Here is a 54,057-nt window from a genome sequence, read left to right on the forward strand (position 1 = left end):
GGACGTGCCGCGGGAGACGCCCTGGGGCACCATGAGCTACCTCGACTACCGACGCCGGGTGGAGCTGTCCCGAGACGACTACCTCGAGATCGCCCGCTACGCGGACCTCCGCGGCCTCGACTGGTTCGCCTCGCCGTGGGACGAGCCCTCCGTCGCCTTCCTCGACGAGCTCGACGTGCCGGCCTTCAAGGTCGCCTCCGCGTCCGTCACCGACGTCCCGCTGCTGCGCGCGATCGCCGCGACCGGCAAGCCCGTGATCCTCTCGACCGGCATGTCGACGCTCGAGGAGATCGACCGCGCCGTCGTCACCCTCGGCACCTCGCAGCTGCTGCTCATGCACGCCACCTCGAGCTACCCGATGTCGGCCGAGGAGGCGAACCTGCGCACGATCGACACGCTCGCCCTGCGCTACCCGGTGCCGGTCGGCTACTCGGGGCACGAGCGGGGCCTGCAGATCTCGCTCGCCGCGGTCGCCCTCGGCGCGGTGGCCGTGGAACGGCACATCACGCTCGACCGGGCGATGTGGGGGAGCGACCACGCCGCCTCCCTCGAACCGCAGGGCCTCGAGCACCTCGTCCGCGACATCCGCATCATCGAGACCGCGATGGGCGACGGCGTGAAGCGCGTGTTCCCCGGCGAGGAGGCCCCGAAGGCGAAGCTGCGCCGGGTGCTCGTGTGAGCGGCGACGGGGAGGCGGCGCCGGCGCGCCGGCTGCTCGTCGTCGCCGACAGCGACTCGTACGCGAAGTGGGGCGCGGCCCTCGCCGGCCGCGTCGCGGGAGCCTGGGCGAGCGAGGTCGTGCTGCTCGCCTCACCCGTGCTGCCGAGCGCACGGCAGCTCGACGCCGCGCTGGCGGGATCCGGCTTCGCCCCGGCCGAGGTGCGCACGCTCGAGCTCGACGCACTGCTCGCTCGGCTCGCCGCCGACCCGCCCGACGCGGTGCTGCTCGCCCTGCGCGGGCCGCTCGTGCGCGTCGTCGCGGGGCGCATCGCGGGGCTCCCGAACCGGCCGGTGCTCGTCTCGGGCTTCCCCGGTCTCACCATCCCTGCCGAGCCGAAGGCGATCGTCTACCGCGAGCTCGTCGACCTCGTCGTGCTGCACAGCCGCCGCGAACTGCGCGAGTTCGCCGCCAACGCGCGGGCGCTCGGGGTCGCCATGCGCTTCGGCCTCGCCACGCTGCCGTTCCTCGCGGCCGTTCCGCCGAGCGCCTGGGTCGGGCCCGAGCGGAACGAGCTCCTCTTCGCCGTGCAGGCGAAGGTGCCGGCCGGCTTCGAGGAGCGGGTGCGCCTGCTCGGCATGCTCGCCCGCGCCGCCCGCGCCCACCCCGACCATCACGTCGTGCTCAAGGTGCGGGCGCGGCCGGGCGAGGCGCAGACGCACGCCGAGGAGTTCGACCTCGGCGAGCTCCTCGCCGACCCGCCCCCGGAGCTCCTGGCGCTGACGGGCGGTGGGCTGCCGCCGAATCTCGTCGTCCGCGACGGCCCCATGTCCGGCCACCTCGAGTCGGCGGCGGCGCTCGTCACCGTCAGCTCGACCGCGGTGCTCGAGGCGATCGCCGTGGGCGTGCCGGTGCTGCTGCTCGAGGACTTCGGCATCGGCCCGAAGCAGATCAACACCGTGTTCGAGGGCAGCGGGCTCTTCGGTGACGCGGCGGAGCTCGCCGCAGGCCGGTGGCGGCAGCCCGATCCCGGATGGCTCGACGACAACTACTTCCACGGCGAGCAGCACGACGACTGGGAGGACGAACTCGACCGGCTCGTCGCCGCCCGCGAGCGCGGGCCGCTGCCCGTGCCGCGGCGGCGGCACAACCTCGTCGGCGGGGCGCTCCGTCGGGCCTACGAGCGCAAGCGGATGCTCGGCGACTACGACCGCACGCCGGCAGGAGCGGCGGCGATGCTCGTCGCCCTCCCGGCGCGCTGGCTGCTGCGGCGGGCGCGGCGGCTGCGCGCCGTCGTCACGCGCTCGGCGCCGTATGCTCCGCGAGGTGCGTGAGGTAGGCCTCGCCGTTCCTGCGGATGCCGGCGCGCTCCTCCTCGCTCAGCTCCCGGCGCACCTTCGCGGGGACGCCGGCGACGAGCGAGCCGGGCGGCACGACGGTGCCCTCGAGCACGACGGCGCCGGCGGCGACGAGCGAGCCCGCGCCGATGACGGCACCGTTCAGCACCGTCGCGTTCATGCCGACGAGGCTGTCCCGTTCGATCGTGCAGCCGTGCAGCACGGCGCCGTGCCCCACGGAGACGCCCTCGCCGACGGTGAGCGGGAAGCCGGCGTCGACATGGCAGACGACGGTGTCCTGCAGGTTCGCCCGCGCGCCGAGCACGATCGGGGCGGCCTCGGCGCGGAGCACCGCGTTGTACCAGACGCTCGACTGCGCCTCGAGTCGCACGTCGCCGACGATCACGGCGCCGGCCGCGACGAAGGCGGTGTCGTCGATCGAGGGGCGGCCGATTCCGGCGAGCGGGCGGACGAGGGCGGCGGCATCGACGGGCATGCTCGAATCCTACGGGGCCGGGCGCGCGAGGCGGAGCCGGATGGCCCGGAACAGCGCCCCCAGGGCGAACACGGCGACGCCGCCGGCGACCGCGAGCGGCGGCAGGGTCACGACGAGGACGACGCAGCCGATCGCGCCGACGACCGCGAGGCCTCGGCGGGCGCGGCGCGTGGCGCGCGATCCGGTGGAACGGCCGAGCAGCCGGAGGGCCGCGAAGTTCGCGACGAGGTAGTAGAGGAGCACGCCGAAGGAGCTGAAGCCGATGGCCTCGCGGAGGTCCGCGACGAGCAGTACGGCGATGATCGCGGCCGCCACGACGAGTTCGGCGGCGTACGGCACCTGCGTCCGGGGCTGCACGGCCGCGAGGCCGCGCGGCAGCTCGCCGTCGCGGGCCATCGCGAGCGCTGTCCGGCCGATGCCCGCGATGAGGGCGAGCAGGGCGCCGAGCGCCGCGAGTGCCGCGCCGACCCCGACGACGGGCACGGCCCAGCCCCAGCCGCTCCGGCCGACGAGCTCGGCGAGCGGCGCGGCGCCCGCCGCGGAGAGGCCGCCAGCACCGAGGGCCTGCAGCAGCACGACGGCGAGGAGCGCGTACAGTGCCACGACGACGCCGAGGGCGATCGCGATGGCCCGGGGGATGGTGCGCTCGGGCGCGCGCACCTCCTCGCCGAGGGTCGCGATCCTGGCGTAGCCGGCGAAGGCGAAGAACAGCAGTCCGGCCGACTGCAGCACCCCGTAGGGGCCGGTGGCTGCTTTGGAGGCGAGCGGTCCCGCCGCGTCGCCCGAGGCGAGCCCGGAGAGGCCCGCGAGGACGACGAGGGCGAGCACGGCGAGCACGGCGGCGACGATGACGGTCGCCGCCCGCGCGGTGCGGGTGATGCCGAGCAGGTTCAGCCCGGAGAGCAGCACGACGGCGGCGATCGCGACCGGCTTCTGCCACTCGGCGGGCACGAGGTACGCGGCCGCGGTCATAGCCATCGCCGCGCAGCTGGCCGTCTTGCCGATGACGAAGCCCCAGCCGGCGAGGAAGCCCGGCCAGGCTCCGAGCTCTTCCCGCCCGTAGCGGTAGGCGCCGCCGGACTCCGGGTAGCGGGCGGCGAGCCGCCCCGTCGAGCTGGCGTTCGCATAGGCCACGAGCGCGGCGAGCGCGAGGCCGAGCAGCAGCCAGTCGCCGCCGGCGCGCGCCGCCGGCGCCCATACCGCGAACACGCCCGCGCCGATCATCGAGGCGAGGCCGATGGCCACGGCGTCGCGGAGGCCGAGTCGGCGGGCGAGCGGCGAGGGGGAGGGGGCGGTCACGCTCGCACCCTAGTGCACCGGGGTGTCCAGAACACGACGCGCGCTCCGTAGGATCGTGCCATGACCGACCCCACGCATCCCGCCGTCGATCGCGTCGCCGCCGCCCTCGCCGCTCAGGGCGTCGAGCCACGCATCCAGTGGTTCGACGACGCCGTCACGACCGCCCAGCTCGCCGCCGACGCCCTCGGCATCGACGTCGGCCAGATCGCCAACTCGCTCGTGTTCACGATCGACGAGGAGCCGATCCTCGTGCTCACCTCGGGTGCGCACCGCGTCGACACCGAGTGGCTCGGCGAGGCGCTCGGCGGCACGATCCGGCGCGCCTCGAAGGAGGCCGTCAAGGAGGCCACCGGCCAGGTGATCGGCGGCGTCGCCCCGGTCGGGCACCCGGCGCCGGTGCGCACGATCGTCGATGTGCACCTCGCGGCGTACCCGGAGGTGTGGGCGGCCGCCGGGCACGCGAAGACCGTCTTCCCGACGACGTTCGAGGAGCTCGTCCGCATCACCGGCGGCACGCCGCACCCGGTCGAGCCGCCCCAGGCCTGACGGACTCCCGTCAGCGCTCGCGCCGCGCGCCCGGCGAGGGCACGACGGTGAAGGTGCCCGGCTCGCGGTAGCCCGCGGCCGCGAACGCGGCGCGCACCGCGCCCGCCGCCTCCTCGACGCGGGCGAGCGGCACGAGCGCGATGGCGGAGCCGCCGAAGCCGCCGCCCGTCATCCGCGCGCCGATCGCCCCGGCCGCCCGGGTCGTCTCGACGGCGAGGTCGAGTTCGGGTGTCGAGATCTCGAAGTCGTCCCGCATGGAGGCGTGCGAGGCATCCAGGAGCGCGCCGATCGTGGCCGGGCCGCCCTCGTGCAGGGCACGCACCGTGTCGAGCACGCGCCGATTCTCGGTGACCACGTGCCGCACCCGGCGGAAGGTCTCGTCGTCGAGGAGCTCGCGCGCCCGGAGCAGCTCGCGCTCGGGCAGCTCGCGCAGGCTCGGCACGCCCAGCGCCCGGGCGCCCGCCTCGGAGGAGCTGCGCCGCGCCGCGTAGCCGCCGGTGGCGTGCGCGTGCTCGACGCGGGTGTCGACGACGAGCACGGCGAGCCCGGCCTCGGCGAAATGGAGCGGCACGACCTCGGCGTCGAGGCTGCGGCAGTCGAGGAAGACGCCGGCGTCGGCCTCCGCGAGCAGGGCGGCGGACTGGTCCAGGATGCCGGTGGGCGCACCCACGACCCGGTTCTCGGCGAGCCGGCCGACCTTGGCGAGCGTCGGCCGGTCGAAGCCGAGGCCCCAGTGCTCGTTCAGCGCGAGCGCGACGGCCGACTCGATCGCGGCGGAGGAGCTGAGGCCCGCGCCGACCGGCACGTCCGACTCGAGGTGGAGGTCGACGCCGCGGGCGTGCGCGAGGTCGGCGCCGAACTCGCGGAGCGCCCACACCACCCCGAGCGGGTAGGCGGACCAGCCGTGCTGCGCGTCGGGGTCGAGCTCGTCGAGGTGCACGACGACCGGATCCGGTGCGAACGAGCTCGACACCCGGACGGCGCGGTCGTCCCGGTCGCCGAGGGCGACGGCCGCGCGCCGGTCGATCGCGAAGGGGAAGACGAAGCCGTCGTTGTAGTCGGTGTGCTCGCCGATGAGGTTGGCCCGGCCGGGCGCGCTCCAGACTCCGGCGGGCGGGCGGCCGGAGCGGTCCTTCAGCCCGGCGGCGGCGCGCTCGACGAGATCGGTCCCGGTCATGCATCCACTCCTTCGATCGCGGCGCGCAGGGCCTCGGCCTGCGCCTCCGGCGGCACGTCGCCGATCCATGCTCCCATCGCGGCTTCCGAGCCGGCGAGGAACTTCAGCTTGTCGGCGGCACGGCGCGGGCTCGTGAGCTGCAGGGTGAGCCGCACCTCGTCGCGGTGCTCGTGCACGGGCGCCTGGTGCCAGGCCGCGATGTACGGCGTCGGGGTGTCGTAGCGCGCGTCGACGCCGCGCAGCAGCCGCCGGTAGACGACGGCGAGCTCGTCGCGCTCGGCGAGGGAGGTCTCGGCGAGGTCGGGCACGTGCCGGTGCGGCACGAGGTGCACCTCGATCGGCCAGCGCGCGGCGAAGGGCACGTACGCGCTCCAGTGCTCGCCCCGGAGCACGACGCGGGGGCCGTCGAGCTCGCGGGCGACGACGTCGGCGACGAGCCCGGGGCCCGCGGTCGCGATCGCGTCGAGAAGCCGCTGGGTGCGCGGCGTCACGTAGGGGTAGGCGTAGATCTGGCCGTGCGGATGGCCGAGCGTGACGCCGATCGCCTCGCCCCGGTTCTCGAAGGGGAACACCTGCTGCACCCCGGGCAGCGCCCGCAGCTCGGCGGTGCGGTGCGCCCAGGCCTCGATGACGGTGCGAGCGCGGGAGACGGACTGCGTGCCGAAGGAGCCCTCGTGCTCGGGGCTGAAGCAGACCACCTCGCAGCGGCCGAGGGAGGGCAGCGTGCGCTCGACGCCGATGTCGCGCGTCGCGGCGAGCGCCGCCGCCGGGTCGGCGTCCAGCGCGGCGAGCGCGGGCCCGAAGGAGGGGGAGCGGTTCTCGAACACCGCGACGTCGTAGCGGCTCGGGATCTCCGAGGGATTGCCGGGCGACTGCGGCGCGAGCGGGTCGAGCTCGGCCGGCGGGAGCACGACGCGGTGCTGGCGGGCGGCGGCGATGGAGATCCAGTCGCCGCTCAGCGGGTCCTGACGCATCTCGGCGGTCGCCGGGCGCGGGGCGAGCTCGCGCTCGTCGACGGCCCGACCCGGCGGCAGCGTCGTGTCGGCGTCGTCGAAGTAGAGCAGTTCGCGGCCGTCGGAGAGGGTGCTGCGGTGCACGGCGATACGCGGATCGGAGACGGGGAGGGCGGTCACGGCGCTACTGTACGGAACTTTCGTTTGGCAAACAAGTGACTTGCGTATTGCAAAGGAATGCCGGGCGCGGAAGAATGGCGACCATGCCTGCCGAGCCGAGCGACGCCGCCAACCGACACGACGTCGCCGAGCGCCGCGAGCTCACCCGCGCGCTGCTCGACGAGCGCGGATTCGTGCGGGTCGCCGACCTCGCCGCCGCGTTCGGCGTGACGAGCGTGACCGCCCGCGCCGACCTCGACGCGCTCGAACGCGCCGGCGCCGTGCGCCGCGTCCACGGCGGCGCGGTGCCCGCGGGGGAGACCGTGCGCGCAGCCCGCGAGCCGAGCCTCGAGGAGGCCCTCGAGACCTCGGTCGCACCCAAGCAGCGCATCGGCGACGCCGCGGCCGCACTCGTGTCGAGCGGCCAGAGCCTGCTCCTCGACGTCGGCTCCACCTGCCTGCAGTTCGCGCGCGCCCTCCGGGCCCGGCGGGACCTCGAAGACGTCACGATCTTCACCAACGGGCTCGCCATCGCCCTCGAGCTCGAACCGGAGATCCCGCGGTTCTCCGTCGTCGTCACCGGCGGCACCCTCCGGCCCCGGCAGCACTCGCTCGTGCATCCGCTCGCCGCGTCCATGCTCGACGAGGTGCACGTCGACCTCGCCTTCATCGGCTGCAACGGCGTCCACCCGGAGCGCGGCGCCACGAACCAGAACCTCCCCGAGGCGCAGGTGAAGGCCCTCATGGTGCAGGCGTCCGCGCGCAGCATCTTGCTCGCCGACGGCTCCAAGCTCGGCGAGGTGCATCTCGGCCGCATCGCCCCGCTGGAGGCGTTCGACGCGCTCGTGACGGATGCCTCGGCCCCCGCCGCGCTCGTCGCCGAGCTCGAGGCGACCGGCCTGCCGGTGCGGCTCGCCGGCTGAGCGCGCGGGCAGCCGGCGCCTGGCGAGGCGGCGCCGACCCGGCCGGTCCGCATATGGTGGAAGCATGACCCTCCCAACGGGCGAACAGCTCGTCCTCGAGACCTCGACGTCGAGCGGAGAGCTCACCGCCGTCGTGACCACCGTCGCAGCCGGGCTGCGCGCGCTCAGCCTCGACGGGATCGAGCTGGTGCCCACCTTCGGCGAGGACCGCACCCCGCCGGCCGCCGCGGGCATCGTGCTCGCCCCGTGGCCGAACCGCATCCGCGACGGCCGCTGGCGCCACGACGGCGTCGATCATCAGCTCGCCATCACCGAGCCGGCCCTCGGCAACGCGATCCACGGCCTGCTCCGCTTCACCGAGTACCGGGTCGTCGCGCAGGACCGCGACTCCGTGACCCTCGAAGCGACGATCTTCCCGCAGACCGGGTACCCGTTCCTCATCGAGACGGCGGTGCACTACGAGCTCGTCTCCGACGGACTGCGAGTCACCCACCGGCTCGAGAACGTCGGCGCGGAGGCCGCGCCCGTGGCGCTCGGCACCCACCCCTATGTGAAGATCGGCGGCGTGCCGACGGCCGAGCTCGAGCTGCGCATCGAGGCCGACAGCCACATCGAGGTCGACGAGCGCAAGCTCCCCACCGGTGAGGTGCCCGTCGACGGCACCCCGTGGGACCTCCGCGACGGGCGCCGGGTCGGCGAGCTCTCGCTCGACGACGCCTTCGGCGAGCTCGCCTCCGACGAGGACGGCGTCATCGAGCACGTGCTCACCGCCCCCGACGGCCGCAGCGTGGCCGTGTGGGCCGACGACGACTTCGCCTACGTGCAGGCGTATACGACCGACCGCTTCCCCGGCGAGGAGCTCGCGATCGCGATCGAGCCGATGACGGCGCCCGCCGAGGCGTTCAACTCCGGCCGAGGGCTCCGCTGGCTCGGGCCGGGCGAGCAGTGGGAGCTCAGCTGGGGCATCCGCTTCCGGGGCTTCACCGCCGACTGACGCAGGCCGTCGCCGGGCGCCGGTGCGCTGCGTCGTGCGCGTCGGCGCTCGCCCTCAGCGCGCGCAGCTGCCCGTGCCGACCGGGTCCTCGAGCGAGGGCGCCGCGTCGGCGAGCGGGCTCAGTACGTCGATCGGCACGGCGAAGCCGACGTTCTGCACCGACTCCGACTTCGCGAAGACGACGCCCGCGACCTCGCCGGCACCGGTCAGCAGCGGGCCGCCCGAGTTGCCGTGGTCGACCTGCGCCGCGAACGTCGTCACCTCACGGGTCGTGGTGCGGTCGCCCTCGACGATGGTGAGCGGCCCCGTCGACATCACCGAGCCCGAACGCAGCGTGAAGGGGCCGCCGAAGGGGTAGCCGGCGACGCCGACCGCCGTTCCGGGCTCGGGCGTGCCGGCGAGGGGCAAGGGTGCGACGTCGAGCGGATCGGTCGCGATGAGCGCCAGGTCGGCCTCCCGGTCGAAGGCGACGACCCGGCCCGCGACGGCGCCCCGACCCGGCGCTTCGACGATCGGCTCGTCGATGCCGGCGACCACGTGTGCGTTCGTCACCACCCGGTCCGGCGCGACGACGAAGCCGGAACCGGTGAGCGTGCTGCCGCACTGGAACGCCGTGCCGGTGATGCGCACGACCGAGGCCGTCGCCGCGTTCACCGCGTCGCCCGACGGCCCGTCGCTCGGCAGCGCCGGCGCCGCCGTCGGACCGCCGATCACATCGACGAGCCACGGCACGCCCTGCCCGAGCGCCGCGGTGCGGATCTCCGCGAGGAGCGCCCGCGCCGGTTCCGGCGTGACCCGCTCGAGGCCGCGCAGCACCTGCGAGCCGGCGACCGCCGGCGACAGCACGGGCACGCCCATCGATTGGACGGCGGAGCCGAGCAGCGCGACCACGAAGGCCGTGACGAGCAGATTGCCGAGCGCCCCGAGGATGCGGTCGACCACCCCGAGCTTCACGGCCCGGGCGCCGCGGCGCAGCAGCCGGCCGAGCGCCGCGCCGATCGAGGCGCCGACCGCGAGCAGCAGCACCGCCGTCGCGATCACCGCGGGCGCGCGCCACTCGGGCGCGGCGACCAGCGAGCCGACCCACGGCATCGCGAACCACGAGGCCACGCCGCCCGCGACGAGCCCGACGAGTCCGGCGGCCGTGCGCAGGAGCCCGGCGCGCCAGCCGTTCACCAGCGCGCCGATGCCGATCAGCACGAGCAGCATGTCGAGCAGCAGGCTCCAGCCCATCCGTCACCTCCGTTGCGCACACGGCGCGTTTGTGGGTTCCACCCTCTCGCACCCGGCTCGGGAACCGCTGAGGACGCGGCGGTCGACAAGGCGGATGCCTCGGCGCGGGCGCTCGGCTATCGTCGTGGTGCCCGGGGCCGCGTGCCTCGGGCGCGCTCCGGACCGGCCGGGGCGCACCGGGCGAGGAGGCTTGGATGCGGGTCGGCATGTTCCTGAACTACGCGGGCGGATTCGCGGAGGTCGCCGACGAGGTCGGCGAGCTCGAAGCCGCCGGCGTGGACCTCGTCGCCGTCCCCGAGGCGTACTCCTTCGACGCGGTCAGCCAGCTCGGATTCCTCGCGGCGCGCACCTCGACGATCACGCTCGCCTCCGGCATCCTGCAGCTGTACACCCGCACGCCCACGTTGACCGCGATGACCGCCGCCGGGCTCGACTACGTCTCCGGCGGCCGCTTCGAGCTCGGCATCGGCGCCTCAGGGCCGCAGGTCATCGAGGGCTTCCACGGCGTGCGCTACGACGCGCCGGTCGGCCGCACGCGCGAGATCATCGAGATCTGCCGGGCGACCTGGCGGCGCGAGCCCGTCGTGCACGAGGGGCGGCATTACCGCATCCCGCTGCCGGCGGGGGAGGGCACCGGGCTCGGCAAGCCGCTGAAGCTCATCAACCACCCCGTGCGCGAGCGCATCCCCATCACGGTCGCCGCGCTCGGCCCGAAGTCGGTCGAGCAGACCGCGGAGATCGCCGACGGCTGGCTGCCGATGTTCTTCCACCCGGAGCGGGCGGGCGCGGTGTGGGGCGACGCGCTCGCCGCGGGCACCGCCCGGCGCCCGGCGGGGCTCGCCCCGCTCGACGTGTTCGCGAGCCCGGCGCTCGCCATCACCGAGCGGCCGGAGGACGTGCTGCCGCTCGTGAAGCCGCAGCTCGCCCTCTACGTCGGCGGCATGGGCGCGAGGGGCAAGAACTTCTACAACGACCTCGTGGCGAGCTACGGCTTCGCCGAGGAGGCGGCGCGTATCCAGGAGCTCTATCTCGCAGGCCGAAAGGAAGAGGCGGTCGCCGCGGTGCCGGACGAGCTCGTGCGCGCGATCTCGCTCATCGGCCCGGCGTCGTACGTCGCCGAACGGGTCGCCGCCTTCGCCGAGGCCGGCGTGACGACGCTCACGGTCACGCCGCTCGCGCGCAGCTCGGCCGAGCGCGTGGCGCTCATGGCCGGCTTCCGTCGCCTCGTCGGCTGAGGGGCGGGTGTCGGCGCGACGTATCGCTCCAACGAACGTTGCTCTGGTGCCCCCAGAGAGGCTCGAACTCTCGACCCACGGATTAACCTGCTGCACTGAGTTTCCCCAGCCACCGCTCGCGCGGCTTGCAGTCTGGACTATCTCACCACCTTCGGCCGAGCCGGTCAGGTGCGCCGCGTATAGTCTCTGAGGTTCCCTTGCGGTTACCTGCTGATCGCCCAATCCCTCGGATTGTCACTGCCTTGCGGCGAGTACCTCGGGCTCTCAGGGGGTCCCAGCATACAGCGGCGTTCATCCGGCGCATTTCGGCGCCGGCGCTCCTATTTTCTGTTGAAGTCCGTTGCTCTAACCAACTGAGCTATGGGGGCCGGGCCAGCCTATCAGGCCGATTCCGCGGGGAGATTCGTCCTCGCGACACCACGGCCGGGATGTCGGCGGCCACCGCTATCGTCGGGCCATGAAGCGGTGCACCATGTGCCGGGCGGAGTTGCCGCCCGCCGAGTTCAACGTGCGCCGAGCCTCGCGCGACGGCCTGCAGAACGTCTGCCGAGCCTGCAACCGAGCGCGGGCGAAGCGGTACTACCGCGAGCACCGCGAGCAGCACGTCGGCCTCATGATGCGCCGGCGCGCCGAGGCCCGGCAGTAGGCGGTGCTCGCGGTGGGCGAGCACCTGCTCGCGAATCCCTGCGTCGACTGCGGCGAGGGTGATGTCCGGGTCTTGGATTTCGATCATCTGCCCGGGGCCGGCAAGTCCGCCGAGGTGATGCGGCTCGTGCGCAACGGCTACTCCGTCGCGAGGGTCATGGTCGAGATCGCGAAGTGCGAGGTGCGCTGCCGGAACTGCCACGCCAAGGTCACCTACGAGCGGCTCGGCAACGACTGGCGCACGGCGCTCATGCAGCGGGTGGCCGACGCGGGCGAAAGCGAGGCCGCGTCCGAGGAGGGCGAGCGCGACGACGAACTCCGCGATCTCCCCGATCCCGGGTGAGCGGCCGGCTGCGGCGAGTATCCTTGCCGGAATGGCCTCCAGCTTCCACCGCCCCACCAAGTTCCCGCCCGGCATGTTCGAGGCGTTCCTCGGCGGTGAGGACCCGGCCCAGCTGAACCGGGTCGCCCACGACACCGCGGCGGCGCTGCTCGCGCGCGTGCGCAGCGATCCCGACCCCGAGATCGTGTCCCGCCTCGTGGCCTACACCGACCGTCACGGCATCGACGCGATCGCGGAACTGTGGTCGAGGTCGTCCGCGAAGAGCCTGCCCGGGGCGCTCTGGCGCATCTACCTGCTGCGCACCCTCATCCGGCAGGATTCCGAGACGCTGAGCCTCGCCTACCGCCGTGGCAGCGAGGTCTCGCACACCATCGACCAGGTCGTGGCCGGTGCACCGGTCCCGGCCGGCCCCGGTGAGGTCATCGAGCTCGCCGACCGGATCCTGCACGGCGTCTTCGCGGGCGACTTCGCCGTCGCCCTCGACCGGGCCGCGGCGTTCGGTCGTGTCGCCGCGGCCGGCTTCGCGAGCCTCGCCGACGATGCGGACGCCTCCGACGCGGTGCACCCCGACCGGCCGGCATCCTTCACCCGCCGCGCGCTGCGCCTCACCGAGCTCTCCGACGAGCTGACGGCGTGCGCGAAGCTCTGGCGCCGCGACGCGCTCGACTGAGGGTTCGGCGGGTGCGCCGCGTCCGGCGGGTGCGCCGCGTCCGGCGGGAGCACTCCACCGGCGGAATACCCGGCCCCCGAGGTCCGTTACACTCGATGTGCCGGGCCGCAGTAACCCCGGGCTCCAATATTCGCCGCTTCGAGCGGCCTCGCGCCGAGAGGCGTTCTGCGGCCCGGCATTTCCCGTCTTCGGGGCCTGCGCCGTCGGCCGTGGGGCATGCGGCGCGTACGATCGGAGCATGCCCGCCACCGTGACGCTCCTCATCGAGCCGCTCGCCGCCGACGACCTCACCTCCGACCTCGAGTCGACCTTCCGCGAGGTGGACGCCTCGGCGCCCGCGCTCCGCGTCGGCGAGCTCTCGACGCAGCGCGGCGACGGCATCTTCGAGACCCTCGCGGTCGTGAACGGACACGCCCAGGAGGCCGAGCCGCACCTGCAGCGGCTGCGCAACTCCGCCGCGATCTGCGAGCTCCCCGAGCCGAACCTCGCGCAGTGGCACGCCGCGATCGAGCGCGCGACCGCGGCGCTGCCCGCCGAAGGCGAGTTCGCGATGAAGCTCGTGCTGAGCCGCGGGGTCGAGCACGGGCCCGCGCCGACCGCCTGGCTCTCGGCGGCCCCCGCGGCGGACTTCAGCGCGCCGCGCGAGCGGGGCATCCGCGCCGTCACCCTCGACCGCGGACTCGCGCACGACGCGGCGGCGACAGCCCCGTGGCTGTTGCTCGGCGCCAAGACGCTGAGCTACGCGACCAACATGGCGGCGCTGCGCGAGGCGAAGCGGCGCGGCGCGGACGACGCGATCTTCGTCTCCTCGGACGGCTTCGTGATGGAGGGGCCGACCTCGAGCGTCATCCTCCGCCACGGCGACGAGTACTCGACCCCCGCGCCGAGCGGGGCGATCCTGCACGGCACGACGCAGCTGAGCCTCTTCGAGCACCTCGGCGAGCTCGGCCACCGCACGGCGTACCGCGACATCCCGGCGGCGGAGCTCGCGAGTGCCGATGCCATCTGGCTCGTCTCGAGCGTCCGGCTCGCCGCGGGCCTCACCGAGCTCGACGGCGCGCCCGTGCCGTTCGACGCCGAGGAGACCCGCGCCTTCAACGAGTACCTGCTGAGCCCGCGCGACTGACGCCGCGCCGCCGCACGCGGCGCGGCGGGTGCCCCGGAGATGACGGATGCCTCGGCGCCGATCGCGCCGAGGCATCCGATCGAAGTGCCGGACGGCCGGTTCAGCCGAAGCGGCCCGAGACGTAGTCCTCGGTCGCCTTGACGGTCGGGTTCGAGAAGATCGTGGTGGTGTCGGCGTACTCGATGAGCTTGCCCGGCTTGCCGGTGCCCGCGATGTTGAAGAATGCGGTCTTGTCGCTCACGCGCGAGGCCTGCTGCATGTTGTGGGTCACGATCACGATCGTGTACTCCTGCTTCAGCTCCTCGATGAGGTCCTCGATGGCGAGGGTCGAGATCGGGTCGAGCGCCGAGCACGGCTCGTCCATCAGGATCACCTCGGGCGACACGGCGATCGCGCGGGCGATGCAGAGGCGCTGCTGCTGGCCGCCGGAGAGGCCGGAGCCGGGGCGGTCCAGGCGGTCCTTGACCTCGTTCCAGAGGTTCGCACCCTGCAGGGACTTCTCCACGAGCTCGTCGGCGTCCGACTTGCTCAGCTTGCGGTTGTTCAGCCGCACGCCCGCGAGCACGTTCTCCTTGATCGACATCGTCGGGAAGGGGTTCGGCCGCTGGAACACCATGCCGACCTGGCGACGCACGAGCACGGGGTCGACGCCCGGACCGTAGAGGTTGTTGCCGTCGATCAGCACCTCGCCCTCGACGCGGGCGCCGGGGATGACCTCGTGCATGCGGTTCAGGGTGCGGAGGAAGGTCGACTTGCCGCAGCCGGAGGGGCCGATGAACGCCGTCACGGTGCGCGGCTCGATCTCGAGGGTGATGCCCTCGACGGCGCGGAAGCTGCCGTAGTACACGTTCAGGTCGTTGACTTCGATGCGCTTGGACACGTGGCTTCGATTCTCTCTGGGGGCTCGGGCGGATGGCGGTGGGCGGCCGGTCAGCGGCCGGTCTTCGGCGAGAAGAGCTTCGACACGACGCGGGCGACGATGTTCAGCAGGGCGACGATGAGGATGAGCGTCAGCGCACCGGCCCAGGCGCGGTCGATGTACGCCTGCACGTCGGTGCCCTGGTTCATGTACTGGGTGTAGACGAAGACGGGCAGCGTCATCATCCGGCCCTCGAACAGGTTGTAGTTCATGCTCGTCGTGAAGCCCGCGATGATGAGCAGCGGCGCGGTCTCGCCGATGACGCGGGCGATGGCGATCATGACACCGGTGATGATGCCGGCGATCGAGGTGGGCAGCACGACCTTCACGATCGTCAGCCACTTCGGCACGCCGAGCGCGTAGCTCGCCTCGCGCAGCTCGTTCGGCACGAGCTTCAGCATCTCTTCGGAGGAGCGCACGACGACCGGGATCATCAGCACCGAGAGCGCGACCGCGCCGCCGAAGCCCATCCGGATGCCGGGGTCGCCGGTGAACAGCGCGAAGAGGGCGAAGGCGAAGAGACCGGCGACGATCGAGGGGATGCCGGTCATCACGTCGACGAAGAAGGTGATGCCGTGCTTCAGCTTGCCGCGGCCGTACTCGACGAGATAGATCGCGGTGAGCAGGCCGACCGGGACCGAGATGAGCGCGGCCATGCCGGTGATCAGCAGGGTGCCCATGATGGCGTGCAGGGCGCCGCCGCCGGCGCCGACGACGTTGCGCATCGACTCGCTGAAGAACTGCACGTCGAAGCGGGGGATGCCGTTCGCGATCGTCGTGTACGCGACCGAGATGAGCGGCAGCAGGGCGATCGTGAACGCGGTCGAGACGAGCGCGGTGACGAGGCGGTCCTTCGCCTTGCGGGTGCCCTCGACGACCCGGGAGAGCACCCAGATGACGATGCCGTAGAGCACGACGCCGAGGAACACCGCGGCCGCGATGTTGAAGCCGGTCCCGCTCGCCGCCGCCAGGATGACGAAGAAGGCGGTGGTGACGGCGAGGCAGCCGAGCAGCACCCAGAGGGCGGCGAAGCGGGGCAGCTTGCCCGCGGTGAGCGTGTTGGCGATGGGGCCGGTGCTGCGGCCCGTCGGCGCCTGCTGCGGGGTGACGGTGAGGCTCATCAGTTGGCTCCCGAGAAGTCCTTGCGGCGCTCGACGATGTACCGCGCGAGCATGTTGACGGCGAGGGTGATGACGAAGAGGATCAGACCCGTCGCGATGAGGATGTTGACGCCGATGTCGTGGGCCTCGGGGAAGTTCAGGGCGATGTTCGCGGCGATCGTGGTCGGGTTCTGCGACTGCAGCACCGCGAAGCTGATGACCGCGGCGGGCGAGAGCACCATCGCGACGACCATCGTCTCGCCGAGCGCGCGGCCGAGGCCGAGCATCGAGGCCGAGATGATGCCGGGGCGGCCGAACGGCAGCACCGCGAGCTTGATCATCTCCCAGCGGGTCGCGCCGAGCGCGAGCGCCGCCTCCTCGTGCAGCACGGGCGTCTGCAGGAAGACCTCGCGGCTGAGGGCGGTGATGATCGGCAGGATCATCACGGCGAGCACGATGGCGACGGTGAGGATCGTGCGGCCAGTGCCCGAGACGGGCCCGGCGAAGAGCGGGAACCAGCCGAACCACTCGGTCAGGCTGGTGTAGAAGGGCTGCACGGCCGGGGCGAGCACGGTGATGCCCCAGAGGCCGAAGACCACCGATGGGACGGCGGCCAGCAGGTCGATGACGTAGCCGAGCGCCTGGGCGAGCCGGCGCGGCGCGTAGTGCGAGATGAACAGCGCGATGCCGATCGCGACGGGAACGGCCATCAGCAGGGCGAGGGCGGCGGCCCAGATGGTGCCGAAGACGAGGGGGCCGACGTACTGCCAGAAGTTCTCGGCGTCGCCCTTGAAGGCCGTGGGCTCCGCGGTGAAGGCGGGCAGGGCCTGGGCGACGAGGAAGATCGCCACCGCGGCGAGCGTGACGAGGATGAGGCTGCCGGACACGACGGTCGCGGTGGAGAACACACGGTCGCCGGGGCGCTGCTTCGCTTTGATGGCGGGGGCCGCGGGGGCTGTCGTCATGGCCGGGTTCTTTCCAGGAGGTGGGCCGTCGGGGGAGGTGCCGCGTGACCGCGGCGAGCCGGTCCGGCCGGAGCCGAGGCTCCGACCGGACCGGCGATCGCGTTACTTGACCGACTCGAGCGCGGCGGCGACCTTGTCGGCCAGCTCGCTCGAGAGCGGGGCGGAACCGGCCTGCTCGGCGGCGGTGGCCTGGCCGGCCTCGCTCGCGAGGTAGCCGACGTAGTTCTTCACGAGCTCGCCCTGCTCGGCGTCCGCGTACTCCTGGCAGACGATCGCGTAGCTCACGAGCACGAGCGGGTAGTGGCTCGGGTCCGTGGTCTTGCGGTCGAGCGCGATGGCGAGGTCGTTCGCCTCGCGGCCCTCGACGAGGGGCGACTCGGCGACGACCGCGGCAGCGGCCTCGGCGGTGTAGCCGACGAACTCGTCGCCGACCTTGATGTTCGCGACCCCGAGGTCGCCGGCGCGCGAGGCGTCGGCGTAGCCGATGGTGTTCACGCCGTTGGTGACGGCGTCGACGACGCCCGAGGTGCCCTGGGCGCCCTCACCGGCCTGGTACGGGAACGTGTCGGACGGCTTCTGGTCCCAGGCCTCGGGGGCGTTCTGGTTCAGGTAGTCCGCGAAGTTCTTCGTGGTGCCCGAGTCGTCCGAGCGGTGCACGGCGGTGATGTTCGCGGCGGGGAGCGTCGCGCCCGGGTTGAGCGAGGCGATCGCCGGGTCGTTCCAGGTGGTGATCTCGCCCTTGAAGATCTTCGCGAGAGTGGCCGCGTCGAGGTTCAGCTCGTCGACGCCCTCCACGTTGTAGATCACGGCGATCGGGGAGATGTACACCGGGAGGTCGATGGCCTTGGTGTCCGGGGCGCACGCGGCGAAGGTGCCGGCGAGCTCGTCGTCGTTCAGGAACGAGTCCGAGCCGGCGAAGTCGACGCCGCCGGCGATGAAGGCCTCGCGGCCGGCACCCGAGCCCGAGGGGTCGTAGTTGATGGTGACGTCGGGGTTCTCCGTCTGGAAGGCGGCGACCCATGCCTCCTGGGCCGAGCCCTGCGACGAGGCGCCCGCAGCGTTGATGGTGCCCGAGAGCGACGAGGCCGACTCCGAGGGGGCGGTCGAGCCGCCCTCGTTCGCGGCACAGGAGCTGAGCGCAACGGCGGCGACAGCGGCAACGACCGCGGCGCGGCCGAGACGTGAGACGTTCACTGTGTTCCCTTCAGGGGATCGTTTGCAGGTTCCGGGTCGGTGCTCCGGCCCGATGCTGGTGACGCTAAGCGCCTCGGATGACCAGCATTCGCCCCATTGGTGAACGGCAGGTGAACGGGACGTCAACGCGCGATGCGGTTCACCCGCGCGGCGTGTGCGTCTCGATGGAGATGATGCCCGACGACGGGTTCGTCGCCGAGAGGTGGACGACGCTGAACGCGCCCGGTTCGAGCTTCGCCGCCTCGCTCGCGTAGTCGCCGATCGGGGTGCCCGTGGCGAGCGCGAACTCGCGCAGCACGTCCGGCAGCAGCGGCCGGTGCGTGCACAGCACGGCGGGCTTGCCGACCCGGACGCGCTTGCCGACGACGCGGCGGATCTCGGCGGTCCCGGCGTCCCAGGCGTCCTGGGAGAGGCCGGCTTCGCGCTTGATCGGCACGCCGATCGCCGCCGAGAGCGGAGCGACGGTGGTCACGCAGCGCACGGCCGGGCTCGAGACGATCCGCTTCGGGCCCCAGGCCGCGAGCGTGGCGGCGAGGCCGGCGGCCTGCTGCACGCCGCGGTCCGCGAGCGGGCGCGCCTCGTCGGGGCCGTCCCACTCGCTCCGGCCGATCGCCTTCGCGTGGCGCAGCACCGTGAGCGCCACGGTGCCGAGCACCCCCTGGTCGACGAGCGCCGCGAAGGCATCCAGGATCTCGACGTCCGGCTGGTAGCTGAGGTAGCCGCGCGCCCGTTTGATCGTGACCCACTCGAGCGCGGCGACCTCGCCGTTCGGGCGGAACGTCGAGCGCTGCACCGCGCGCTCGCTGACCTCGGCCGCCCAGTAGTGCACGACCTTCTCGCGGCCGGACGGCAGCGGGTAGCGGGAGATGCCGAGCGGCACGCCGAGCGCGACGCCGAGCCCCGTCTCCTCCGCGATCTCGCGCACCGCGGTCTGCGGCAGCGTCTCGCCCGGGTCGACCTTGCCCTTCGGGATCGTCACGTCGCCGTAGACGGTGCGGTGGATGACGAGCACGTGCACCCGGCCGTCGATGAGGCGCCAGCACACGGCCCCCGCCGCGTACACCGCCGTCTGCACCGCCGGGCTCACCGGCGCTTCCCGGAGCGCGGACGCTGGGCCATCTGCTGCATGAGGCTATTCTGCAGGTCCTCGAGCGGTCGCCCGTCGGCGTCGAGGGAGTGGCGCGTCCACACCCCCTCGCCGTCGAGGTGCCAGGAGCTCGTGCGCTCGTCCATCCCGCGGTCGAACAGGGACTCGATCTCGAGCAGGTGCTCGGGGTCGACGAGCCGCACGAGCGCCTCGACGCGGCGGTCGAGGTTGCGGTGCATCATGTCGGCCGAGCCGATGTAGACCTGCGGGTCACCGTCGCCGAGGAAGGAGAAGATTCGCGAGTGCTCGAGGTAGCGGCCGAGGATCGAGCGCACGGTGATGTTCTCGCTGAGCCCCGGGATGCCGGGGCGGAGGCTGCAGATGCCGCGCACCCAGACCTCGACGGGGACCCCGGCGTTCGAGGCCCGGTAGAGCGCGTCGATGATCGCCTCGTCGACCATCGAGTTGACCTTGATGCGGATCCGGCTGGGGCGCCCCGCCTCGGCCGCGCGGGTCTCGGCCTGGATGAGCTTCAGCAGCCCCTTGCGGAGGTGCAGCGGCGCCACGAGCAGCCGCTTGAACTTCTTCTCGATCGCGTAGCCGGAGAGCTCGTTGAAGAGCCGGGTGAGGTCCTTGCCGACCTGGTCGTCGGCGGTCAGCAGCCCGAGGTCCTCGTAGATGCGGCTCGTCTTCGGGTTGTAGTTGCCCGTGCCGATGTGGCTGTAGTGGCGCAGCCCGCCCTTCTCCTGGCGGATGACGAGCGCGAGCTTGCAGTGCGTCTTCAGTCCGACGAGCCCGTAGACGACGTGCACGCCGGCCTTCTCGAGCTTGCGCGCCCAGCTGATGTTCGCCTGCTCGTCGAAGCGCGCCTTGATCTCGACGAGGGCGAGCACCTGCTTTCCGGCCTCCGCGGCGTCGATGAGCGCCTCGACGATGGGGCTGTCGCCCGAGGTCCGGTACAGGGTCTGCTTGATCGCGAGCACGTCGGGGTCGGCGGCGGCCTGCTCGAGGAAGGCGACGACGCTCGTCGAGAACGACTCGTAGGGGTGGTGCAGCAGCACGTCGCGCCGCGAGACGGCCTTGAAGATGTCGGCCGGCCGGTTCGGCTCGCTCGGCTGCAGCTGCGGATGCGTCGTCGGCACACGGGGTGGGTAGTGCAGCTCCGGGCGGTCGATCCGCGCGAGGTCGAACAGGCCGCCGAGGTCGAGCGGCGCGGGCAGGCGGTAGACCTCTCGCTCGGTGATGTCGAGCTCGCGCACGAGGAGGCCGAGGGTGACGTCGTCCATGTCGTCGGTGACCTCGAGCCGGATCGGCGGGCCGAATCGGCGTCGCCGGAGCTCCTTCTCGAGCGCCTGGATGAGGTTCTCGGTCTCGTCCTCCTCGACCTCGACGTCCTCGTTGCGGGTCACCCGGAACACGTGGTGCTCCACGATCTCCATGCCGGGGAACAGGTCGCCGAGGTGGTTCGCGATGAGGTCCTCGAGGGTGAGGTAGCGGCCGTCGTCGGAGCCGTCGCCCGTGCCGACCGCGACGAAGCGGGGGAGCATCTGCGGCACCTTCACGCGGGCGAACTCCTGGCGGCCCGTCTTCGTGTTGCGCACGCGCACCGAGAGGTTCAGCGAGAGTCCCGAGATGTAGGGGAAGGGGTGCGCCGGGTCGACGGCGAGCGGCATCAGCACGGGGAAGATCTGCAGCGAGAAGTACTCGCGCAGCCGGGCCCGCTCCTCGTCGGCGAGCTCGGTCCAGCGCACGACTCGGATGCCCTGCTCGGCGAGGGCCGGGCGGACGAGCTCCTGGTAGGCCGCGGCGTGGCGCTCCTGCAGCTCGTGCGCGGCGCGTGAGATGTCGTCGAGGACATCGACGGGGGAGCGGCCGACGTTCGTCGGCACGGCGAGCCCCGTGTCGATGCGGCGCTTCAGGCCGGCGACCCGCACCATGAAGAACTCGTCGAGGTTGGAGGCGAAGATCGCGAGGAAGTTCGCGCGCTCGAGGACGGGCTGCAACGGGTCCTCGGCCAGCTCGAGCACGCGCTGGTTGAAGGCGAGCCAGCTGAGCTCGCGATCGAGGTAGCGCTCCGCGGGCAGCTCGGGGGCGCCCTCGAGGTCGAACGGCTCGAAGTCGTCGTCGAAGTCGCTCGACGTGCGGTCCTCGTCGATCATGTCCGTCATCCCGCCATCATGCCACCGGGCGGTGTCCGCGAGGCATCCCGCGGGTCAACGCGCGGTGACCTGCTCGCCGGCCGGCTCGTCGTCCTCGTGCACGTTGAAGCGGTAGCCCACGTTGCGCACGGTGCCGATGAGGCTCTCGAGCTCGCCGAGCTTCGCCCGCAGCCGCCGGACGTGCACGTCGACCGTGCGGGTGCCGCCGAAGTAGTCGTAGCCCCACACCTCGCTGAGGAGCTGCTCGCGGGTGAAGACGCGCGAGGGGTGGCCCGCGAGGAAGCGCAGCAGCTCGAACTCCTTGTAGGTGAGGTCGAGCGGTCGCCCGTGCACCTTGGCCGAGTAGCTCGCCTCGTCGATGACGACGCCGGAGGCCTGGATCTTCTCGCTCGGCAGCGCGTCGCGGCTGCGGCCGAGCGCGAGCCGGATGCGCGCGTCGAGCTCGGCCGGCCCGGCGCCCTCGAGCACGAGGTCGTCGACGCCCCACTCGGGGGTGACGGCCATCAGGCCGCCCTCGGTGCAGATGAGGATGAGCGGGACCGAGAGGCCGGTCGTGCGGAGGATCTGGGAGAGGGCCTTAGCACCGGCGAGGTTCGTGCGGGCGTCGAGCAGGATGAGGTCGCAGTCGGGCGCGTTGACGAGCTGCTCGGGCGAGGCGGGGATCACCCTCGTCCGATGCGCCAGGAGCGCCAGAGCCGGGAGGACGTCATCGTCGGCGGCCGGCGACAAGATCAGCAACTGCGCCACGCACACCCTCCAGTAGTAAGGTGCGGTCAATACTACGGGCAACGGCGAGCGGTCGTTGCGAGCGGGGAGACGGAGCGGGATGGACAGCAGCGAGGCCGAGGGCGGACGAGTCGGCATCGTCCTGATCTGGCTGATCGCGCTCGCGGGATCGGTGCTCGTCGTGGCCCTCGCGTACGGCGGTCAGCGGGTCTGGTTCGGCGACAGCGGCGCGCTCGGCGTGTACCGCGCGCTCGGCGTCGTCTTCGCGGCATCCGTGCTCGGCGCACTCCTCGCGCAGCTCGCCTCCCGCCGCCCGGTCGGATACGTCGCCCGGGCGAGCGCCTCGGTCGGCGGGGCCGCCGTGCTCGTCGCGTTCGCCGCAGTGGCGGTCGCGCCCCTCGCCGTCGGTCTCAGCGGGTAGACTGCTGGCATGGATCAGCTGGTCGCTCTCGAACTCCTCTTCATCGGTCTGCTCGGCCTCGCGACCGTGACGATCGCCTGGATCTCGGGCGTCGTCGTCTACAAGCTCTTCAAGGGCCAGCGCTAGGCGCTGAGGCATCGCCATGATCGAGCTGCCCGTCGGCCTGCCCGCCGAGCTCGTGCCGCTGTCCTGGCTCCTCGGGGTCTGGGAGGGCTCGGGCGTCATCGACTACACGATCGGCGACGAATCGGTCACGCGGGAGTTCGGCCAGCGCGTGAGCTTCAGCCACGACGGCCTGCCGCACCTGAACTACACCTCCTACACCTGGCTCTTCCCGGCGGAGGAGGGCGGCGACCCGGTGCCGCTCACGACCGAGACGGGCTACTGGCGCCTCGCCCGTCCGCGTGGTGAGGGCGACCCCGGCCCGGCGATGCTGCCGGCGAGCGCCGAATCCGCGTACACCGACGCCGAGCAGGTCGAGGCGCTCCGCAACGCCGACGGCGGCTTCGATCTCGAGGTGCCGATCGTGCACCCCGACGGCGTCACCGAGCTCTACCTCGGCCAGGTCAAGGGCCCGCGCATCGACCTCGCGACGGACGCCGTGATCCGCACGAGCGGGGCGAAGCCCTACGCCGCGGCCACCCGCCTCTACGGCCTCGTCGACGGCCACCTGCTCTGGGCCTGGGACATCGCGGCGCTCGGGCAGGACCTGCGCACGCACGCCTCGGCACGCCTCGCGAAGGCCGACTGATGAGCGATCCGTTCCTCTCCCTGCCCGGCGCCGTCGTCGCCGAGGGCGTCGACGCCGGCGTCCCCGGCCACTACGGCGAGCCGATGCGCGAGCAGCGCGCGCTCGAGCGCGGCACGGCGGTCGTCGACCTCGGCGGCCGGGGCATCGTGACGGTCTCCGGGCCCGACCGGCTGAGCTGGCTGCACTCCATGGCGAGCCAGGCGCTCGATCGACTGGCACCCGGCGGCAGCGCCGAGGCGCTCTTCCTCGACGCCAACGGTCACATCGAGCACGTCGCGCACGTCATCGACGACGGCGAGCGCAGCTGGCTCATCGTCGAGGGCGACGAGGCCGCCGCGCTCGCCGGGTTCCTCGACCGCATGCGCTTCATGCTGCGGGTCGAAGTGGTCGACGCCAGCGCCGAGTTCGCCGTGCTCGGCGCCCTCTCGACCGAGGCGCTCGACGCCGCCGTCGCCGCGGCCGCCCCCGCCGGCGTCGCGCTCGACTGGCACGACCCCTGGGCCGCCGGCAGCCCGGGCGGGCACCGCTACGCGCCCGAGGCCGGGCACCCAGCGGCATCCTGGACCTGGGTCGAGCGCATCGTCCCGCGAGCCTCGCTCGAGGATGCCGCGGCCGCGGTCGCCGCGGGCCGGGTCGCCGCGGCAGGAACGCTCGCGGCCGAAGCGCTGCGCATCGCCGCCTGGCGCCCGCGCCGCGCGACCGAGGTCGACGAGAAGGCCATCCCGCATGAGCTCGACTGGCTGCGCAGCGCCGTCGATCTCGGCAAGGGCTGCTACAAGGGGCAGGAGACCGTCGCCAAGGTGCTGAACCTCGGCCGCCCGCCGCGCCGTCTCGTGCTCCTGCACCTCGACGGCAGCGACACGGTGCTGCCGGCGGCGGGCGACGAGATCGTCGCCCTCAAGGTGCGGCCCGAGCCGGCCGAGGGCGAGCAGCCCGAGCGTCGGGTCGTCGGCCGCATCACCTCGAGCGCCATGCACTACGAGCTCGGGCCGATCGCCCTCGCCGTCGTGAAGCGGGCCGTGCCGGCCGAACTCGAGCTCACCGTCCAGAGCCACGGCATCGACGTCGCCGCGGCGCAGGTCGAGATCGTGCCCGCCGACGCCCGGTCCGCGGTCGACGTGCCTCGCCTGCCGCGCCTCGGCGTCCGCCCCTAGTCGGCCTGCCCGCCGCACGCCGCCCGCCGCGCGCGCCCGCTCAGGGGAGCGGCGCGACCGCGGCCCAGTCGAGGGTGAGTTCGCCGAGGCGCCATCGGCGCACGCCGTCCCGCACGGGCCAGCCCTCGGCCCGCAGCCGGCCGACGGCGTCGATCCAGCGCTGCGAGGGGCCGTAGACCGAGAGCGGCGCCGCCTGGGCCCAGGCCCGGTCGAGGTCCACGAACAGGCCGTGTACGCGTTCGCCGGGGACATTCCGGTGGATGAGGGCCTTCGGCAGCCGTTCGGCGACGACGGAGGGGCGATCGAGCTCGCGCAGGCGCAGGCTGATCGTGAAGCTGCGCGGGCCCTCGGCCGTGATCCCGACCCAGCTGGCGATGCGGCCGAGCTCGTCGCACGTGCCCTCGACGAGCAGGCCGCCCGGCGCGAGCCGGTCGGTCATCCGCGCCCAGGCCGACGCGACCTCGCGCTCCTCGTACTGGCGCAGCACGTTGAAGGCGCGGATGACGGCGGGACGGCGGTGCCCGGTCGGCACCTCGAAGCCGCCACGCGCGAACGCGACCGGCAGCTCGGGGTCGAACGCCGTGCGGCCGGCCCGCACCTCGGCGAGCTGGGCGTCGGCGGTGCGCACCCGGGCGGGGTCGATCTCGAGGCCGAGCACCTCGACGTCCGGGCGGCGGCGCCGGAGTCGGGCGGCGAGCTCGAAGGCGGTGACCCCGCTCGCGCCGTAGCCGAGGTCGACCACGAGGGGATCGGCCGCCAGGCGGAACGCCGGCTGCTCGGCGATCCAGCGGTCCACCCGGCGCAGCCGGTTCGTGTTGGTGGTGCCGCGCGTGATGGCGCCCTCCGGGCCGGCGGAGGCGCGGCGGGCGGGCGGGGGCGGCGGCATTCCTCCAGTCTCGCAGGGCGCGACTCGGTTCGTCGCGGCGCCGAGCGCCGCCGCTAGGCTGGGAGCATGCCTCACACCCTCGTGCTGCTTCGCCACGGCAACAGCGAATGGAACCAGCAGAACCTCTTCACCGGTTGGGTCGATGTCCGGCTCTCCGAGCTCGGCCTCGGCGAGGCCGCCCGCGCCGGCGAGCTGCTCGCCGCCGAGGGCGTGCTGCCCGACGTGCTGCACACCTCGGTGCTGAGCCGGGCCATCCAGACGGCGAACATCGCGCTCGACGTGGCCGACCGGCTCTGGATCCCTGTGCGCCGCAGCTGGCGGCTGAACGAGCGGCACTACGGCGCCCTGCAGGGCCTCGACAAGGCCGAGACGCTCGAGAAGTACGGTCCCGAGCAGTTCCAGCTCTGGCGCCGCTCCTTCGACGTGCCGCCGCCGGCGCTCGCCGACGACGCCGAGTACTCGCAGGTCGGCGACCCCCGCTATGCGGAGCTGGCCGACGACGAGCTGCCCCGCACCGAGTGCCTGAAGGACGTCATCGCCCGCATGCTGCCGTACTGGGAGCAGGACATCATCCCCGACCTCGCGGCCGGCAAGACGGTGCTCGTGACCGCGCACGGCAACTCGCTCCGCGCGCTCGTGAAGCACCTCGACGGCATCAGCGACGCCGACATCGCCGAGCTCAACATCCCGACCGGCATCCCGCTCGTCTACGAGCTCGACGACGACTTCCGTCCGACCGGCCCCGGCCGCTACCTCGACCCCGAGGCGGCCGCGGCCGGCGCGGCCGCCGTCGCCGCCCAGGGCAAGAAGTAGCCCGGCGCTCGACGAGACCGCACCCGCGACGCAGCGAGGGCCGGTGGATCATCCGATCCACCGGCCCTCGGCGTCTGCGGCGCTACGGCGCCTCGGGCGCCCAGTCGCCGGTCGCGAGGTACTGCACCTTCTTCGCGATCGACACCGCGTGGTCCGCGAAGCGCTCGTGGTAGCGGCTGGCGAGCGTCGCGTCGACGGTGTCGACGGCCTCGCCCTTCCAGGTCTCGCCGAGCACCTTGTCGAACACTTGCAGGTGCAGGGCGTCGATCTCGTCGTCCTCGTTGCGGATCTGCTCGGCGAGTTCGACGTCCTCGGTCGTGAGCAGCTCCGTGAGCTTCTTCGCGATCTCCACGTCGAGCCGGCCCATCTCGGCGAAGGTCGGCCGCAGCGTCTTCGGCACGACCTTGTCGGGGAAGCGGTAGCGCGCGAGCTGCGCGATGTGGGTCGACATGTCGCCCATCCGCTCGAGCGAGGCGCTGATCCGCAGCGCGCTGACGACGATCCGCAGGTCGCGGGCGACCGGCTGCTGACGGGCGAGGATCGTGATCGCGAGCTCGTCGAGGGCGAGCGCCGCCTGGTCGATGCCGTGGTCGTCGGCGATGACCTCCTCCGCGAGCGCCACATCGGACTCGTTGAACGCACGGGTGGCCTTGTCGATCGACTCCGCGACGAGACCGGCGATCTCGACGAGCCGGTCCTGGACCTCGCGCAGCTCCTGCTGGAACACCTCACGCATGACTGTGAATCCTCACACCTCTCTTGCATCGGCACGGACGCGCTGATGCACCGGTTCCGACCGGCCCGGCAATCCTCCCGATCGAAGGTGAACAGCAGGTGCCGTTCTCCTGAACACTGACCAACGTACCGTCGTATTCGCCCCGATCGGCGACGGACGCCCTTCACGCATCGTTAGTGTGGGAGCCATGGACTCCACCTGGGTGGTGGTCGCAGCGCTCGCCCTCGGCCTCTTCCTCGGCGCCGCCTTCATGGTCGTGCTGCACATGGCCGAACGACGCGGGCAGAGCGCGGCGAACGTCGCGACCCCGAGCGTGCCCGAGGGCGTCGACCAGGTGCTCGAAGTGCTCGACTCGGCCGGCGTCGTCGTCGACCCCTCGAACAACGTGCTGCGGGCGTCGCCCGGCGCGCTGGCCATGGGGCTCGTGCGCGGGCAGACGCTCGCCCACCAGGAGCTGCTCGACTTCGCCGGGCGGGTGCGCCGCACGGGGGAGCCGATCGCGGAGGAGCTCGAGCTCGCCCGCGGCCCCTTCGGCGAGCAGACGATGCTCGTGAGCGTCAGGGTGGCTCGGCTCGGCGCGCGCTTCGTGCTCATCGTCGTCGAGGACCGCACCGAGGCGCACCGCCTCGACGAGGTGCGCCGCGACTTCATCGCGAACATCAGCCACGAGCTCAAGACGCCGATCGCCTCGGTCGGCCTCCTCGCGGAGGCGCTCGGCGAGGCCGCCGACGAGCCCGCGCAGGTGCAACGCTTCGCCGGCCGCCTCGAGGTCGAGGCGCAGCGGCTCGCGCGCATCACCGGCGAGATCATCGAGCTCTCGAAGCTCCAGGCGAAGGATGCCCTGCGGCCCGACACGATCGTCCGGATCGACGAGGTCGTGGCCGCCGCCGTCGACCAGAACCGGGTGGTCGCGCAGGCCAAGGACATCGACGTCGCGGTGCGCGGCGCGAAGCGCGCCGAGGTCTACGGCGACCGCGCCCTCCTCGCGGTGGCCGTGCACAACCTCATCGCGAACGCGATCGCGTACTCCAACGAGGGCGGCCGGGTCGGCGTCGGCGTCTCCACGAAGAAGGGCGCGGTCGAGATCTCCGTGACGGATCAGGGCGTCGGCATGGCCGCCGACGAGCTCGACCGCGTCTTCGAGCGGTTCTACCGCGTCGACCAGGCCCGCAGCCGCAACACCGGCGGGACGGGCCTCGGCCTCAGCATCGTGAAGCACACCGTGCAGAACCACGGCGGCGACGTCCGCGTCTGGTCGCAGCCGGGTCGCGGCTCGACCTTCACGATCCGGCTGCCGCTCGCCGCGGCCGTCGAACCCCAGGACCAGGAGGGCCAGCCGCCCGCCTCCATCGATCCCACCCCCGCATCCCGAGGAGCCGTCACGTGACTCGAATCCTGCTCGTCGAAGACGAGATCGCCCTGTCCGACCCGCTCAGCTTCCTGCTCGAGCGCGAGGGCTACGAGGTGGAGGTCGCCGCCGACGGCCGCGACGCCCTCGAAGCCTTCGACCGCGACGGCGCCGACCTCGTCCTCCTCGACCTCATGCTCCCCGGCCTGCCGGGCACCGAGGTCTGCCGGGAGCTCCGCAACCGTTCGAGCGTGCCGATCATCATGCTCACGGCGAAGGACTCGGAGATCGACATCGTCGTGGGCCTCGAGCTCGGCGCCGACGACTACGTGACGAAGCCCTACTCGACCAGGGAGCTGCTCGCCCGCGTGCGGGCCGTGCTCCGCCGACGGGTGGATGCCGCGGACTTCGACGACGCGGTGCTCGAGGCGGGCCGGGTCCGGATGGACGTCGACCGGCACACCGTGGAGGTCGACGGCGCCGCCGTGCCGATGCCGCTGAAGGAGTTCGAGCTGCTCGAGCTGCTGATGCGCAACGCCGGCCGGGTGCTCACCCGCGGCCAGCTCATCGACCGGGTCTGGGGGTCGGACTACTTCGGCGACACGAAGACGCTCGACGTGCACATCAAGCGCATCCGCTCGAAGATCGAGGTGTCGCCGTCGGAGCCGGTGCAGCTCGTGACCGTGCGCGGCCTCGGCTACCGCTTCGAGGCCTGAGCCACGGCGGCGGCCCGTCCCGAAGGGGCGGGGCCGCGCGAAAGACCCCGGGTCGCCGCTCGTGCGAGCGGCGACCCGGGGTCTCGTGCGCGGGTGCCTTACGGCACGAGCGACTTGTACTCCGCGAGGGCGCCGTCGAGGACGGGGACGTTGATCTCCTGGCCCTCGGCGCCGCTGTACTGGAAGAACATCGGCATGAGCGAGCCGGGGATCGAGTCGATGCCCTCGAGCAGCACGGGCTCCTGCACCTCGAGGCCCTCGACGTCGTCGACGCCGAACGCGACGGTGCTGCCGGCGGCGATCGTGATCGGCTCGGTGACGGTGCTGCCGTCGCCGAACTCGACGTTCAGCGAGGCGTCCTTGTCGCCGCGGTTCACGACCGTCATCACGAGGTTGCCCTGCTCGCCGTCGTCGCTCACGACGAGGACGTTGCGGAGGTCGAGCTGGCCGACGTTGACGGAGACGCCGTCGCTCGCGTCGTAGTGCTCGGTGGTCGCCTGGTAGGTGATCATCGAGCAACCGCTGGCGCCGATGACGATACCGAGAGCGAGAGCGGCGGATGCCGCGAGACGCGCCTTCACAGAACCTCCAAGTCCGAAGCCGTGCGCGCGGATCGGCCGTCGCGCACGCGTGGGAATCGTGTCGAGCATAGCCTACGGAGGTGCATGCCCGTGGAGGGCCGCATACCTTAGCACGATCCCAGATGTGATATCCTGAAAGTTGCCGAAAGGACTATCATTCATGCTTTTTGAGGTTGGCGAGACCGTCGTTTACCCGCACCACGGCGCTGCAACGATCACCGAGGTGAAGAAACGGATCATCAAGGGCGAAGAGAAGCTCTACCTCAAGCTGAACGTCACGCAGGGCGACCTCGTCATCGAGGTCCCCGCCGAGAACGTCGATCTGGTCGGTGTCCGCGACGTCATCGGTAAGGAGGGCCTCGACCGCGTGTTCGAGGTGCTGCGCGCGCCGTTCACCGAGGAGCCGACCAACTGGTCGCGCCGCTACAAGGCGAACCTCGAGAAGCTCGCCTCGGGCGACGTGATCAAGGTGTCCGAGGTCGTGCGCGACCTGTGGCGCCGCGACCAGGACCGCGGCCTCTCGGCCGGCGAGAAGCGCATGCTCGCGAAGGCCCGGCAGATCCTCATCTCGGAGCTCGCGCTCGCCGAGAAGACCGACGAGGAGCAGGCCTCGGTCGTGCTCGACGAGGTGCTCGCCTCCTGAGCCGCGGTCGCGCCCGGCGCCGGACGCCCGCCGTCCCGGTGACCGGCCCTGGCGGTACGCTCGGAGGGTGAGCACCCCCTCCGTCGCCGTCATCGTCGTCGCCGCGGGCAGCGGCACCCGGCTCGGCCGGCCCGAGCCGAAGGCCTTCGTGCCCCTCGGCGACGGTACCCTGCTCTCGCACGCCGTGCGCGGCGTGCTCCGCATGCGTGAGCCCGTGCAGCTCGTGGTCGTGGTCCCGGCCGAGCGCGTCGACCAGACGCGCGCCGAGCTGCAGGAGGGCGCGGATGCCTCGGCCGAGCTCGTCGTCGTCGCCGGCGGCGAACTCCGGCAGGACTCCGTCGCCGCGGGGCTCGCCCAGCTCGCCCCCGAGATCGGCATCGTGCTCGTGCACGACGCGGCGCGGGCGCTCACCCCCGCCCTGCTCTTCGACGAGGTCGCCGCCGCGGTCCGCACCCGGGGCCACGGCGTCGTGCCGGGGCTCCCGGTCGTCGACACCGTGAAGCGCGTCGCCGACGGCCGGGTCGTCGAGACCGTCGATCGCGCCGAGCTCGCAGCGGTGCAGACCCCCCAGGGCTTCCCGCGCGGTGCGCTCGAGCGCGCCTACCGCCTCGCCGGCGGCGAGTTCACCGACGACGCCGCACTCGCCGCCGCGGCGGGCGTGCAGGTCGACGTCGTACCCGGCGATGTACGGGCGTTCAAGATCACGGTGCCCGCCGACCTGCGCCGGGCCGAGCAGCTCGTCGCGGAGGCCGGCGCGGGAGCCGAGGCATCCGCTCGTGAGGGGGTCTCCGCCGTCCAGCGGCACGCCGACGACGCCGAACCGTCGATCCTCCCGCCCGAGCCCGTCGCGGAGCCGCGCGTCCTCGTGCCCCGCGTCGGCACGGGCGTCGACGTGCACGCCTTCGCCGACGACGACACGCCTCTCTGGCTCGCCGGGCTCGAGTGGCCGGGGGAGCGCGGCCTGGCCGGCCACAGCGACGGCGACGCCGCGAGCCACGCGATCTGCGACGCGCTGCTCGCCGCGGCCGGACTCGGCGACGTCGGCCGCATCTTCGGCACCGCCGACCCCGAGCTCGACGGTGCGCACGGCGAGGTGTTCCTCCGCGAGACGGTGCGGCGGGTCCGTGAAGCGGGCTTCATCGTCGGCAATGTGAGCGTGCAGCTCGTCGGCAACCGGCCGAAGCTCGCGCCCCGCCGCGAGGAGGCCGAGGCGCTCCTCAGCCGCTTCGTGGGGGCCCCAGTCAGCGTCTCCGCGACGACGAGCGACGGCCTCGGCTTCACCGGCCGTGGCGAGGGCGTCGCCGCGATCGCGACCGCGCTGCTGCTGCCGGCCTGAACTCCCGGGCGGCCCGCCCAGGTCCACGCGCCCGCCCGCCGGTAGGCTGGAGCGGTGACGCTCAGACTCTACGACACGAAGGCCCAGGCGCTGCGCGACTTCGTCCCCCTCCACGAGGGACGCGTCGGCATGTACGTGTGCGGCCCCACGGTGCAGTCGAGCCCGCACATCGGCCACCTCCGCAGCGCGCTCGTCTACGACCAGCTGCGCCGCTGGTTCGCCTACCGCGGCTTCGACGTGACCTTCGTGCGCAACGTCACCGACATCGACGACAAGATCCTCGACGCTGCCCACCGCGAGGGCCAGGGCGGGGCCGGCGAGCAGTGGTGGGCGCTCGCGTACCGCATCGAGCTCGAGTTCACCGCGGGCTACGCCGCGCTCGGCATCCTGCCGCCGAGCTACGAGCCGCGCGCCACCGCGAGCGTGCAGCAGATGCAGCAGCTCATCGCCCGGCTGATCGAGCGCGGCCACGCCTACCCGGCCGCCGGCGGCTCGGGCGACGTCTACTTCGACACCGCGAGCTGGGCCGACTACGGCTCGCTCACCCGGCAGTCGCGCGAGCACATGGAGGCGGCGGCCGACGCCGACCCCCGGGGCAAGCGCGACCCGCGCGACTTCGCCCTCTGGAAGGGGCGCAAGGCCGACGAGCCCGACTCGGCGGCGTGGGCCTCGCCCTGGGGGGAGGGGCGCCCCGGCTGGCACATCGAGTGCTCGGCGATGGCGGCACGTTACCTCGGCCCCGAATTCGACGTCCACGGCGGCGGGCTCGACTTGCGCTTCCCGCACCACGAGAACGAGCTCGCCCAGTCGACCGCGGCGGGCGAGGGCTTCGCCCGCTACTGGGTGCACAACGGCCTCGTGAACATCGGCGGGCAGAAGATGTCGAAGTCGCTCGGCAACTCGGTCTACGCGGCCGAGCTGCTCGCGCTCGCCTCCCCGCTCGCGGTCCGGTACCTGCTCGGTCAGGCGCACTACCGCTCGACGCTCGATTACAGCCCGGAGTCGCTCACCGTCGCCGAGGCGGCGGTCGACCGCATCCGCACCTTCCTCAGCCGGGTCGAGCGCCGTCTCGCCGGCACGCGCTTCGCCGGGGTCGGTGCGCCCGTCGTGCCGGAGGCCTTCGCCGAGGCGATGGACGACGACCTCGGCGTGCCCCAGGCGCTCGCCGTGCTGCACGACACCGTCCGCGCGGGCAACAACGCCCTCGACGCCGAAGAGCTGCATGAGGCGGGCGTCGCGCACGGGCAGGTCGCCGCCATGGTGCAGGTGCTCGGCATCGATCCGCGCGACCCGCACTGGGCGAGCGGCGACGCCGGGCCGGCGGCGACCGCGCTCGGCGTGCTCGTCGAACGCCTGCTCGACGACCGCCGCGCCGCGCGCGACGCGAAGGACTGGGCGGCCGCCGACCGTATCCGCACCGAGCTCGCCGAGGCGGGCATCACCATCGAAGACAGTCAGACCTCGACCCATTGGAGCCTCTCATGAAGGGCAGCAGCGGAAAGCCGCGCGCCGGAGCCGTCCGCAAGGCCGCGCACTCGAAGCAGGTCGGCACCGGCGGACACGGGCGCAAGGCGCTCGAGGGCAAGGGCCCCACGCCGAAGGCCGAAGACCGGAGCTGGCACGTCGCCGGCAAGCGCAAGGCCGCCCAGGAGCGGTACGAGGCCGCCGGCGGCAAGGGCCGTGCCGGCGGCAAGGGCCGTGCCGGCGGGAAGGGCCGCTCGCAGCGGCCGGGCGCCCCGCGCGGCGCCTCGGGCGCCTCGCAGCGCTCCCGCTCGGGTGACGAGTCCGAGATCGTGACGGGCCGCAACGCGGTCGTCGAGGCGCTCCGCACGAAGGTGCCCGCCACGACGCTCTACCTCGCGCAGCGCGTCGAGATGGACGACCGGGTGCGCGAATCGCTCAAGATGGCGACGAACCGCGGCATCCCGGTGCTCGAGGTCACCCGCCCCGAGCTCGACCGCCTCGCCGGCGACGGGGGCGTGCACCAGGGCATCGCGCTGAAGGTGCCGGCGTACGAGTACGCCCACCCCATCGAGCTGCTCGACGAGGTGCTCGCCGGCGACGAGACGCCGCTCTTCGTCGCCCTCGACGGCATCACCGACCCGCGCAACCTCGGGGCGATCATCCGCTCGACCGCCGCGTTCGGCGGCCAGGGCGTCATCGTCCCGCAGCGCCGCTCGGTCGGCGTCACCGCGGCCGCCTGGAAGACCTCGGCCGGCGCCGCCGCGCGCATCCCCGTCGCGATGGCGCCCAACCTCACCCAGACGCTGAAGGCCCTGAAGGAGCGCGGCGTATTCGTGCTGGGCCTCGACGGCGACGGCGACGTGTCGCTGCCCGGTCTCGAGTTCGCCGACCGCCCGGTCGCGATCGTCGTCGGCTCGGAGGGCAAGGGGCTCTCGCGGCTCGTCACCGAGACCTGCGACGCGATCGTCTCGATCCCGATCAGCGCCGCCACGGAGTCGCTCAACGCCGGTATCGCCGTCTCGGTCGCGCTCTACGAGGTCGCCCGGCTCCGCGCCGCCGAGTCGGCCTAGGGTCGCGCGCGGCCGAGCGGCTGTCAAGGGGGCGGCGCGGCAGCGTCGCGCTCCGTAGCGTCGAGGGCATGGAACAGGACGCATACGACCGAATCTCCGAGCTCGTGCACGCCGCCGACGTGGCGATGCTCACCACCGTCGGCGAGGGCGGGGCGTTGCACGCGCGGCCGCTCGCGGCGCTGCAGGAACGCTTCGACGGCACGCTCCGCTTCCTCGTCGAGGACCCGAGCCCGAAGCTCGAGGAGCTCCGCGAGCACCCGCGGGTGAACGTCGCGTACTCGTCGAAGCGCGGCTACCTCTCCATGGCCGGCGTCGCGCGCGTGGTCGAGGGCGAGGAGGGCGCCGTCGACGAGCTCTGGGGGCCCGCCGCCGAGGCCTGGTTCCCCGGCGGCCGGGAGGATCCGGAGCTCGTCGTGCTCGAGGTGCTGCCCGAGAGCGCCGAGTACTGGGCGCTGACGGAGCCGGGCGTCGTCGCGGCGGCGAAGGCCGTCAAGGCCTTCTTCACGAAGGAGCAGCCCGACGTCGGCGAGAACCGCGTCGTCGAGCTGTGAGGCCCGTCGGGCGGGCCGCCCGGATCAGACGTTGAGCCGCCAGTCGCGCTCGTCGTCCGGGTCGACGGCGGCGATGGATGCCGTGTCCGGCACGACCTCGATCGCGGCCGTGAAGGCGTCGGTGGGCGGCCCGATCACGGTCGCCTCGTCGCGACGGTGGCGCAGCACGGTGTTGATGTAGCTCGTCACGGCTTCGGCGAGCGGGATGTCGTGGCCCGCCCGCTGCGCCATGAACCAGCGGTGCTCGAGCAGCTGGTGGAAGACCTCGGCCGGCTCGAGCTTGCCGCGCAGCTCGCTCGGGATGGCCCGGACGACGGGCTCGAACACCCGCATCAGCCACTCGTGCGCGACCATCTCCTCGTCGAGCTCGGTCTTGCCGTAGCTCGCGCGGTAGGAGTCGAGGTCGTTCAGGAGCCGGCGCGCCTGGTTCTCGCCCGTGTCGAGGCCGGTGAGGCGCAGCAGCCGGCGCTGGTGGTGGCCCGCGTCGACGACCTTCGGCTGAATTCGCACGGTCGTGCCGGTCTCGTCGGTCTTGATCGCGAGCTCCTCGATGTCGAAGCCGAGGGCGTTCAGGCGCTGCACGCGCTCGTTGATGCGCCAGCGCTCCGCCGCCTCGAAGGATTCGGAGCCCGTGAGCTCGGTCCAGAGGGCGCGGTACGCGTCGACGATGCCGTTCGAGATGCGCACCGGGTCGAGCTCGTCGGCGACCCGGCCGCCCGCCTCGAGGTCGAGCAGCTCGCCCGCGATGTTGACCCGGGCGATCTCGAGGTCGTTCTCGCGCTGCCCGTTGGACAGCCCGCCCTCGTAGAGCTTGCCGGTCTCGGCATCGACGAGGTACGCGGCGAACGCGCCCGCGTCACGCCGGAACAGCGTGTTGGAGAGCGAGACGTCCCCCCAGAAGAAGCCGACGATGTGCAGCCGCACGAGCAGCACGGCCAGGGCGTCGACGAGCCGCGTCGCGGTGTCCGGGCGGAGGGTCTGCGAGAACAGCGCCCGATAGGGGAGCGAGAAGCGCAGATGCCGGGTGACGAGCACCGGCTTCAACTCCTCGCCCTCGGCATCCGTGCGGTTGGTGATGACCGCGACCGGCTCGACGCAGGGGATCTCGAGTCGCTGCAGCGTGCGCAGCATCTCGTACTCGCCCTTCGCCATCTCGGCGGTGGTCTCCTTGATCGCGACGATGTGCTCCCCGAGGTGCGCGAAGCGCACGAGGTGGCGCGAGATGCCCTTCGGGAGCGCCGCGATGGTGTCGCTCGGCCAGGACTCGAGCGGGAGGTCCCACGGCAGGTCGAGCAGGGCCGGGTCAGCCATCGCCGAGGTGATCGAGAGGGAGCCGCTCATGAGCCCATCCTTCCAGGTGCACGCCGTCACCGGCCGATGAGGCCCGGAAACGGCGGATGCCGGTCGGGATCGCTCCCGACCGGCATCCGGTGTTCGTGGGTCGGGCTCAGCCGGCCACGACGCGCGAGCCGAGGCGCTCGCCCGACTCGGCGTCGAAGACGTGCACGTGGTGCGGCGTCGGCGTGAGGTAGACGGTGTCCCCGGCGAAGGGGTGGGCGCGGCCGTCGACGCGGGCGACGATGTCGGTGCGCTTGCCCTCGATCTCCGAGTGGCCGTACAGGTAGCCGTCGGCGCCGAGCTCCTCGACGAGGTCGACCTTCACCTCGAGGCCCTCGCCGGCGGTCGTCGAGACCTGGATGTCCTCGGGGCGCACGCCGATCGTGACCTGCGAGCCGGTCGCGTTCGCCAGCGTCTCGCGCTCGACCGGCACGACGGCCGTGCCGAAGCGGATGCCGCCGTCGGCGATGTCGGCGTGGAAGAGGTTCATCGCCGGCGAGCCGATGAAGCCCGCGACGAAGACGTTCGCCGGCTTCTCGTAGAGGTCGCGCGGGGTGCCGACCTGCTGGAGCAGGCCGTCCTTCAGCACGGCGATGCGGTCGCCCATGGTGAGCGCCTCGGTCTGGTCGTGGGTGACGTAGACCGTGGTGACGCCGAGGCGGCGCTGCAGCGAGGCGATCTGGGTACGGGTCTGCACGCGGAGCTTGGCGTCGAGGTTCGACAGCGGCTCGTCCATGAGGAACACCTGCGGCTGGCGCACGATCGCGCGGCCCATGGCGACGCGCTGACGCTGACCGCCCGAGAGCGCCTTCGGCTTGCGGCTGAGGTAAGGCTCGAGGTCGAGGAGCTTGGCGGCCTCGAGGACGCGCGCGGCGCGCTCCTCCTTGCCGACGCCGGCGATCTTCAGAGCGAAGCCCATGTTCTCAGCGACGGTCATGTGCGGGTAGAGCGCGTAGTTCTGGAAGACCATGGCGATGTCGCGGTCCTTCGGCGGCACGTCGGTGACGTTGCGGTCGCCGATGAAGATGTTGCCGTCGTTGACCTCTTCGAGGCCGGCGAGCATGCGCAGCGAGGTGGACTTTCCGCAGCCGGACGGGCCGACGAGGACGAGGAACTCGCCGTCGGCGATCTCGAGGTCGAGCTTGTCGACGGCCGGGCGGGTGCCGCCGGGGTACAGGCGGGTGGCCTGGTCGAACGTGACAGATGCCATGATGGTTCTCCTTCACCGGCAGGTACGTGCCGGACGATCCGTAGTGATGGAAGCGCGTCGACGATGACGCCCGCTCAGTATCGCACACCGTCGAGGGGGTGCCGTCCGGCCCCCGAGCGGGGGCGTCCCGTCGGGCTCTGCGCGCGTCCAGCCGCCGTGTGGGTGATTCCCAGGCACCGTTCCTACTATCGTGGGTGCGTTCGCATGCAGACGTGCGCCCCCCACAGCGACCCGGAGTGACCATCGATGAGCAACGGCGGATCGAATCAGCCTCGCCCCAGCAAGAATGACCGCCGAGAGGCGGCTCGCGAGAAGGCCCGGGCCCTCCGCGAGGAGCAGAAGAAGCGGGAACGCCGAAACAAGATCCTGCTCCAGGGCGGCATCATCGTCGCCGTCGTCGCCATCGCGGCGCTCATCGGCGGGATGATCTTCAACAGCGTGAAGCCGGCGGGTCCCGGCCCGCGCAACATGGCGAGCGACGGCATCGTCTTCACGGGCAGCGACGGCACCCTGACGCCGAGCGAGACGCCGGCGACCCCCGCCGGTGGCAAGCCCACGCCGACGAAACAGGACGACTCTGGCGAGGTCGCGAACATCGTGACCTACATCGACTACCTCTGCCCCTACTGCGGCCAGTTCGAGCAGACGAACCGCGAGGCGATCAAGACGATGGTGGAGCAGGGCGCCGCCACGCTCGAGGTGCACCCGATCGCGATCCTCACGAACCGCTCGGCGGGCACCCAGTACTCGCTCCGCGCCGCGAACGCGGCCGCCTGCGTCGCGGACCTCTCGCCCGAGAACTTCCTCGACTTCAACGACGCGCTCTTCGACAACCAGCCCGCCGAGGGCTCGACCGGCCTGAGCAACGACGACATCAAGAAGCTGGCCGAGCAGGCAGGCGTCGGCTCGCTGTCCAAGGTCGAGAAATGCATCGACGACGTGCAGTTCAAGAGCTGGGTGCAGGACGCCACGAACCGCGCGCTGAGCGGCCCGCTGCCGAACACCACCGAGGTCGAGTCCGTGAAGGGCACCCCGACGGTGCTCGTGAACGGCAAGCAGTACACGGGCTCGCTCTCGGAGCCGACCGAGTTCCAGGCCTTCGTCACGCAGGCGGCGAGCCAGAGCTTCACGAACTCGACGCCGAGCCCCAGCGAGACGCCCACCCCGACGCCCGCGCAGTAGCGCCCGCGTCGAGGCATCCGCCTTCGAACGGCCCGTCCCCGCACTTCGCGGAGGCGGGCCGTTCGGCGTCCGAGCCCGGCGCGGGCGCCGACGAGGCCCGCCGCTAGGATGGGCATGGTCACCCGCACGCCGGCTTGGCGCAATTGGTAGCGCACCGTACTTGTAATACGGGGGTTGCAGGTTCAAGTCCTGTAGCCGGCACTGGAACGGCCCGGAGCAGGCGTCCCGCCGCCTCCGGGCGGTCGTTCGACGCGTTCTGCGCCCTGACGTCTTCCTGCGTGTCCGCCCTGAAGTATTGCGTCACTTACGGCGCCGAAACCTCAGTCGATGCAGACTGGATCGTCCCTGATCCGGTTTCTCCCCCGAGAGAGCGATTCGCCCGATGTCACAGCACCGTCCCTATCTCGTCCATGCCTGGCCGGAACATCGCTGGTGGGTGGTCTCCGTGCCGGACCTCGACGCGTTCGCGCAGGTGCAGCGCCGCGAGGAGCTCGAGATCGCGGCGAGCGAGCTGATCGCCGAGTGGGCGCCGCGTTCACGGCAGAACGCCGAGTACACCCTCGAGGTGCTGGACGGTCCGCCCGGCGGATGAGCAGCTCATCCAGGTGGATCGGCCGAGGCGCAACCGGGGGCTAGGCTCGTTCTGGTTTCGGCTTCCTCGTTCCCGTGCGCCGGGATCAGCGGGAATCTGCGGGTACTCGACGGGCAAGGAAAGGGCGGGCACGTGGCCTCCAGCGACCGTTCTCAGCCCGAGGCCGCCGATCTCCCGGCCCGCCCAGCCGCCCACCCGCACCTCGAGCGCGGCCAGCTTCCGGTGATCCTCGCGCTCGTCATCGCGGTCGCCGCGGGCGCGCTCACCGCGGTGCAATCGCGCATCAACGGCGAGTTCGCCCGCGTGGTCGGCGACCCGTACACGGCCGCGGCGATCTCGTTCGGCAGCGGGTTGCTGATCCTCTCCCTCGCGATGTGCGTCTGGAAACCGGGTCGGGTCGGCCTCGGCCGGGTCCGCGAGGCGCTCTCCGATCGGCGGCTCGCCTGGTGGATGCTGCTCGGCGGGCTCGCCGGCGCGTGGTTCGTGACGACCCAGGGGCTCTCCGCTGCGACGCTCGGCGTGGCGCTGTTCACCGTCGCGATCGTCGCGGGGCAGACGGTCGGAGGCATCCTCTTCGACCTCATCGGGCTGGGACCCGGCGGCCGTCGTCGGCTGACGCCCACCCGCGTGCTCGGCGCCGTCCTCGCGCTCGGGGCGATCGCCTGGGCCGTCTCCGCCCAGCTCGCGCACGACGTGCCGCTGCTGCTGATGCTGCTGCCGTTCACCGCCGGCGTCGGCGTCGGCTGGCAGCAGGCGGTCAACGGGCGCGTCAAGCAGGCCGCGGGGAGCGCCCTGACGGCCACGTTCGGCAACTTCCTCGGCGGAACGATCGCGCTCGTCGTCGCGGCGCTCGTGCACGGCGCCGTCGCCGGGTTCCCGGCGCTCCCCGGCACGTGGTGGCTCTACCTCGGCGGCGCGCTCGGCTGCGTGTTCATCGCGGCGCAGGCGGCCGTCGTCCGCACGATCGGCGTGCTGCTGCTCGCCCTGTGCGGGGTGGCGGGGCAGCTCGCCGCCGCCCTCGCGCTCGACCTCCTCCTGCCGACCGCGGAGCGCCCCCTGGAGCTCGCCACTGTCGGCGGGACCGTGCTGGCGCTCGTCGCGGTGCTCGTCGCCAGCATCCGCTGGTCGCGGCACGCCCACGCGGCGAAGGACGGCGCTGAGTAGCGGCTCAGCCGCGCGATTCGAACCGTTCGGCGACCCCGGGGTCGCGCCGCTCCGGCCGGGGCTCCTCGGGGCGGCCGCCGACGTACAGCCAGCCGAGCAGCAGCTCGCCGTCGGCGAGCCCGTGGAACTCGGCGACGGCCGTGTCGCGGGTGTAGGGGCCGGAGCGCCACATGACGCCCCAGCCCGCCTCGTCCAGCAGCAGGCTCAGCACATGGGCGACGCCGGAGGCGACGGCCTCCTGCTCCCAGGCGTGCACCTTGAAGTGCGGGCGCGTCGTCGCGACGACCGCGACGAGCAGCGGCGCGCGCAGCGGCTTCGCCGCGACCTTGCCCGGGTCGGCGCCCCGGGCCGCGGCGGCCTCGCCGAGCGCCCGGCCGAGCCCTGCGCGGGCGTCGCCGCGGAGGGCGATCACCCGCCAGGGCGCCAGGGAGCCGTGATCGGCCACGCGGCCTGCGGCCTCGAGCAGTGCGAGCAGTTCGGCGTCGTCGGGCGCGCGCTCGGTCACCTTGGGGGAGGAGCGGCGCCGGAGCGCCGCCTCCCTCGCGGAGCCCACGCTCAGGATTCCGGCGTGAAGTCGAGCGCGATCGAGTTCATGCAGTAGCGATCGCCGGTCGGAGTGCCGAAACCGTCGGGGAAGACGTGCCCGAGGTGGGACCCGCAGCTCGCGCAGCGCACCTCGGTGCGCACCATGCCGAGGCTCGTGTCCTCGATCAGCTCGACCGCCTCCGGGCGGACGGACTCGTAGAAGCTCGGCCATCCGCAGCCGGAGTCGAACTTCGTGCCGCTCTTGAACAGTTCGGCGCCGCACGCCGCGCACTGGTAGACGCCTGCGCGGTGCTCGTCGAGCAGCTCGCCCGTCCACGGGCGCTCGGTCGCCGCCTCGCGCAGCACGGAGTACTGCTCGGCGTCGAGCTCCTGGCGCCACTGCTCGTCGCTCTTGTCGACCCGATAGCTCATTCTCGGAATCCTCTCGATTCGTTCCGCGCCGGGCGGACCCGCGAGCCGGGGGTGGCTCGCGCGATCGCCGCCAGCTCCATCGTGGCAGGCTCGGCGCGCCGGACAAACCCGGCACGGTCATACAACGTGCGGGAGTCCGGGGCTGTTCCCGGCGTTTCGTCGACCGGCGGATGCCGAACACACGCCGCGCGCGCGGCATCCTCCCGGCGGCCCGACCCTAGGATGTGCTTCGAGGCGCGCACCGCGCGGCGAGAGCTGGAGGCGAGACGATGGGCGCAAGCGGCACGACGGGCGCGGACGCCGCGCTCGACGACCGCTCCGTGCGCATCCTCGCCTTCGAGGCGCGGGCCTGGCCGGACGCGGATGCCAAGGGCGAGGCCATCCGCACCGAGCTCGGCCTCAGCGGCGCCAGGTACTACCGGCTGCTCAGCGGCATCATCGAGCAGCCCGCCGCGCTGCGTCACGACCCGCTCCTCGTGAACCGCCTCCTGCGCCTGCGCGACGCCCGCGTCGCCGCCCGGGCGCACCGGACTCCCACGCCCGGCCGGACGCTCGACTGAGCGCGGCCCCGACGAACGAACTGGACCCATGGCGCAGAACTTCCCTCGCGATCGCTTCGACAGTCTGCCGAACGGCATCGACCGCGTCGGCGCGCATCGAGCTCCCTCGCGACGCGGTCGCGCGTGGATCGGCTTCGGGATCGCCGCGCTCGCCACGGTGCTGCTCGTCGCCGGCGGCATCATCTGGCTCATGGTGTTCAACGGGCGGCTGAACTTCGCGGAGCCCTCGACGCCGCCGCAGACCGAGCAGCCCGTGGAGACCGCTCCGCCGACGATCGCCCCCGAGGTGCCGGTGCTCGTGCTGAACGGCACGGACGTGTCCGGGCTCGCGAGCACCGCCTCCGACGTCCTGCAGGGCGCCGGGGTGCCCGTGGCCTCCGCGGCGAACGCGAGCGACAGCAGTTTCCAGACGACGACCGTCTACTACGCGAGCCCCGAGCTCGAGGGCGCCGCGCGTGGCGTGCTCGGCGCGCTCGGGGTGGGCGACGTCGGCCTCGACCCCTCCATCGCGGAGACGGGCGGCACGATCACCGTGGTGCTCGGCGCGGACTACGCGGCCGCGGTCGGCGGGTAGCCGGGATCGGTCGGCAGCTCCCGGGATGCGACGCGGTCTCGCCGCTCGAAGCGGAGAATCGTTGCCATTCCGCGATCTTTTCTCCGCTCCCGGCTCTTGTGCGCCCCGGCGTGCATCTGTGAGCATGCTGAGCCGACGCGCAACTCCGCCGTCGTTCGAATGCAAATCTGGGAGCAAGCATGGCGAACGGGACCGTCAAGTGGTTCAACGCTGAGAAGGGGTACGGCTTCATCACGGTCGACGGGGGTGGGCAGGACGTGTTCGTCCACTACTCCGCGATCGAGATGAGCGGGTACAAGGTACTCGAGGAGGGCCAGCAGGTCGCCTTCGAGCTCGGCACCGGATCGAAGGGGCCGCAGGCCGAATCGGTCCGCGCCGTCTGAATCACGACTGTTCCAGAACGCGCTCCCGGTCGGCGGGGGCGCGTTCTGTCGTGCGCGCCGGCTGAGGGCCGGGCGCGCGTGCCGCTCGCCTTGCACTCTCGAACGCAGAGTGCCAGAATCGTCTTAGCACTCGTTCGTTTCGAGTGCTAACCACCATTCTTTTGACGTCCGTGAAGGGACGAGAGGAAACTCATGGCAAAGATCATCGCTTTCGACGAGGAAGCCCGTCGTGGGCTCGAGCGCGGCCTGAACACGCTCGCCGACGCGGTCAAGGTCACCCTCGGCCCGCGCGGCCGCAACGTGGTCCTCGAGAAGAAGTGGGGCGCCCCCACGATCACGAACGACGGTGTCTCGATCGCCAAGGAGATCGAGCTCGACGACCCGTACGAGAAGATCGGTGCGGAGCTCGTCAAGGAGGTCGCCAAGAAGACCGACGACGTCGCCGGTGACGGCACGACCACCTCGGTCGTCCTCGCCCAGGCGCTCGTGCGCGAGGGCCTCCGCAACGTCGCCGCCGGCGCCGACCCCATCTCGCTGAAGCGCGGCATCGAGAAGGCCGTCTCGGCCGTCTCGGAGGAGCTCCTCGCCGCCGCGAAGGAGATCGAGACCAAGGACGAGATCGCCGCCACCGCGTCGATCTCCGCCGCCGACCCCCAGATCGGTGAGATCATCGCCGAGGCGATCGACAAGGTCGGCAAGGAGGGCGTCGTCACCGTCGAGGAGTCGAACACCTTCGGCACCGAGCTCGAGCTCACCGAGGGCATGCGCTTCGACAAGGGCTACCTGTCGGCGTACTTCGTCACCGACCCCGAGCGCCAGGAAGCGGTCTTCGAGGACCCGTACATCCTCATCGCGAACAGCAAGGTCTCCAACATCAAGGACCTGCTGCCCATCGTCGACAAGGTGATCCAGACCGGCAAGCAGCTGCTCATCATCGCCGAGGACGTCGACGGCGAGGCGCTCGCGACCCTGATCGTCAACAAGGTCCGCGGCATCTTCAAGTCGGTTGCCGTCAAGGCCCCCGGCTTCGGCGACCGGCGCAAGGCCCAGCTGCAGGACATCGCCATCCTCACCGGTGGCCAGGTCATCAGCGAAGAGCTCGGCCTCAAGCTCGAGAACGTCACGCTCGACCTGCTCGGTCAGGCGCGCAAGGTCGTCATCACCAAGGACGAGACGACCATCGTCGAGGGTGCCGGCGACGCCGAGCAGATCGCCGGTCGCGTCGCGCAGATCCGCCAGGAGATCGAGAACACCGACTCCGACTACGACCGCGAGAAGCTCCAGGAGCGCCTCGCCAAGCTCGCCGGCGGCGTCGCCGTCATCAAGGCGGGCGCGGCGACCGAGGTCGAGCTCAAGGAGCGCAAGCACCGCATCGAGGACGCCGTCCGCAACGCGAAGGCCGCCGTCGAGGAGGGCATCGTCGCGGGTGGTGGCGTCGCCCTCATCCAGGCCGGCAAGGCTGCGTTCGAGAAGCTCGAGCTCGTCGGCGACGAGGCGACCGGTGCGAACATCGTCAAGGTCGCGATCGAGGCGCCGCTCAAGCAGATCGCCCTCAACGCGGGCCTCGAGCCGGGCGTCGTGGCGAACAAGGTGTCGGAGCTCCCCGCGGGTCACGGCCTCAACGCCGCGACCGGCGAGTACGGCGACCTGCTCGCCCAGGGCATCATCGACCCCGCCAAGGTGACCCGTTCGGCGCTGCAGAACGCCGCGTCGATCGCCGGCCTCTTCCTCACCACTGAGGCCGTCGTCGCTGACAAGCCCGAGAAGTCGGCCGCTCCGGTCGCCGACCCGACGGGTGGCATGGACTTCTAGTCCGTACGCGGGCGCTCGCCGCGAGCGCACCGCACCGGGGTGCCAGCACCCCGCAGCGCGCGAAGGGCGCCTCCGTTCCGGAGGCGCCCTTCGTCGTTCCCGCTCATCGACTCGGCGGTTCGCTCGCCCGCCCGCTCATCGGCTCGGCGGCTCAGCGCAGGAAGAGCCTCGTGTTGGCCTGTTCGGCTTCGGCGTACGCGGTGCCGGCGAGCGCGAGCGCTTGCCGCAGGGCTCCGAGGTTCGCCTCGACCTGCTGCTGGGTGGCGCGCCAGTCGGCGACCGCACCCTGGAAGGCGGCCGATGCCGCCCCGCTCCAGACCGACTGCAGCCCGGCGAGCTGCCCCATCAGGGCCCCCACCTCGCCCTGCAATCGATCGATCGTGCCCTGCACCACTTGCGTGGCGCCGAGCACCTGGCCGCTGTCGACGGCGTAACTGGTCATCGTGCTCCCTCCGGTCGGGCGTCGTCGGCGAGGATGCCGACGGCGCGTCTGTCGAAGCTAACGGCGCGATTCCGATGTCCGGGCGCCGCTGAGACGAAGGGTGGATGCCCGCGCTGCGACGGGCGCTGGGGAGGAGGAGGCGCGATCCCGAAGGGGGGACCGGCCGGCGGGCGTGGCGGGCCGCCGATGCCGACGGCGTCAGCCGGTGCCGAAGGGATCAGCCGACGTCGACGCGCTGCGGTGCCGCGGCGGAGTCGGCGAGCGGCAGCGAGACGCGGAAGGTGGCCCCGCCACCCGGCGTCTCGACCACATCGACGCTGCCGTTGTGCGCGGCCACGATCGAGGAGACGATCGCGAGGCCGAGGCCCGTGCCGCCCGTCTCGCGTGCACGCGAGGTGTCGGCGCGCCAGAAGCGCTGGAAGATCTTCTCCCGGATCTGCGGCGGAATGCCTTCGCCGTGGTCGACGACCTCGAGCATGGCGCGTTCGGCTGCGGCATCCAGGCTCACCCGGATCTCGATCGGCGAATCGTCGGCCGTGAACCGCATGGCGTTGCCCATCAGGTTCGTGATGACCTGACGCAGCTTGTTCTCCTCGGCCAGCACGATCGCGCGCTGCACCGGCGCGGGAGTGCCGGAGCCCATGGGCACGGGCACGGTCGGTGCGGGATCGACGACCACCTCGCGCTCGGGCGCGGCGGCGTCGAGCTGGCGGCGGCGCTGCGCTTCGCGCGTCTCGCGGGCGGGCTGCTTGGCGGCCGGACGGCGCGGCGGCTGCGAGAGGCGCCGGCCCCGCAGCCGGGCGAGTGTCGCGCCCGCGAAGGCGATGGGGCCGGTGGCCCGCATCGGCGGCGAGTCGAGGTCGACCGCGAGCTCGGTGGGCTCCTCGCCCGGGCCGTCCTCGTTGGCCTCCGGGGCGATGACGGTGACGGTGCGCGCGGGCGCGGCGGCCATGGCGTCGAGCGCGGCGTCGCGGGCCAGCGGGACCAGGTCGACCTCGCTCAGCGTGAGGGGCTTCGCCTCGTCGAGGCGGGCGAGCGCGAGCAGATCCTCGACGAGGAGGCCCATGCGGATGGCCTCCTTCTCGATGCGGTCCATCGCCTGCCCGACGTCCTCGGGGGTCTGCAGCGCACCCATCCGGTAGAGCTCGGCGTAGCCGCGGACGGAGACGAGCGGGGTGCGCAGCTCATGCGAGGCATCCCCGACGAAGCGGCGCATCTGGTCGATCGTGCGGGCCCGGTCGCGGAAGGCGCGGTCGATGCGGTTCAGCATCGTGTTGAGCGAGCGGTTCAAGCGGCCGACCTCGGTGTTCGGGGTCGCGCCGTCGAGCCGCTGGCTGAAGTCGCCGTCGGCGATCGCCGCGGCGGTGCGCTCGACCTCGCGCAGCGGGGTGAACGTCGAGGTCACGAGCATGCGGGTGAGCAGGGCGCCGACGATGACGACGCCGAGGCCGAAGCCGAGGAAGATCGTGAGGTACGCCGCGAGCAGCCGCTCGGTCTCGGCGGTCGAGATCGCGATGACGATCGGCATGAAGCTGCCGTGCGTGTCGATGAGCGCCGTCACCGCGCGGAAGGTCTGATCGCCATGCTGGTCGGGCAGCGGCACCACGACGTAGCCGTTGGCGTTCATCTCGTTGACCTTGGCGATGCTGAGCTGCGAGGGGAACAGCGGCACCTCGTCGCGCGGCCGGCCCTGCCAGTTGTGCGCCAGGAAGTCGCCGGTCTCTGGGTCGTACTTCGCGACGAACACGTCGTCGGACGGCCGCACGTCGAGGCCGTCGGCGCTCGAGTCGCCGTCCTCGCCGTAGAAGTAGCGCGAGACCACGTCGCCGGAGGCGATCGTGCGCAGTCGGCTCTCGAGCTGCTGCTCGGCGTAGCTGCGCAGCATCGCGGCCGTGCCGATGCCGGAGACCAGGAGCCCGAGGGTGAGCATCAGCACCGTCACGCCCGTGATCTTCGTGCGCAGCGAGATGCGGTTCCACCGCTCGAAGATCGTCTGGTTCATGGCACGACGAGCCTACGCCGACCTGCCTGGCCGAGCGCTGATCACGGCTTGGAGCTCTTCAGCATGTAGCCGAAGCCGCGCTTCGTCTGGATCAGCGGTTCGGCCGAGTGCTGGTCGAGCTTGCGGCGCAGGTACGAGATGTAGCTCTCGACGATGCCCGCGTCGCCGTTGAAGTCGTACTCCCAGACGTGGTCGAGGATCTGCGCCTTCGAGAGCACGCGGTTCGGGTTCAGCATGAGGTAGCGCAGCAGCTTGAACTCGGTGGGGGACAGCTCGACCGGCACGTCGCCGACGAGCACCTCGTGCGTGTCCTGGTCCATGGTGAGCTCGCCCGTGCGGATGACCGCGTCCTCCTCGGCGTGCATGGTGCGGCGGAGGATCGCCTTGATGCGGGCCACGATCTCGTCGAGCGAGAACGGCTTGGTCACGTAGTCGTCGCCGCCGACGGTGAGGCCGGTGATCTTGTCCTCCGTGTCGTCCTTCGCGGTGAGGAACAGGATGGGCGCGGTGTAGCCCGCGGAGCGCAGGCGCTTGGTGACGCCGAAGCCGTTCATGTCGGGCAGCATGACGTCGAGGATGATGAGGTCGGGCTCTTCTTCGAGCACGGCGGAGATGGTCTGGGCGCCGTTGCCGACCGCCCGGACGGCGAAGCCGGCGAAGCGCAGGCTCGTGGTCAGCAGGTCGCGGATGTTGGGCTCGTCGTCGACGATGAGAATGCGGGGTCCGTCGCTCATGGCGACATTCTCTTAGCGTTCGCTGGAAGCTGCCTGGGAGTCAGTTGCGCGCCTCACCGGCGCAGAACCGCGACGGCGGCGTTCCGGTCCCGGGCTACGATTCGGGTATGGCTGCCCCCTCGACTCGACCGTCCGGCTGGGTCGAACCCCAGTACCGCCACCCCGTGCGCCGCATCGCCGGGCGCGAGGTCGACTACCGGCGCGAGATCCAGATCATGGCGGTCGTGAACCGCACCCCCGACTCGTTCTACGACCGCGGGGCGACCTTCGGGCTCGACGCGGCGGTCGAGGCCGGCCGTCGTGCGATCGGCGCCGGCGCCGCGTGGATCGACATCGGCGGCGCGAAGTTCGGGCCCGGCCCCGCCATCCCCGTCGCCGAGGAGATCGATCGGGTCGTGCCCGTCGTCGAGGCGCTTCGCGACGACGGCGCCGCGCTTTCCGTCGACACCTTCCACGGCGAGGTCGCACGGGCGGCCATCGCCGCCGGCGCGCACGTGATCAACGACACCACCGGCATCCACGACCCCGCGCTCGCCGAAGCGGTCGCCGCCTCCGACGCGACCCTCGTCATCACGCACAGCCGGGCGGAGCCCCGGCAGTGGTTCCCGAAGCCGGAGTACGTCGACGTGGTGGACGAGGTCCGCGCATTCCTCGAGCAGCGCGTCGCGCTCGCCGTCTCGCTCGGGGTGCCGGAGGAGCGGATCGTGCTCGACCCGGGGCACGACCTGAACAAGAACACCCGGCACACGCTCGAGCTCACCCGCCGCTTCGGCGAGTTCACGGAGCTCGGCTTCCCGCTCGTCGCCGCGGTGTCGAACAAGGACTTCATCGGCGAGTCCCTCGACCGCCCGCGCGACGGCCGGCTCGCCGGTTCGATCGCCGCCGCCGTGTTCTGCGCGGCGCAGGGCGCGCGCATCCTGCGCATGCACAACGTGGCCGAGTCCGTGGACGCGGCGCGGATGGTCGAGGCGATCCTCGGATGGCGCGAGCCCGCCTACCTGAAGCACAACCTCGTCGACGGCCCGAACGAGGAGGCCTCGTGAGCGAGGACCCGGGCGTGACCCGCGCGCAGCTCTTCGACGCCTACGGACTGCCCGACCGGGCGACGCCGCGGGTCAGGATGAACTTCGTGATGAGCCTCGACGGCGCCGTCACCCTCGACGGCCGCAGCGGCGGGCTCGGCGACCCCGCCGACCGGCTCGCGATGGGCGTGCTCCGCACGCTCGCCGACGTCGTGCTCGTCGGGGCCGGCACGGTGCGGGCCGAAGGCTACGGCGGGCTCCGGCTCCGTGCCGAGAACCGGGCGTGGCGCCGCGAGCACGGGCTGCCCGAGGCGCCGCGCATCGCGATCGTGTCCTCGGCGCTCGAGCTCGACCCGGCCGACGCCGTGTTCGCCGAGGCCGAGGGACGGCCGCTCGTGCTCACCCACGAGGCATCCGACCCCGCTCGTCGCGCGGCGCTCGCCGAGGTCGCCGAGCTCGTGGACTGCGGGGTCGAGCGGGTGGAACCCGCGCTCGTGCGCGACGCGCTCGCCGAGCGAGGGATGCCGCAGGTCCTCTGCGAGGGCGGGCCGCACCTCTTCGGTGCGCTGCTCGACGCCGACCTCGTCGACGAGCTCTGCCTGAGTCTCAGCCCGCTGCTCGTCTCCGGCAGCGCCGGGCGCATCGCGCAGGGCCTCACCCAGCAGACCCGGCGGATGCACCTCGTGCACGCGATCCCGGCGCGGGACCTGCTGCTGCTCAGGTACGCCAGAGCGCGGTAGCCGGGTCAGCCGCGGGCTCAGGCGGCCGCGTCGAGGGCGTGCGCGTCGAGGATCGTGTACGAGTAGCCCTGCTCGGCGAGGAAGCGCTGCCGGTTCTGGGCGAAGTCCTGGTCGACCGTGTCGCGCGAGACGAGCGTGTAGAAGTTCGCCGAGAGCCCGGACTCCTTCGGACGGAGCAGCCGGCCGAGCCGCTGCGCCTCCTCCTGGCGCGAGCCGTACGAGCCGGAGACCTGGATCGCCACGGTCGCCTCGGGGAGATCGACGGAGAAGTTCGCGACCTTCGAGACGACGAGCACCGGCGTGCGGCCGTCGCGGAACTCCTGGAACAGGCGCTCGCGCTCGTCGACCGGCGTGGCGCCCGTCAGCTGCGGGGCGCCGAGCGTCTCGGCGAGCTCGTCGATCTGGTCGAGGTACTGCCCGATCACGAGGATGCGCTCGCCCGCGTGCCGCTCGACGAGCTGCTTCACGACGCCGAGCTTCGCGGGCGCGGTCGCGGCGAGCCGGTAGCGCTCGTCGTCGGCGGATGCCGCGTACGCGAGCCGCTCGGACTGCGGAAGGTCGATGCGCACCTCATAGCAGGCGGCCGGGGAGATGAAGCCCTGCGCCTCGATCTCCTTCCACGGGGCGTCGAAGCGCTTCGGGCCGATGAGGCTGAAGACATCGCCCTCGCGGCCGTCCTCGCGCACGAGCGTCGCCGTGAGCCCGAGCCGGCGGCGGGCCTGCAGCTCGGCCGTCAGCTTGAACACGGGCGCCGGCAGCAGGTGCACCTCGTCGTAGACGATGAGGCCCCAGTCGAGGGCGTCGAGCAGCGAGAGATGGGCGTACTCGCCCTTCCGCTTCGCCGTGAGGATCTGATAGGTCGCGATCGTGACCGGCTTGATCTCCTTGGTCTGGCCCGAGTACTCGCCGATCTCCTCGGGCGTGAGGCTCGTGCGGCGCAGCAGCTCGTCGCGCCACTGCCGGGCGGAGACCGTGTTCGTGACGAGGATGAGCGTCGTGGTCTTCGCGGTCGCCATCGCGCCCGCGCCGACGAGCGTCTTGCCCGCGCCGCAGGGGAGCACGACGACGCCGGAGCCGCCGTCGAAGAAGTTGTCGACCGCCTTCTGCTGGTAGTCGCGCAGGTGCCAGCCGTTCTCCGCGAGGTCGATGACGTGCGGGGTGCCCGGCGTGTAGCCGGCGAGATCCTCGGCGGGCCAGCCGAGCTTCACGAGCTCCTGCTTCAGCTGTCCGCGCGCCCACGGTTCGACGAGGAAGCTCGTGTCGTCGATGCGCTCGCCGATGAGCGGCGAGATGCGCTTCGCGCCGACGACCTCGGTGAGCACCGCGAGGTCGTCACTGCGCAGGCGCAGCTCGCCGTCGTCGGTGCGATCGATCACGAGCCGGCCGTAGCGGCCGACGGTCTCGCGCATGTCGACCGAGACGGTCTGCGGCACCGGGAACTTCGCGTAGCGCTCGAGCGTACCGAGCATGTCGTCGGCGGTGTGCCCCGCGGCCCGCGCATTCCAGAGGCCGAGCCTGGTGATCCGGTAGGTGTGGATATGCTCGGGGGCGCGCTCGAGCTCCGCGAAGACTGCGAGGTCGTGCCGCGCGTCCTCCGCGAGCGGGTTCGCGACCTCGAGCAGCACGGTGCGGTCGCTCTGCACGATGAGGGGGCCGTCTGACATGACCGTCAAGTCTACGCCCGATCCGGCGACCCACGGCCCCTTCGCCGGATCCGCCCCCTCGGCCGCTGCACAGGCGAGATCGGGCAGTCGGGAACCGGCGCTCAGAACTCGGGCGCCGGGGCGACCGAGGCGATGGCGGAGATCGGCAGGGTGCGCTCGATGTCGGCCTTACGGTCGCGCGCCCGGAGCCGGCCGTTCGCGACGCTCGCCGGGGCGAGGAGATAATCGGCCGTCTGCCCGCCCGGCATCCGCACCGTCACTGTCAGCGTCTCCTTCGCGCGGGCCGCGGCCTCGAGCTGTCGGGCGAGCCACGCCTGCTCGGTTGCGGGGCCGTCGCTCGAGGCGGCGAGCAGCACGTCGAGGAGCTTGCCGATGGGGTCGCCGGCGGGCGCCGGGGTAGGGGTCGGGGCGAGGCGGTGCCGTTGCAGGCGGAGGATGCGCCCGTCGGCATCCTCCGCGGCGACCGGATACCTGGCGTCGGAGAGGGCCCAGAACACGACGTCCGGGGCGAACCTGGAGAGCAGGCGGTGCGGGCCGGTGCGCCGCAGTCCGATCGCGCTGAGCGACTGGTCGACCTCGAGCGTGCCGATCAGCTGCTCGTCCTCGGAGCGCACCGAGCTCTTCGCCGGCGCGTCGCCGTCGTCGGCGACGGAGACCCGCACCGCGCCGAAGCGCGCGGCCGCCTCCGCGACGAGGTACTCGAGGGGCTGCGGGATGCCGGTCAGGGAGAGCGCGCCGAGGAACTCGCGGATCGAGTCCGCCGTCTCGCCGGCCGCGAGGCCGCGATTCACGGACGCGGCAGTGACCCGGTAGCTCGAGGCGAGGTCGCGACCCTCGACGTCGGCGAAGCCGCGCAACCTGGCGTCGAGCGCCGGCTCGAGGGGCCCGGGCGAGACGATCGTGAGGTCGTGCTGCACGTAGACCCGGTCGACCTGCGCCGGGAAGTGCGCGCTGAGCAGTGCGGCGGCCTCGTCGAGTCGCCCGCCGAGCACGAGCCGGCCCGGCTCGACGGGTTCGCCGGCGACTGCGAGGCCGAGCGCCTCCGCTTCGCCCGCGAGCCTGGCGAGGCCCGCATCGAGCCAGTCGCCGCCGACGGGGTAGAGCCAGCGCACATCCTCGCGGAACGCCGCCGCCGACAGCGTCTCGCTGCGCCGCGTCACGAGTTCGCGGAGTGCGGGCGGCACTCGCTCGCGCCAGCACTCGGCGAGGACGGCCCAGCGCTCGGCCGGACCGGAGAGCGACCACGCCGCTCCCGCGTCGGACTCGAGCCAGTACGCGCCGTCGCGCACGACCAGGCCGGCCTCCACCGCGCGGCCGAACAGGCGCGGCACCTCGTCGAGCGCGACGCCCGCGACCTCGGCGAGGCGGCGCGCGTCGGGCAGGGCGAGCCCGCCCTTCGCGAGCTCCCGCGCGGGCTGGGCGCCGAGGGCGGCGAGGAGCTCGGCGGTGGCGGCGACCGTCGCGTAGGCCTGCTCGGAGGCGCGCCGGGCGAGCAGCGAGCGGTCCACCTGGTCCACGGCCTGCAGGACCGGAGGCGCGGGGGCGAGCAGCTCCTCGAGACTCGGCAGCTCGTCGCCGAGGCGTGGGACGAGCCGAGTCGCGATCGCGGCGGGGACGTGCAGCGCGCCGGCTGGGCCGCCCTCCGCGTCCACGACGAGCAGGCGCGCCCGCAGACCGCCGAGGAGCGCGGGCAGCCCGCGCCGGAACTCCGCGGAAGCGCCGAGCCCGGCGAGGCGTTCGGCGAGCGCCCCCTCGTCGAGCTGGTGCTCGGCGCTCGCGAGCGCGGCGAGCACCGCGAGGTGCGGCCGGTCGAGGCGGCCGATGACGTGGTCGAGGGAGTCCTGGTGCAGCAGCGCCTCGGCCAGGTCGAAGAGGTCGGCGATGCCGTCGGTCGAGAACTCGCGGAGGGTGAGCGCGTCGCGCAGCTCGTCGCGGCCCATGCCCCGGAGCTGTGCGGCGAGCTGCAGCATAGGCCCGCTCAGCTCCCGGTTCGCGCCTCGCGCGAGCGGCGCACGGCGTTGACGATGAGCAGGACGACGAGCAGGAGGAAGCCGAGCGGCAGTCCGACGACGGGGACGAAGAAGACGACCGGCCAGATGCTGCGGCTGAAGCCGTCGCCGGCGCCCGCTCCGGAGGCGGTGGCGATCAGCACGGCGAAGATGCACAGCACCGACAGCCCGACCGAGCCGGCGACCATGAAGGCGAGGACGCGCTCGAGGCGGTTCTCGGAGGTGGGACGATCGGTGCTCACCCTCCCAGGATAGCCAGGGCGAGCCGAGTGCGTCGGCCGCAACTAGACTGGGCACCCGAGGGCGACGAGTTCCGGTGCGCCCGCATGGACACGAGCGAGGTCACGCGATGCCCAGCGGCAAGGTCAAGTTCTACGACGAGGAGAAGGGGTTCGGCTTCATCAGTGGTGATGACGGCCAGGAGGTCTTCCTGCACGCCTCTGCCCTCCCCGCCGGGGCCGTGGTCCGGGCCGGTTCGAAGGTCGAGTACGGCATCGCCGACGGCAAGCGCGGCCCGCAGGCCCTCTCGGTGCGCGTCCTCGAGACGCCGCCGAGCCTCGCCCGCATCAATCGCCGTTCGGCCGACGACATGGCGGTCGTGGTGGAAGACCTGGTCAAGTGGCTCGACGCCGCCGGCAGCGACCTGCGCCGCGGACGGTACCCCGACAAGGCGCGCGGCCGGCAGATCGCGACGCTGCTGCGGAAGGTGGCTGACGAGCTGGATGCCTGAGCCCACCGAAGCCGAAACCACGCCGACCGAGACCGACGCCGCCACGGCGCAGGCGGAGTCCGAAGCCGAGCGGACGGAGGCCGACGCCGCGCCCGCCGAGGAGCGGTCGTTCGTCGCCGACGAAGTGCTGCTCGCCTCGGCCGCACTCGCGCAGCGTGCGCTGCTCGAGGTCACCCCTCCCGAGACCGTCGGCTCGGTCGTCGGCCACATCGTCGAGGGCGAGCACGTGCTGTCGCTGCTCTTCGCCGCCGACCTGGCGGGCTACCCCGGGTGGCACTGGAGCGTCACGATCGCCCGCGTCGAGGACGCCGAGCCGACCGTGCTCGAGACCGAGCTCATGCCGGGGGAGCGGGCCCTGCTCGCCCCCGAGTGGGTGCCGTGGTCCGATCGGCTCGCGGAGTACCGGGCCGCGCAGGCCGCCGCGGCCGAAGCCGCCGCGCTGGCCGGCGACGACGCGGAGGCCGAGCTCGACGAGGAATTCGACGACGAGGAGCTCGACGAGGACTCGGACGACGAGGACGACGACGA

Annotated in this window: 57 protein-coding genes and 1 tRNA gene (2 of these 58 running past the window's edge); 33 read left to right on the top strand and 25 right to left on the bottom strand. The window is 72.4% G+C overall.

Annotation, left to right across the window (positions count from 1 at the left end):
- Window positions 1-679 carry the 3' portion of an N-acetylneuraminate synthase family protein gene (locus QSJ60_RS07310; RefSeq protein WP_285463157.1) on the top strand. The gene continues 191 nt to the left of window position 1, outside the view, so 679 of the gene's 870 nt are visible here — the last part of the coding sequence; its start codon lies beyond the left edge, outside the window; the stop codon is at window positions 677-679.
- Window positions 676-1,992 (top strand): DUF6716 putative glycosyltransferase, encoded by a 1,317-nt coding sequence (locus tag QSJ60_RS07315; RefSeq protein ID WP_285463158.1) that lies wholly within the window; start codon window positions 676-678, stop codon window positions 1,990-1,992. Before QSJ60_RS07310 ends, QSJ60_RS07315 begins: the two co-directional genes overlap by 4 nt.
- On the opposite strand, the gene QSJ60_RS07320 is transcribed toward QSJ60_RS07315, so the two are convergent.
- Window positions 1,955-2,491, bottom strand: coding sequence for a gamma carbonic anhydrase family protein (locus QSJ60_RS07320; RefSeq protein ID WP_285463159.1), 537 nt, complete (start codon window positions 2,489-2,491; stop codon window positions 1,955-1,957). The two genes, QSJ60_RS07315 and QSJ60_RS07320, sit on opposite strands and share 38 nt — an antisense overlap.
- Window positions 2,492-2,500: 9 nt before the next feature.
- Window positions 2,501-3,790, bottom strand: a complete 1,290-nt coding sequence (locus tag QSJ60_RS07325) for an APC family permease (protein ID WP_285463160.1) — start codon at window positions 3,788-3,790, stop codon at window positions 2,501-2,503.
- A 60-nt stretch (window positions 3,791-3,850) separates the two neighbouring features.
- Here QSJ60_RS07325 and QSJ60_RS07330 point away from each other — a divergent pair, with 60 nt between their 5' ends.
- Window positions 3,851-4,336 carry a YbaK/EbsC family protein gene (locus QSJ60_RS07330; RefSeq protein ID WP_285463161.1) on the top strand — a complete coding sequence of 162 codons (486 nt, stop codon included), beginning with the start codon at window positions 3,851-3,853 and terminating at the stop codon, window positions 4,334-4,336.
- A 10-nt stretch (window positions 4,337-4,346) separates the two neighbouring features.
- Here QSJ60_RS07330 and galK read toward each other — a convergent pair whose 3' ends face one another.
- Window positions 4,347-5,513: a galactokinase gene (gene galK, locus QSJ60_RS07335; protein WP_285463162.1), complete on the bottom strand. Its 1,167-nt coding sequence runs from the start codon at window positions 5,511-5,513 to the stop codon at window positions 4,347-4,349.
- Complete coding sequence (galT, locus tag QSJ60_RS07340; RefSeq protein WP_285463163.1) at window positions 5,510-6,646, bottom strand: galactose-1-phosphate uridylyltransferase; 1,137 nt, start codon at window positions 6,644-6,646, stop codon at window positions 5,510-5,512. Before galT ends, galK begins: the two co-directional genes overlap by 4 nt.
- 83 nt (window positions 6,647-6,729) lie before the next feature.
- Between galT and QSJ60_RS07345 the strand changes: the two genes are divergently transcribed.
- Together QSJ60_RS07345 and QSJ60_RS07350 are read left to right on the top strand one after the other, a co-directional pair.
- On the top strand, window positions 6,730-7,548 hold the full coding sequence (locus tag QSJ60_RS07345) for a DeoR/GlpR family DNA-binding transcription regulator (protein WP_285463164.1): 819 nt from the start codon (window positions 6,730-6,732) through the stop codon (window positions 7,546-7,548).
- A gap of 64 nt (window positions 7,549-7,612) precedes the next feature.
- A complete protein-coding gene (locus QSJ60_RS07350) occupies window positions 7,613-8,542 on the top strand; it encodes an aldose 1-epimerase family protein (RefSeq protein WP_285463165.1) in 930 nt (309 codons plus the stop codon).
- A gap of 54 nt (window positions 8,543-8,596) precedes the next feature.
- On the opposite strand, the gene QSJ60_RS07355 is transcribed toward QSJ60_RS07350, so the two are convergent.
- Entirely contained in the window at window positions 8,597-9,775 is a 1,179-nt protein-coding gene (locus QSJ60_RS07355; protein WP_285463166.1) for a MarP family serine protease, read from the bottom strand.
- A gap of 194 nt (window positions 9,776-9,969) precedes the next feature.
- On the opposite strand from QSJ60_RS07355, the gene QSJ60_RS07360 reads away from it, so the two are divergent.
- The 5 genes from QSJ60_RS07360 to QSJ60_RS07380 all read left to right on the top strand — a co-directional run bounded on the left by QSJ60_RS07360 (window position 9,970) and on the right by QSJ60_RS07380 (window position 13,794).
- Window positions 9,970-11,010 carry an LLM class F420-dependent oxidoreductase gene (locus tag QSJ60_RS07360; RefSeq protein ID WP_189083825.1) on the top strand — a complete coding sequence of 347 codons (1,041 nt, stop codon included), beginning with the start codon at window positions 9,970-9,972 and terminating at the stop codon, window positions 11,008-11,010.
- Between the two features lie 457 nt (window positions 11,011-11,467).
- Window positions 11,468-11,656 (top strand): hypothetical protein, encoded by a 189-nt coding sequence (locus QSJ60_RS07365; protein ID WP_285463167.1) that lies wholly within the window; start codon window positions 11,468-11,470, stop codon window positions 11,654-11,656.
- Window positions 11,657-11,668: 12 nt separating this feature from the next.
- The gene (locus tag QSJ60_RS07370) at window positions 11,669-11,998 is read left to right on the top strand and encodes a hypothetical protein (RefSeq protein ID WP_285463168.1); all 330 of its coding nucleotides are present in this window, start codon (window positions 11,669-11,671) and stop codon (window positions 11,996-11,998) included.
- Between the two features lie 31 nt (window positions 11,999-12,029).
- Window positions 12,030-12,668, top strand: a complete 639-nt coding sequence (locus tag QSJ60_RS07375) for a DNA-directed RNA polymerase subunit beta (protein ID WP_285463169.1) — start codon at window positions 12,030-12,032, stop codon at window positions 12,666-12,668.
- Window positions 12,669-12,906: 238 nt separating this feature from the next.
- A complete protein-coding gene (locus QSJ60_RS07380; protein ID WP_285463170.1) occupies window positions 12,907-13,794 on the top strand; it encodes an aminodeoxychorismate lyase in 888 nt (295 codons plus the stop codon).
- Window positions 13,795-13,894: 100 nt separating this feature from the next.
- Here QSJ60_RS07380 and pstB read toward each other — a convergent pair whose 3' ends face one another.
- The 7 genes from pstB to QSJ60_RS07415 all read right to left on the bottom strand — a co-directional run bounded on the left by pstB (window position 13,895) and on the right by QSJ60_RS07415 (window position 21,965).
- Window positions 13,895-14,674, bottom strand: coding sequence for a phosphate ABC transporter ATP-binding protein PstB (gene pstB / locus QSJ60_RS07385; RefSeq protein WP_230764949.1), 780 nt, complete (start codon window positions 14,672-14,674; stop codon window positions 13,895-13,897).
- Window positions 14,675-14,724: 50 nt separating this feature from the next.
- Window positions 14,725-15,834: a phosphate ABC transporter permease PstA gene (gene pstA / locus QSJ60_RS07390; RefSeq protein WP_189083830.1), complete on the bottom strand. Its 1,110-nt coding sequence runs from the start codon at window positions 15,832-15,834 to the stop codon at window positions 14,725-14,727.
- Window positions 15,834-16,778: a phosphate ABC transporter permease subunit PstC gene (gene pstC / locus QSJ60_RS07395; RefSeq protein ID WP_189083831.1), complete on the bottom strand. Its 945-nt coding sequence runs from the start codon at window positions 16,776-16,778 to the stop codon at window positions 15,834-15,836. The genes pstA and pstC overlap by 1 nt, the downstream gene beginning before the upstream one ends.
- A 102-nt stretch (window positions 16,779-16,880) precedes the next feature.
- The gene (gene pstS, locus QSJ60_RS07400; RefSeq protein ID WP_189083832.1) at window positions 16,881-17,972 is read right to left on the bottom strand and encodes a phosphate ABC transporter substrate-binding protein PstS; all 1,092 of its coding nucleotides are present in this window, start codon (window positions 17,970-17,972) and stop codon (window positions 16,881-16,883) included.
- 139 nt (window positions 17,973-18,111) lie between these two features.
- Window positions 18,112-19,059 carry an NUDIX hydrolase gene (locus QSJ60_RS07405; RefSeq protein ID WP_285463171.1) on the bottom strand — a complete coding sequence of 316 codons (948 nt, stop codon included), beginning with the start codon at window positions 19,057-19,059 and terminating at the stop codon, window positions 18,112-18,114.
- Window positions 19,056-21,227 carry an RNA degradosome polyphosphate kinase gene (locus QSJ60_RS07410; protein ID WP_372458677.1) on the bottom strand — a complete coding sequence of 724 codons (2,172 nt, stop codon included), beginning with the start codon at window positions 21,225-21,227 and terminating at the stop codon, window positions 19,056-19,058. The genes QSJ60_RS07405 and QSJ60_RS07410 overlap by 4 nt, the downstream gene beginning before the upstream one ends.
- Window positions 21,228-21,272: 45 nt before the next feature.
- Window positions 21,273-21,965: a winged helix-turn-helix domain-containing protein gene (locus QSJ60_RS07415; RefSeq protein WP_229781503.1), complete on the bottom strand. Its 693-nt coding sequence runs from the start codon at window positions 21,963-21,965 to the stop codon at window positions 21,273-21,275.
- A gap of 79 nt (window positions 21,966-22,044) precedes the next feature.
- Here QSJ60_RS07415 and QSJ60_RS07420 point away from each other — a divergent pair, with 79 nt between their 5' ends.
- From QSJ60_RS07420 to ygfZ, 3 genes are all read left to right on the top strand, one after another.
- Window positions 22,045-22,365: a hypothetical protein gene (locus QSJ60_RS07420; protein ID WP_285463172.1), complete on the top strand. Its 321-nt coding sequence runs from the start codon at window positions 22,045-22,047 to the stop codon at window positions 22,363-22,365.
- Between the two features lie 142 nt (window positions 22,366-22,507).
- Entirely contained in the window at window positions 22,508-23,116 is a 609-nt protein-coding gene (locus tag QSJ60_RS07425) for a nitrobindin family protein (protein ID WP_189083836.1), read from the top strand.
- A complete protein-coding gene (gene ygfZ / locus QSJ60_RS07430) occupies window positions 23,116-24,270 on the top strand; it encodes a CAF17-like 4Fe-4S cluster assembly/insertion protein YgfZ (RefSeq protein ID WP_285463173.1) in 1,155 nt (384 codons plus the stop codon). Before QSJ60_RS07425 ends, ygfZ begins: the two co-directional genes overlap by 1 nt.
- Window positions 24,271-24,310: 40 nt before the next feature.
- Here the strand turns inward: ygfZ and QSJ60_RS07435 are convergent, their stop codons facing one another.
- Window positions 24,311-25,156 carry a class I SAM-dependent methyltransferase gene (locus QSJ60_RS07435; RefSeq protein WP_285463174.1) on the bottom strand — a complete coding sequence of 282 codons (846 nt, stop codon included), beginning with the start codon at window positions 25,154-25,156 and terminating at the stop codon, window positions 24,311-24,313.
- Window positions 25,157-25,222: 66 nt separating this feature from the next.
- Between QSJ60_RS07435 and QSJ60_RS07440 the strand changes: the two genes are divergently transcribed.
- Window positions 25,223-25,969, top strand: coding sequence for a phosphoglyceromutase (locus QSJ60_RS07440; RefSeq protein ID WP_189083839.1), 747 nt, complete (start codon window positions 25,223-25,225; stop codon window positions 25,967-25,969).
- 82 nt (window positions 25,970-26,051) lie between these two features.
- On the opposite strand, the gene phoU is transcribed toward QSJ60_RS07440, so the two are convergent.
- Window positions 26,052-26,705, bottom strand: a complete 654-nt coding sequence (gene phoU, locus QSJ60_RS07445) for a phosphate signaling complex protein PhoU (RefSeq protein ID WP_189083840.1) — start codon at window positions 26,703-26,705, stop codon at window positions 26,052-26,054.
- A gap of 187 nt (window positions 26,706-26,892) precedes the next feature.
- Between phoU and QSJ60_RS07450 the strand changes: the two genes are divergently transcribed.
- The gene (locus tag QSJ60_RS07450; protein ID WP_189083841.1) at window positions 26,893-28,092 is read left to right on the top strand and encodes a sensor histidine kinase; all 1,200 of its coding nucleotides are present in this window, start codon (window positions 26,893-26,895) and stop codon (window positions 28,090-28,092) included.
- Window positions 28,089-28,769, top strand: coding sequence for a response regulator transcription factor (locus QSJ60_RS07455; protein WP_189083842.1), 681 nt, complete (start codon window positions 28,089-28,091; stop codon window positions 28,767-28,769). The genes QSJ60_RS07450 and QSJ60_RS07455 overlap by 4 nt, the downstream gene beginning before the upstream one ends.
- Window positions 28,770-28,867: 98 nt before the next feature.
- Here the strand turns inward: QSJ60_RS07455 and QSJ60_RS07460 are convergent, their stop codons facing one another.
- Window positions 28,868-29,350 carry a hypothetical protein gene (locus QSJ60_RS07460; protein WP_285463175.1) on the bottom strand — a complete coding sequence of 161 codons (483 nt, stop codon included), beginning with the start codon at window positions 29,348-29,350 and terminating at the stop codon, window positions 28,868-28,870.
- 160 nt (window positions 29,351-29,510) lie between these two features.
- Here QSJ60_RS07460 and QSJ60_RS07465 point away from each other — a divergent pair, with 160 nt between their 5' ends.
- From QSJ60_RS07465 to QSJ60_RS07485, 5 genes are all read left to right on the top strand, one after another.
- Window positions 29,511-29,993: a CarD family transcriptional regulator gene (locus QSJ60_RS07465; RefSeq protein WP_189083844.1), complete on the top strand. Its 483-nt coding sequence runs from the start codon at window positions 29,511-29,513 to the stop codon at window positions 29,991-29,993.
- Between the two features lie 67 nt (window positions 29,994-30,060).
- Window positions 30,061-31,329, top strand: coding sequence for a 2-C-methyl-D-erythritol 4-phosphate cytidylyltransferase (gene ispD, locus QSJ60_RS07470; RefSeq protein WP_285463176.1), 1,269 nt, complete (start codon window positions 30,061-30,063; stop codon window positions 31,327-31,329).
- 54 nt (window positions 31,330-31,383) lie between these two features.
- Window positions 31,384-32,814: a cysteine--tRNA ligase gene (cysS, locus tag QSJ60_RS07475; RefSeq protein WP_285463177.1), complete on the top strand. Its 1,431-nt coding sequence runs from the start codon at window positions 31,384-31,386 to the stop codon at window positions 32,812-32,814.
- Entirely contained in the window at window positions 32,811-33,863 is a 1,053-nt protein-coding gene (gene rlmB, locus QSJ60_RS07480) for a 23S rRNA (guanosine(2251)-2'-O)-methyltransferase RlmB (protein ID WP_285463178.1), read from the top strand. The genes cysS and rlmB overlap by 4 nt, the downstream gene beginning before the upstream one ends.
- Before the next feature lie 68 nt (window positions 33,864-33,931).
- Window positions 33,932-34,414 carry a pyridoxamine 5'-phosphate oxidase family protein gene (locus QSJ60_RS07485; RefSeq protein WP_285463179.1) on the top strand — a complete coding sequence of 161 codons (483 nt, stop codon included), beginning with the start codon at window positions 33,932-33,934 and terminating at the stop codon, window positions 34,412-34,414.
- 24 nt (window positions 34,415-34,438) lie between these two features.
- On the opposite strand, the gene QSJ60_RS07490 is transcribed toward QSJ60_RS07485, so the two are convergent.
- Together QSJ60_RS07490 and QSJ60_RS07495 are read right to left on the bottom strand one after the other, a co-directional pair.
- Window positions 34,439-35,755 (bottom strand): DUF4032 domain-containing protein, encoded by a 1,317-nt coding sequence (locus tag QSJ60_RS07490; protein WP_189083849.1) that lies wholly within the window; start codon window positions 35,753-35,755, stop codon window positions 34,439-34,441.
- A 106-nt stretch (window positions 35,756-35,861) separates the two neighbouring features.
- Window positions 35,862-36,962, bottom strand: coding sequence for an ABC transporter ATP-binding protein (locus tag QSJ60_RS07495; protein WP_230764971.1), 1,101 nt, complete (start codon window positions 36,960-36,962; stop codon window positions 35,862-35,864).
- A gap of 246 nt (window positions 36,963-37,208) precedes the next feature.
- Here QSJ60_RS07495 and QSJ60_RS07500 point away from each other — a divergent pair, with 246 nt between their 5' ends.
- The 4 genes from QSJ60_RS07500 to QSJ60_RS07515 all read left to right on the top strand — a co-directional run bounded on the left by QSJ60_RS07500 (window position 37,209) and on the right by QSJ60_RS07515 (window position 39,900).
- Window positions 37,209-38,144 (top strand): DsbA family protein, encoded by a 936-nt coding sequence (locus tag QSJ60_RS07500; protein WP_230764973.1) that lies wholly within the window; start codon window positions 37,209-37,211, stop codon window positions 38,142-38,144.
- Between the two features lie 128 nt (window positions 38,145-38,272).
- Window positions 38,273-38,345 (top strand) — tRNA-Thr (locus QSJ60_RS07505).
- A gap of 181 nt (window positions 38,346-38,526) precedes the next feature.
- Window positions 38,527-38,736: a hypothetical protein gene (locus QSJ60_RS07510; protein ID WP_285463180.1), complete on the top strand. Its 210-nt coding sequence runs from the start codon at window positions 38,527-38,529 to the stop codon at window positions 38,734-38,736.
- 132 nt (window positions 38,737-38,868) lie between these two features.
- Window positions 38,869-39,900 carry a DMT family transporter gene (locus QSJ60_RS07515; RefSeq protein WP_285463181.1) on the top strand — a complete coding sequence of 344 codons (1,032 nt, stop codon included), beginning with the start codon at window positions 38,869-38,871 and terminating at the stop codon, window positions 39,898-39,900.
- 4 nt (window positions 39,901-39,904) lie between these two features.
- Here the strand turns inward: QSJ60_RS07515 and QSJ60_RS07520 are convergent, their stop codons facing one another.
- Window positions 39,905-40,453, bottom strand: a complete 549-nt coding sequence (locus QSJ60_RS07520; protein ID WP_285463182.1) for a nitroreductase family protein — start codon at window positions 40,451-40,453, stop codon at window positions 39,905-39,907.
- A gap of 2 nt (window positions 40,454-40,455) precedes the next feature.
- Window positions 40,456-40,857, bottom strand: coding sequence for a peptide-methionine (R)-S-oxide reductase MsrB (msrB, locus tag QSJ60_RS07525; RefSeq protein WP_189083854.1), 402 nt, complete (start codon window positions 40,855-40,857; stop codon window positions 40,456-40,458).
- Between the two features lie 269 nt (window positions 40,858-41,126).
- On the opposite strand from msrB, the gene QSJ60_RS07530 reads away from it, so the two are divergent.
- The 4 genes from QSJ60_RS07530 to groL all read left to right on the top strand — a co-directional run bounded on the left by QSJ60_RS07530 (window position 41,127) and on the right by groL (window position 44,186).
- Entirely contained in the window at window positions 41,127-41,417 is a 291-nt protein-coding gene (locus QSJ60_RS07530; RefSeq protein ID WP_189083855.1) for a DUF3263 domain-containing protein, read from the top strand.
- Between the two features lie 28 nt (window positions 41,418-41,445).
- Window positions 41,446-41,991: a LytR C-terminal domain-containing protein gene (locus tag QSJ60_RS07535; protein ID WP_189083856.1), complete on the top strand. Its 546-nt coding sequence runs from the start codon at window positions 41,446-41,448 to the stop codon at window positions 41,989-41,991.
- A gap of 179 nt (window positions 41,992-42,170) precedes the next feature.
- A complete protein-coding gene (locus QSJ60_RS07540) occupies window positions 42,171-42,374 on the top strand; it encodes a cold-shock protein (RefSeq protein WP_189083857.1) in 204 nt (67 codons plus the stop codon).
- Between the two features lie 192 nt (window positions 42,375-42,566).
- The gene (gene groL / locus QSJ60_RS07545) at window positions 42,567-44,186 is read left to right on the top strand and encodes a chaperonin GroEL (RefSeq protein ID WP_189083858.1); all 1,620 of its coding nucleotides are present in this window, start codon (window positions 42,567-42,569) and stop codon (window positions 44,184-44,186) included.
- A 151-nt stretch (window positions 44,187-44,337) separates the two neighbouring features.
- Here the strand turns inward: groL and QSJ60_RS07550 are convergent, their stop codons facing one another.
- From QSJ60_RS07550 to QSJ60_RS07560, 3 genes are all read right to left on the bottom strand, one after another.
- A complete protein-coding gene (locus QSJ60_RS07550; RefSeq protein ID WP_189083859.1) occupies window positions 44,338-44,628 on the bottom strand; it encodes a WXG100 family type VII secretion target in 291 nt (96 codons plus the stop codon).
- 217 nt (window positions 44,629-44,845) lie between these two features.
- Entirely contained in the window at window positions 44,846-46,630 is a 1,785-nt protein-coding gene (locus tag QSJ60_RS07555) for a sensor histidine kinase (protein WP_189083860.1), read from the bottom strand.
- A 41-nt stretch (window positions 46,631-46,671) separates the two neighbouring features.
- The gene (locus QSJ60_RS07560; RefSeq protein ID WP_022894322.1) at window positions 46,672-47,364 is read right to left on the bottom strand and encodes a response regulator transcription factor; all 693 of its coding nucleotides are present in this window, start codon (window positions 47,362-47,364) and stop codon (window positions 46,672-46,674) included.
- Window positions 47,365-47,471: 107 nt separating this feature from the next.
- Here QSJ60_RS07560 and folP point away from each other — a divergent pair, with 107 nt between their 5' ends.
- Both folP and QSJ60_RS07570 read left to right on the top strand, forming a co-directional pair.
- Complete coding sequence (folP, locus tag QSJ60_RS07565) at window positions 47,472-48,407, top strand: dihydropteroate synthase (RefSeq protein WP_285463183.1); 936 nt, start codon at window positions 47,472-47,474, stop codon at window positions 48,405-48,407.
- The gene (locus tag QSJ60_RS07570; protein WP_285463184.1) at window positions 48,404-49,126 is read left to right on the top strand and encodes a pyrimidine reductase family protein; all 723 of its coding nucleotides are present in this window, start codon (window positions 48,404-48,406) and stop codon (window positions 49,124-49,126) included. The genes folP and QSJ60_RS07570 overlap by 4 nt, the downstream gene beginning before the upstream one ends.
- Window positions 49,127-49,143: 17 nt before the next feature.
- Here the strand turns inward: QSJ60_RS07570 and QSJ60_RS07575 are convergent, their stop codons facing one another.
- From QSJ60_RS07575 to QSJ60_RS07585, 3 genes are all read right to left on the bottom strand, one after another.
- Window positions 49,144-50,790, bottom strand: a complete 1,647-nt coding sequence (locus QSJ60_RS07575; RefSeq protein ID WP_230764987.1) for a DNA repair helicase XPB — start codon at window positions 50,788-50,790, stop codon at window positions 49,144-49,146.
- 101 nt (window positions 50,791-50,891) lie between these two features.
- Window positions 50,892-52,760: a helicase-associated domain-containing protein gene (locus tag QSJ60_RS07580; RefSeq protein ID WP_230764989.1), complete on the bottom strand. Its 1,869-nt coding sequence runs from the start codon at window positions 52,758-52,760 to the stop codon at window positions 50,892-50,894.
- 8 nt (window positions 52,761-52,768) lie between these two features.
- A complete protein-coding gene (locus QSJ60_RS07585; RefSeq protein ID WP_285463185.1) occupies window positions 52,769-53,041 on the bottom strand; it encodes a hypothetical protein in 273 nt (90 codons plus the stop codon).
- Window positions 53,042-53,148: 107 nt separating this feature from the next.
- Between QSJ60_RS07585 and QSJ60_RS07590 the strand changes: the two genes are divergently transcribed.
- Window positions 53,149-53,529 (top strand): cold-shock protein, encoded by a 381-nt coding sequence (locus QSJ60_RS07590; protein WP_189083866.1) that lies wholly within the window; start codon window positions 53,149-53,151, stop codon window positions 53,527-53,529.
- Window positions 53,522-54,057 carry the 5' portion of a DUF3027 domain-containing protein gene (locus QSJ60_RS07595; RefSeq protein WP_285463186.1) on the top strand. The gene runs 163 nt beyond the window's last position, so the window shows 536 of its 699 coding nt (coding positions 1-536); it begins with the start codon at window positions 53,522-53,524; the stop codon falls past the right edge of the window. The genes QSJ60_RS07590 and QSJ60_RS07595 overlap by 8 nt, the downstream gene beginning before the upstream one ends.

The sequence above is a fragment of the Agromyces sp. NBRC 114283 genome (genome assembly GCF_030268405.1).
Lineage (GTDB): Bacteria > Actinomycetota > Actinomycetes > Actinomycetales > Microbacteriaceae > Agromyces > Agromyces mediolanus.

Excerpts from the sequence above, each read along its gene's own strand:
- QSJ60_RS07320 (WP_285463159.1), bottom strand. The coding sequence starts at position 2,491 with ATGCCCGTCGATGCCGCCGCCCTCGTCCGCCCGCTCGCCGGAATCGGC.
- QSJ60_RS07330 (WP_285463161.1), top strand. The coding sequence starts at position 3,851 with ATGACCGACCCCACGCATCCCGCCGTCGATCGCGTCGCCGCCGCCCTC.
- galK (WP_285463162.1), bottom strand. The coding sequence starts at position 5,513 with ATGACCGGGACCGATCTCGTCGAGCGCGCCGCCGCCGGGCTGAAGGAC.
- QSJ60_RS07345 (WP_285463164.1), top strand. The coding sequence starts at position 6,730 with ATGCCTGCCGAGCCGAGCGACGCCGCCAACCGACACGACGTCGCCGAG.
- QSJ60_RS07350 (WP_285463165.1), top strand. The coding sequence starts at position 7,613 with ATGACCCTCCCAACGGGCGAACAGCTCGTCCTCGAGACCTCGACGTCG.
- QSJ60_RS07355 (WP_285463166.1), bottom strand. The coding sequence starts at position 9,775 with ATGGGCTGGAGCCTGCTGCTCGACATGCTGCTCGTGCTGATCGGCATC.
- QSJ60_RS07360 (WP_189083825.1), top strand. The coding sequence starts at position 9,970 with ATGCGGGTCGGCATGTTCCTGAACTACGCGGGCGGATTCGCGGAGGTC.
- QSJ60_RS07365 (WP_285463167.1), top strand. The coding sequence starts at position 11,468 with ATGAAGCGGTGCACCATGTGCCGGGCGGAGTTGCCGCCCGCCGAGTTC.
- QSJ60_RS07375 (WP_285463169.1), top strand. The coding sequence starts at position 12,030 with ATGGCCTCCAGCTTCCACCGCCCCACCAAGTTCCCGCCCGGCATGTTC.
- QSJ60_RS07380 (WP_285463170.1), top strand. The coding sequence starts at position 12,907 with ATGCCCGCCACCGTGACGCTCCTCATCGAGCCGCTCGCCGCCGACGAC.
- pstA (WP_189083830.1), bottom strand. The coding sequence starts at position 15,834 with ATGAGCCTCACCGTCACCCCGCAGCAGGCGCCGACGGGCCGCAGCACC.
- pstC (WP_189083831.1), bottom strand. The coding sequence starts at position 16,778 with ATGACGACAGCCCCCGCGGCCCCCGCCATCAAAGCGAAGCAGCGCCCC.
- QSJ60_RS07410 (WP_372458677.1), bottom strand. The coding sequence starts at position 21,227 with ATGACGGACATGATCGACGAGGACCGCACGTCGAGCGACTTCGACGAC.
- QSJ60_RS07420 (WP_285463172.1), top strand. The coding sequence starts at position 22,045 with ATGGACAGCAGCGAGGCCGAGGGCGGACGAGTCGGCATCGTCCTGATC.
- QSJ60_RS07425 (WP_189083836.1), top strand. The coding sequence starts at position 22,508 with ATGATCGAGCTGCCCGTCGGCCTGCCCGCCGAGCTCGTGCCGCTGTCC.
- ygfZ (WP_285463173.1), top strand. The coding sequence starts at position 23,116 with ATGAGCGATCCGTTCCTCTCCCTGCCCGGCGCCGTCGTCGCCGAGGGC.
- QSJ60_RS07435 (WP_285463174.1), bottom strand. The coding sequence starts at position 25,156 with ATGCCGCCGCCCCCGCCCGCCCGCCGCGCCTCCGCCGGCCCGGAGGGC.
- QSJ60_RS07440 (WP_189083839.1), top strand. The coding sequence starts at position 25,223 with ATGCCTCACACCCTCGTGCTGCTTCGCCACGGCAACAGCGAATGGAAC.
- phoU (WP_189083840.1), bottom strand. The coding sequence starts at position 26,705 with ATGCGTGAGGTGTTCCAGCAGGAGCTGCGCGAGGTCCAGGACCGGCTC.
- QSJ60_RS07450 (WP_189083841.1), top strand. The coding sequence starts at position 26,893 with ATGGACTCCACCTGGGTGGTGGTCGCAGCGCTCGCCCTCGGCCTCTTC.
- QSJ60_RS07465 (WP_189083844.1), top strand. The coding sequence starts at position 29,511 with ATGCTTTTTGAGGTTGGCGAGACCGTCGTTTACCCGCACCACGGCGCT.
- rlmB (WP_285463178.1), top strand. The coding sequence starts at position 32,811 with ATGAAGGGCAGCAGCGGAAAGCCGCGCGCCGGAGCCGTCCGCAAGGCC.
- QSJ60_RS07485 (WP_285463179.1), top strand. The coding sequence starts at position 33,932 with ATGGAACAGGACGCATACGACCGAATCTCCGAGCTCGTGCACGCCGCC.
- QSJ60_RS07490 (WP_189083849.1), bottom strand. The coding sequence starts at position 35,755 with ATGAGCGGCTCCCTCTCGATCACCTCGGCGATGGCTGACCCGGCCCTG.
- QSJ60_RS07495 (WP_230764971.1), bottom strand. The coding sequence starts at position 36,962 with ATGGCATCTGTCACGTTCGACCAGGCCACCCGCCTGTACCCCGGCGGC.
- QSJ60_RS07500 (WP_230764973.1), top strand. The coding sequence starts at position 37,209 with ATGAGCAACGGCGGATCGAATCAGCCTCGCCCCAGCAAGAATGACCGC.
- QSJ60_RS07510 (WP_285463180.1), top strand. The coding sequence starts at position 38,527 with ATGTCACAGCACCGTCCCTATCTCGTCCATGCCTGGCCGGAACATCGC.
- msrB (WP_189083854.1), bottom strand. The coding sequence starts at position 40,857 with ATGAGCTATCGGGTCGACAAGAGCGACGAGCAGTGGCGCCAGGAGCTC.
- QSJ60_RS07530 (WP_189083855.1), top strand. The coding sequence starts at position 41,127 with ATGGGCGCAAGCGGCACGACGGGCGCGGACGCCGCGCTCGACGACCGC.
- QSJ60_RS07535 (WP_189083856.1), top strand. The coding sequence starts at position 41,446 with ATGGCGCAGAACTTCCCTCGCGATCGCTTCGACAGTCTGCCGAACGGC.
- QSJ60_RS07540 (WP_189083857.1), top strand. The coding sequence starts at position 42,171 with ATGGCGAACGGGACCGTCAAGTGGTTCAACGCTGAGAAGGGGTACGGC.
- groL (WP_189083858.1), top strand. The coding sequence starts at position 42,567 with ATGGCAAAGATCATCGCTTTCGACGAGGAAGCCCGTCGTGGGCTCGAG.
- QSJ60_RS07550 (WP_189083859.1), bottom strand. The coding sequence starts at position 44,628 with ATGACCAGTTACGCCGTCGACAGCGGCCAGGTGCTCGGCGCCACGCAA.
- QSJ60_RS07555 (WP_189083860.1), bottom strand. The coding sequence starts at position 46,630 with ATGAACCAGACGATCTTCGAGCGGTGGAACCGCATCTCGCTGCGCACG.
- QSJ60_RS07560 (WP_022894322.1), bottom strand. The coding sequence starts at position 47,364 with ATGAGCGACGGACCCCGCATTCTCATCGTCGACGACGAGCCCAACATC.
- folP (WP_285463183.1), top strand. The coding sequence starts at position 47,472 with ATGGCTGCCCCCTCGACTCGACCGTCCGGCTGGGTCGAACCCCAGTAC.
- QSJ60_RS07575 (WP_230764987.1), bottom strand. The coding sequence starts at position 50,790 with ATGTCAGACGGCCCCCTCATCGTGCAGAGCGACCGCACCGTGCTGCTC.
- QSJ60_RS07580 (WP_230764989.1), bottom strand. The coding sequence starts at position 52,760 with ATGCTGCAGCTCGCCGCACAGCTCCGGGGCATGGGCCGCGACGAGCTG.
- QSJ60_RS07590 (WP_189083866.1), top strand. The coding sequence starts at position 53,149 with ATGCCCAGCGGCAAGGTCAAGTTCTACGACGAGGAGAAGGGGTTCGGC.